Below are 41761 nucleotides of genomic sequence, written 5' to 3' on the forward strand. Positions count from 1 at the left end.
AAGCCCCCGCAGTTCGTGGTGTTCTCCTGGGACGGCGCGGGCGAGGACAGCCAGAAGCTGTTCTCGCACTTCCGTAAGGTCTCCAAGGAGAACCACGCGACCATGACGTACTTCCTCAGCGGCGTCTACATGCTGCCCGAGGAGAAGAAGGACCTCTACCGCCCGCCGCAGCACTCGCCCGGCAGCTCCGAGATCGGCTTCAACGACGAACAGGGCATCACCGACACCGTCAGGCAGCTACGGCTGGCCTGGCTGGAGGGCAACGAGATCGGCACCCACTTCAACGGCCACTTCTGTGGCCCCGACGGCGGTGTCGGCGAGTGGTCGGTGGCCGAGTGGAAGAGCGAGATCGCCCAGGCCAAGCAGTTCGTGAAGACCTGGAAGACCAACACCGGGATGAAGAACGCCGCGCCGCTGCCCTTCGACTACGAGAAGGAGCTCATCGGCGCCCGCACCCCCTGCCTGGAGGGACAGAAGAACTTCGTGAAGGCGGCGAGCCAGTTGGGCTTCCGCTACGACACCAGTGGCGTCAACGACCAGGTGTGGCCCAAGAAGAGGGAGGGGCTGTGGGACCTGTCCATGCAGCTCGTCCCCTTCCCCGGCCACACCTACGAGCAGCTGACCATGGACTACAACTTCATGGTCAACCAGTCCGGCACCCGGACCCAGGGCGACCCCGACAAGTTCGACTACTGGGGCGACCAGATGCGTGACGGGCTGCTCCAGGGCTTCAACCGGGCCTACGACGGCAACCGCGCGCCGCTCGTCATCGGCAACCACTTCGAGTCCTGGAACGGCGGCACGTACATGCGCGCCATCGACGACGTCGTCCAGAAGGTCTGCAACAAGCCCGACGTGCGCTGTGTCTCCTTCCATCAGCTGGCCGACTGGCTGGACGCCCAGGACCCGCGGGTCCTGGCCCGGCTGCGGAGCCTGAACGTGGGCGAGGCCCCGCGGCAGGGCTGGGCGTCCTTCATGTCCGGTGGTCCCGCCCCGGCGCCGAAGGGGGTGCCCGGGGCGCCGGCGGTCAGGCAGTAGCCGCCACTTCCTCGCCGAGCACGAAGCCGGGGTCGATCTGCGCGGCCAGGTCGGCCCCGGTGCGGTCGTTGCCCCAGGACAGGGCGTTCTTCAGGTGGAAATGGGCCATCTGCCGGGTGTAACGCTCCCAGTCCCGCAGCTGGTGCGTCGCGTCGGCGGCGACCTTGAGGCTGCGCAGGGCGCGGGAGTTGGCGTCCTCCAGGAGCTCGAACCGGGGCGGCCGGCCCTTCTCCATGGCCCGCACCCAGTCCGAGTGCCCGACCGTGACCAGCAGGTCGTCCCCCACCTCCGCGCGGAGGAAGTCGATGTCGTCCTGCCCCTGGACCTTGTTGCCGACGACCTTCAGCACGACGCCGAAGTCCCGGGCGTACTCCTTGTACTGGCGGTAGACGGAGACTCCCTTCCGGGTCGGTTCGGCGACGAGGAACGTGATGTCGAAGCGGGTGAACATGCCGGAGGCGAAGGAGTCCGAACCCGCCGTCATGTCGACCACGACGTACTCGTCGGGGCCGTCGACGAGGTGGTTCAGGAACAGCTCCACCGCGCCCGTCTTGGAGTGGTAGCAGGAGACTCCGAGGTCAGCGTCCGTGAAAGGCCCGGTGACCATCAAACGGACGGCGCCGCCGTCGAGTTCCACCGGTCGCGCGCAGGCGTCGTACACCGGGTTGGGCTCCCGCACCCGGACCAGCCGCGAGCCCTCGCCGGGCGGGGTGGTCTTGATCATCGTCGCGGCGGAGGCGATACGCGGGTTGTTGCCCCGCAGGTAGTCCTTGATCAGGGACAGCCGCTCGCCCATCGCGGGCAGTGCCGCCGACTCCGACTCGTCGAGGCCGAGCGCGGGACCGAGGTGCTGGTTGATGTCGGCGTCGATGGCGACGACCGGCGCGCCGGCCGCCGCGAGATGCCGGATGAAAAGGGAGGAGAGCGTGGTCTTGCCGCTGCCGCCCTTCCCGACGAAAGCAATTTTCATGTTCACGAAGCGTAGTCGTCCGATAGCTGTATGTGTCAGATGGAGTGAAGAAGACCACTCCTTCGTGGAGCCCGCGGTGCTGGTGCGTAGGGTCGTACTCATGAGTACGACAGGTGCGACCGCCGATCCGCTCGCGGCCCTGGGCGCGCTGCCCGGGGTGGCCGAGTCCGTGGAGTCCGTGCGCAAGGCCGTGGACCGGGTCTACGGGCACCGGGTCATGCGGCGCCGCAGCAACGCCGTCACCTCCGAGGCCGCGTTGCGCGGCGCCCGGGGCAGTGCCGCGCTCTCCGGCGCCGACTGGGCGCTGGAGGAGGTGCGGCGGCGGTCCGACTTCGGCGCCGACGACGAGGCCCGCGTGGTCGGCGCGGCCCTGCGGCTGACCGCGGAGGCCGGCCAGCTGCTCTCCATCTGGCGGCAGTCGCCGCTGCGGGTGCTGGCCCGGCTGCATCTGGTGGCGGCGGCGACCGACGACGCCGAGGTGGGCAGGCCGCGGCAGGCCGGCGAGCGGGTCGACGAGCCGCTGGTCGAGCTGCCGTTGCCGGACGCCGGTGAGGTGGCGGGGCGCCTGGAGGGTCTCTCCCGACTGATCATCGCGGGGACGGAGGCCCCCGCGCTGGTGACGTCCGCGGTGGTGCACGGCGAACTGCTCGCGCTGCGCCCCTTCACGACGGGCAACGGACTGGTCGCGCGTGCGGCCGAACGGATCGTGCTGGTCGGCAGCGGTCTCGATCCCAAGGCGATCTGTCCCGCCGAGGTCGGCCACGCCGAGCTGGGCAGGGCCTCCTATCTGGCGGCCCTGGACGGCTACGTCTCCGGCACCCCGGAGGGCGTGGCGGCCTGGATCGCCCACTGTGGGCGCGCGGTCGAACTGGGGGTGCGGGAGTCGACGGCGGTCTGCGAGGCGCTGCAACGCGGCGCGGCGTAGGGCCCGCGGAGGCCCCGGAAAAGGGTTGCGGCGGTACGAGAACTCGTACCGCCGCTGGCATGTTCACCGGGTTACCAAGCGTCCTCGATGTGTCGCCCATCAGGTCGGGTGCTTTGCCCGTCACCTGGTGCGGCTGGCCCGTAATCGACGGGTCGACGTCGCGTGGGTGCTCGGTGTCCATGCTGGGTCCGTGGGGCCAAATGCGTATTAAAGGTGATCCTCTCGGATGTCCTTTGGTCTCGCGGGCCGCTAACCCCTTTGTACTGCAAGCCCGGAGCAAGCGGAAGTCCTGCCTACAGTTCTTTACTTTTACGTTCAAAGGCACCTGAAAAGGGCGCCGATCGGCCGAACGGGTGAATGTGGAGGCGGGGTCGGCGTCAGACGACCGTGCTCCGGCGCCGGCTCGCGTACCAGACCAGTCCCGCGGTGGCGGCCGCCGCGCCTATGGCGGCCGCGGCGACCAGGGCCGGACGCGGAGGCGCGGAGATCCGCTGCTTGAGCCGTACCGGGCGGTGGAAGTCCAGGATCGGCCAGCCCTGTGCCAGGGCCTCGCGGCGCAGCGCGCGGTCCGGGTTCACGGCGTGCGGGTGTCCGACGGTCCGGAGCATCGGCACGTCGGTCGCCGAGTCGCTGTACGCGTAGCAGCGCGCCAGGTCGTACCCCTCGGAGGCGGCCAGCTCGCGCACGGCCTCCGCCTTCGTCGGGCCGTACGCGTAGTACTCCACCTCGCCCGTGAAGCAGCCGTCGTCGCCGACGACCATGCGGGTGGCCACCACCCGGTCCGCGCCGAGGAGCTCGCCGATCGGCTCGACGACCTCGGCGCCCGACGTGGACACGATGACGACGTCCCGGCCGGCCCGGTGGTGCTCCTCGATGAGGGAGGCGGCCTCGTCGTAGATGATCGGGTCGATGAGGTCGTGCAGGGTCTCGGCGACGATCTCCTTGACCTGTTGGACATTCCAGCCGCGGACGAGACCGGACAGGTACGCGCGGGTTCGCTCCATCTGGTCGTGGTCCATACCGCCGACGAGGAACACGAACTGGGAGTACGCGTTGCGCAGCGCGGCCCTGCGGTTGATCAGACCGCCTTGGTAGAAGGACTTGCTGAAGGTGAGCGTGCTCGACTTCGCAATGACCGTCTTGTCCAGGTCAAAGAAGGCCGCTGTGCGGGGCAAGGAGTGGTTTTCCACGCCCCTGAGCATAGGCGCCCACCATTCGGCGTAAGGTGGGGCGCGTGGGTTTGCCTGAGAGGGCTCTCGGGTACACCATGGAAGTCACGGATCGTTCGCGACCGTGCTAACCCGGTCCGGCTCCTCCCCCCCCCGAGTCGGCCGTGGAGACGACCCCCACTCTCCCCCCCGGTGGGGGTCGTCGCATGTCCGGGTGGGTTTCTCCTCTCTCTCATGGGCCGCGAGGCCTTGGTCGGGCGGCTTCGGCCGCTCTTTTCGTGTGCCCATGATCCGTCACGCTGGGTAGTCGTGGCGCTGCGCTGTGGATGTCGTACACAGCCCAGAACGGGGCTCACCGGTATGGGTGATGCCGATATTCACAAGCCCCTGGTTGTCCACAGTTTTGGACCAAGATCCACACGATTTCCGGGTTCGCTGCACCGTGATTCCAGTGCGCTCCGGCGGCGGCGAGTTCATGGCCGGTTCCGATTGCCGGGCGCCAATGGCCGGTTTCTACCGGCCGTGCATATGGAGGCCGCTTGCCGGTTCTTCACACGTTTGGGAATCGCGGGGCCGCAGGGGCCACGCGCCAGAACTCAGCCAAGGGGGAAGCTCACGTGGCCGGAACTGTCACCCAGGAACCGCCGTCCGCCGACTCGGGACGCCCCGGACGTCCCATGATCGTCACGGAGGACGCCGAACTCCTCGACGACCTGTTGCGCCTGTGCGCCGCGGCCGGTGCCAAACCAGAGGTCCACCACGGCCCACCGGAACGCGGCGGCGGCTGGGAGTCCGCCCCGCTCGTCCTGGTCGGCGACGACGCCGCGGGGCGGGTGCGCGGGGCCGTGCGCAGGCGTGGAGTGGTGCTGGTCGGACACGATCAGGACGACCCCGACGTGTGGAAACGGGCCGTCCAGATCGGTGCCGACCATGTCCTGATGCTCCCCGACGGCGAGCAGTGGCTCGTGGACCGGATCGCCGACGTCGTCGAAGGGGTGGGCCGCCCGGCCCTCACCGTCGGGGTGATCGGCGGCCGGGGCGGCTCCGGTGCCTCCACGCTCGCCTGCGCGCTCGCCGTCACCTCCGCGCGGGAGGGGCTGCGCACCCTCCTGGTGGACGCGGATCCGCTGGGTGGCGGAATCGACGTACTCCTCGGCGGGGAGACGGCCGAGGGGCTGCGCTGGCCCGCCTTCGCCGCCTCGCGCGGCCGGCTCGGCAGCGGCGCCCTGGAGGAGTCGCTGCCCGAACTGCACTCGCTGCGGATCCTCAGCTGGGACCGCGGCGACTGCGTGGCGATCCCGCCGCCCGCCGTCCGCGCGGTGCTCGCGGCCGCACGGCGGCGCGGCGGCACGGTCGTCGTCGACCTGCCCCGCCGTCTGGACGACGAGATCGCCGAAGTCCTCACCCAGCTCGACCTGGCTCTCCTGGTGGTCCCCGCCGAACTCCGGGCGATCGCGGCCGCCGGACGGGTGGCGGCCACCGTCGGCATGGTCGTCCGCGACCTCAGGGTGGCCGTACGGGGGCCGTACGCGCCGGGACTGGACGACCGGGAGGTGGCCCGGCTGCTCGGCCTGCCGCTGGCCGGCGAGGTCCCCGTCGAACCGGGCCTGTCCCGCCCGCACCGGAAACCGCCGGGCTCGGCCGCACGCGGACCGCTGGCCCGCTTCTGCAAGGACTTCTGGGAGCGGACCCTGGTCGAGGCGGGCGGCGCATGAGGGCCGGCCCCGTGGTCGGGAACGTCCCGGCACCGCCGGACGGCGACGGCTCGGCCCTGCTGGACGGGGTACGGCGCTGGCTGGCCGAGAGCGGCGCCGAACCGACCCCCGCGCGCGTGGCGCAGGCGCTGCGCGCGCAGGGCCGGGTGCTCGGTGACGCGGAGGTCCTCGGAGCGGCCGAACGGCTCCGCTCCGAACTGGTCGGCAGCGGCCCCCTGGAGCCCCTGCTCGCCGACCCCGCGGTCACCGACGTCCTGGTCACCGCCCCCGACCGGGTGTGGGTGGACCGTGGCGGCGGCCTCGAACTCACCCGGGTCGCCTTCCCGGACGCGTCGGCGGTACGGCGCCTCGCGCAGCGGCTGGCCGCGGTGGCCGGGCGACGCCTGGACGACGCCCGGCCGTGGGCGGACGCCCGGCTGCCCGACGGCACCCGTCTGCACGCGGTCCTGCCTCCGGTGGCGATCGGCTGCACCTGCCTGTCCCTTCGGGTGGTACGGCCCCGGGCGTTCACGCTCGGCGAACTGGTCGCGGCGGGCACCGTTCCGCCCGGCGGCGACCGGATCCTGCGAGCCCTCCTGGCGGCCCGGCTGTCCTTCCTGGTCAGCGGCGGCACCGGCACCGGGAAGACGACCCTGCTCAGTGCCCTGCTCGGGCTGGTCGGCCCGGGGGAGCGGATCGTGCTCGCCGAGGACTCCGCGGAGCTGAGGCCCGAACACCCCCATGTCGTACGGCTGGAGACCAGACCCGCCAACCAGGAGGGCGCGGGCCTGGTCACCCTGGAGGACCTGGTCCGGCAGGCCCTGCGGATGCGGCCCGACCGGCTCGTGGTCGGCGAGGTGCGCGGCCCCGAGGTGGTGCACCTGCTCGCCGCGCTCAACACCGGCCACGAGGGCGGCTGCGGCACCGTGCACGCCAACGCGGCGGCCGACGTACCGGCCCGCCTGGAGGCGCTCGGTACGGCCGCGGGCCTCGACCGGGCCGCCCTGCACAGCCAGTTGGCGGCCGCCCTGTCGGTGGTGCTGCACCTCGTGCGGGACCGCGCGGGCCGACGGCGGATCAACGAGGTGCACGTGCTGGAGCGGGACTCGGCGGGCCTGGTGCGCACGGTACCGGCACTGCGCTGGGGCGCGGAGGCCTTCGCGCGCGAACGGGGGTGGGAGCGGCTGCGGGATCTGCTTCGAAGTGACGCGGGTGACGTGTGAGCCGGCGGGGGGCTGAGCTGGCCGCCCTGTCCGATGTGACGTGAGTGATCCGGGATTTGAAAGGGGAGTTCGTGATGGGTGAGACGACGGTGGGTGCGGCCGTGGTGTGCGGCGGAGTCATGGCCTGGCTGCTGGCCGAGCGGCAGCGCGGGGTACGGCGGGCGCGGCTGCTGTTCGCCGGCGGCGGGGTGGTGGCCACCGGACCCCCCTCCTGGGAGCGCGCGGTCGGGGAACTGCGGCGGCTGCACGGCCGTTGGCGGAGTGAGTGGTGGGCTCTCGCCGCCGGGCTGGCGCTCGCCTTCCTGGCCGGCTCGCCCGTTCCGGTCCTCATGGGGGCCGCCGGGATCCCGGCGCTGCGCCGGCTGCGGCTGGCCCGCCAGACGCGACGCGCCCGGGAGGCACGCGCCGACGCGGTGATCGCGCTGTGCGGGGCGCTCGCCGGAGAGGTGCGCGCGGGACGGCAGCCCGGGGAGGCGCTGCCACGGGCCGCGCGGGACTCCGGGGGACTCGGCGATGCCCAGGGGGCCGTGGTCGCGGCCGCCCGCTTCGGTGGGGACGTGCCCGGGACGCTCGCGGTGGCGGCCCGGCAGCCCGGCGCCGAGGGGCTGTTGGGGCTCGCGGCCTGCTGGCGGGTGGCGGTCGACCAGGGAGCGGGACTGGCCGCCGGACTCGACCGGCTGGACGCGGCCCTGCGCGCCGAACGGGACCAGCGGGCCGACCTGCGCGCCCAGTTGTCGGGCGCCCGGGCCACCGCCCTGATGCTGGCGGCCCTGCCCCTCCTCGGCCTGCTGCTGGGCTCGGCGATGGGTGCCGACCCGCTGCGTGTGCTGCTGCACACCGGGGCCGGGCTGGGCTGCCTGGTGGCCGGTACGGCGTTCGAGGGCGCCGGGATGTGGTGGGCGGCCCGGATCGTACGGGGAGCTGAGGCGCCATGAGCGCGGAAGTTGTCCACAGGCTGGGGGTGACGGTCGCGGTGCTGCTGGCCCTGGGCTGGTCGGCGTGGCGGACGGCGCGGGCGAGGCGCGGGCGTCGGACCCGGCGCCGGATGGCCGCACTGCTGGCCCTCGGGGCGCCGGTGAAGCACTTCGACGCCGGCGGCGCGGTCCGCGGGTGGCTGCCGGTCGTCGGTGTGGTGTGCGGCGGCTGGGTGCTGATCGGCGGGATCACCGGGGCGTTGCTGGGGCTGGGTGCCGCCGTGGGGCTGTGGCGGTGGCGGCGCCGGGAGGGCGACGGTGACCGGGCGGCGCGGGCGGAGGCGGCCGAGGCCGCTCGCCAACTCCCGCTCGCCTCCGATCTCCTGGCCGCCTGCATCGCGGCCGGCGCCGGTCCGGTGGCCGCCGCCCAGGCCGTCGGTGAGGCTCTCGGCGGACCTGTGGGCGAAGGGCTCGCGCGAGGGGCGGCTGAGGTGCGGCTCGGTGGCGAACCGGCCGACGCCTGGCGGAGGTTGGCGGCGTTGCCGGGGGCCGCCGGTCTGGCCCGGCTGTTGGAGCGCGCGGACGAGTCCGGGCTGCCGGCGGCCGTCCCCGTGGCCCGGCTCGCCTCGGACGCCCGCGCGGAGTGGGCGCGGGGCGCTACCACGCGGGCGCGACGGGCGGCGGTGCTGATCTCCGCTCCGGTGGGGCTGTGCTTCCTGCCCGCGTTCATCGCCATCGGGGTCCTGCCCGTGGTGATCGGGCTGGCGGGCGGGGTGCTGCGAGGGGGTGGTGGCTGAGAGGGACGACAGCAGGCCGTCAACAGCAATGGATCTCAGAGAAGTCGAGGGAGTCGAGTATGTACAGGAAAATGTGGAATCTGTTGCGCCGGGACGAGGGCATGGTCACGTCCGAGTACGCGATGGGGATCATCGCCGCCGTCGGGTTCGCGGCGGTTCTCTACGCGGTCGTGACGAGCGGGGAGGTCAGTGCGGAGCTCCAGGACATCGTGAAACGGGCCCTCAGTGCGCGGGTGTGAGCGGCGGCGAGACGCGGACCGGGGGTTCGTGACGGCGGAGGCGGCCGTGGTGCTGCCGGTGCTGGTGGCGTTCACGATGGCGCTGGTGTGGGGGCTGCTCGTGGTGGCCGCCCAGATCCAGTGCGTGGACGCCGCCCGCACCGGGGCGCGGGCCGCCGCGCGGCAGGACGCCGAGGACGCGGTGGTCGCGGTGACGAAGGAGGCGGCGCCGGACGGGGCGGCGGTGACGATCGGCCGGGAGGGCGACGAGGTCCGGGTGACGGTGGTGGCGAGGCCGCCGCTGCTGGGGGCGCTGTCGCTCGAGGTGCGGGAGTCGGCGGTGGCGTTGGCGGAGGGGCCGTGAGGGGGCGTGCGGTGTTCGTTCGGCTGCGGGCCGGTGGGGGCTGGTCGCGCCGTTCCTCGCGTCCCTTCGGGGCACGGTGCAACGGGGCGCGCGATCAGGGCTCGGCCACTGTCTGGAGCGTCGGCGCTGTCGCCGTGTTGTGCGTGGTGTTCGGGGCGGTGCTGGGGCTGGGGCACGCCGTGGTTGTCCGGCACCGCGCGGCCGGTGGTGCCGACATGGCCGCGCTCGCGGCGGCGGACCACTGGGCCCGGGGGACTGCGGCGGCCTGCGCCCGGGCCGACCGGGTGGCGCGGGCACAGGGTGCGCGGCTGACGCGGTGCGTGATCGTCGGGGACGTCTCGGATGTCTCGGCGGTCTCGGGCGGAGGGCCGTTCGCGGCAGAGGTTCGAGCCAGAGCCGGCCCCGCTGCGACTCGCCCCTGAAGGCTGGGGGGGGAGGAAACGCGCGACCTGCCCCCGTCGGCCCGCACCGCCCCAACGGCCTAATCCGGCGCCCCCTTCAGCAGCACCGTGAGGAGTCGCACCGCCCCCCGCTTGTGCAGCGGCTCGTTCCCGTTGCCGCACTTGGGGGACTGGATGCAGGAGGGGCACCCGGCGTCGCACTCGCAGGCGGCGATCGCCTCACGGGTGGCCGTGAGCCACGTGCGGGCCGTGTGGAAGGCGCGCTCCGCGAAGCCCGCGCCGCCCGGATGGCCGTCGTAGACGAAGACCGTCGGCAGGAGTGTGTCGGGGTGCAGCGGGATCGACACGCCGCCGATGTCCCAGCGGTCGCAGGTCGCGAAGAGCGGGAGCAGGCCGATGGAGGCGTGTTCGGCGGCGTGCAGGGCGCCGCCGAGGATCTCCGGGCTGATCCGGGCCTCGTCGAGCTGGTCCTCGGTGACGGTCCACCACACCGCGCGGGTGCGCAGCGTACGAGGAGGGAGGTCGAGTTTCGTCTCGCCCAGGACCTCGCCGGTGATGAGCCGGCGGCGCAGGAAGGAGACCACCTGGTTGGTGACCTCGACGGAGCCGTAGCAGAGGCGGCCGTCGCCCCAGGGGATTTCGACGTCGGTCTCCAGGACCGAGATGGCCGTGGTGTCGCGGGCGACCGTGGAGTACGGCGGCTCGGCCTGTTCGACCAGGGCCACCGAGTCCTCCAGGTCCAGGGACCGCACGAGATAGGTGCGGCCCTGGTGGAGGTGGACCGCGCCCTCGTGGACGGTGGAGTGCGCGGCGCCCGCGTCGACCGTGCCGAGCAGGCGTCCGGTGCCCTCCTCGACGATCTGCACCGGACGGCCGCCCTCGCCGCGGATGTCGGTCAGGTCGGCGGCCCGCTCCCGCCGGGTCCAGTGCCAGGCCCTGGTGCGGCGGCGCAGCAGCTTCGCGGCCTCCAGCTGCGGCAGCAGTTCCTCGCAGGCGGGGCCGAAGAGCTCCAGGTCGTCGTCGGTGAGCGGGATCTCGGCCGCGGCGGCGCACAGGTGCGGGGCGAGGACGTACGGGTTGTCGGGGTCGAGGACCGTCGATTCGACCGGTTGGTCGAACAGGGCCTCGGGATGATGGACGAGGAACGTGTCCAGCGGGTCGTCGCGTGCGACCAGCACCGCGAGGGCGCCCTGACCGGCGCGGCCGGCGCGGCCCGCCTGCTGCCACACAGAGGCCCTGGTACCCGGGTACCCGGCGATCAGTACGGCGTCGAGTCCGGAGACGTCCACGCCCAGCTCCAGGGCCGTCGTGGCGGCAAGCCCGAGCAGCTCCCCGGAGTGCAGCGCGCGTTCCAGGGCGCGCCGCTCCTCGGGGAGGTAGCCGCCGCGGTAGGCCGCGACACGCCGGGCGAGGGAACGGTCCACCTCGGCCAGCCGTTCCTGGGTGATGACGGCGATCAGCTCCGCGCCGCGTCTGGAGCGCACGAAGGCGACCGAGCGCACGCCCTGCACGGCGAGGTCGGTCAGCAGGTCGGCGGTCTCCGCGGTGGCGGTACGGCGGACCGGGGCGCCCTTCTCGCCGTGCAGCTCGGTCAGCGGCGGCTCCCACAGGGCGAAGACCAGTTCGCCGCGCGGGGAGGCGTCGTCGGCGATCTCCACGACCGGCAGGCCGGTCAGGCGGCGGGCGGCGACGGCCGGCTCGGCGGCGGTGGCGGAGGCCAGCAGGAAGACGGGGGAGGCGCCGTAGCGGGCGCACAGGCGGCGCAGCCTGCGCAGCACCTGGGCGACGTGCGAGCCGAAGACGCCCCGGTAGGTGTGGCACTCGTCGATGACGACGTACTTCAGCGACTTCAGGAAGGAGGCCCAGCGCGGGTGCCCCGGGAGTATCCCGCGGTGCAGCATGTCCGGGTTGGTGAGCACGTAGTTGGCGTACTGGCGCACCCATTCGCGTTCCTCGTACGGCGTGTCGCCGTCGTACACGGCTGGGCGCACGGCGTTGCCCAGCGGTTGTGAAAGTTCCTTCACGGATCGGCACTGATCCGCCGCGAGTGCTTTGGTGGGCGCCAGGTAGAGGGCGGTGGCACCCCGGCCGTTCGGGGCCTCGGAGCCCTCCAGGAGCGTGGACAGGACGGGCACGAGGTACGCCAGGGACTTGCCGGAGGCGGTGCCGGTGGCGACCACCACCGAGTCGCCGTCCAGGGCGTGCTCGGCGGCCAGTGCCTGGTGCTCCCAGGGATGCTCGATGCCGCACGCCCGTACGGCCGCGATCACTTCCGAGCGAATCCGGTCAGGCCAGACGGCATGCCGACCCGCGCGCGGGGGCAAGTGCTCCGTATGAGTGATGCGCGAAGCCCGGCTCGGCCCGGAGGCGAGCCGGTCCAGGACCGTGCCCGGAGCGAACCCGGACACGGCCGGAACCGGCGGTCGATCGGATCGGTGATTTATGGCCATCGGGACCGAGTGTGTCACCGGCGTGACGGACAATGGGGCCAAGGCGTCGTGCACGCCTGCCGGTAAGTGATTGAATGCCATCGCGGCTGGCGAACGTCCCAGGGGCCGCAAGCCGAGGTGTCCCAAGGGGCGACCGCTCGATAGCAAGGTGCTGGAGGATCCGTGGACCTGTCCCTGTCGACCCGTACCGTCGGCGATCGTACGGTCGTCGAGGTCGGTGGCGAAATCGACGTATATACCGCGCCCAAGTTGCGCGAGCAGCTGGTCGAGCTGGTGAACGACGGGAATTTCCACCTCGTCGTCGACATGGAGGGCGTGGACTTCCTCGACTCCACCGGGCTCGGCGTGCTGGTCGGCGGCCTGAAGCGGGTGCGTGCCCATGAGGGTTCGCTGCGCCTGGTGTGCAACCAGGAGCGCATTTTGAAGATCTTCCGCATCACCGGTCTCACCAAGGTGTTCCCGATCCACACCTCGGTCGAGGAAGCGGTGGCGGCCACCGACTGACCCGGACCGGCCGACGCGTCCCGGACCGCCCATCGGTCCGTGGCGTCCGGCCGGTCTCCGGCACGGGCCTGTGCGCTTCGCGCGTGTGTGATCCGTGCCACCCCAGCCCGCTCGGGCCCGTGTGCCTGTGCCGGCAGCCGTTCACGGGTCGTGGTGCCCGTGGCGGTCGCAATTCATCGGGGGGTCCGGGCACTCGGCGGCCCGGCCTCCCATCGCACGCCCGTAGTTCCGAGGGGGACGTATGGCCACCGTTGAACTCCGCTTCAGCGCGCTGCCCGAGCACGTCCGCACCGCCCGACTGGTGGCGGCGGCGGTGGCGCGCAGGGCCGGAGTGGACGAGGCCGTCCTGGACGAGGTCCGGCTGGCCGTGGGTGAGGCCTGCTCCCGGGCCGTAGGTCTGCACCAGGGCGCCGGCATCACCGAGCCGGTGCGGGTCGCGCTGATCGAGGACGAGAAGCAGTTCTCCATCGAGGTCGGCGACGACGCCCCCCGTTCCACTCCCGGTGACGGGGCATCCGGTGCCTCGGCGGAGGCGGACGTGGAAGCCGAGGAGGACGAGATGGGCCTCGCGGTCATCAGCGGCCTCGTCGACGACGTGGAGGTCACCGCCGGGGAGTACGGCGGCCTGATCCGTATGACCTGGCCGACCGTCCCACCCGGGGTCGGGCTCACCTGAGAGTCACCCGACCGAAGACAGAAGGGCCCTGCGAGCAGGGCCCTTCTTCTTATTTTCCGTCGGATGTCATCCGGTCGCCGAATTCGTGAAATCATTCACGATCAATGCCCGGAAGATCGCCCGATAATTCGATCAAGCGTCGATTGCTCCACTGGTGATCGTCAATGCTTTTAGGGCGTTACCACTTTCGGGTTCGGTGGCATGACCTCGATCATTTGCTGAAGAGCACGAGAAGGCCAATTCCGTTTACCGTCCCCTGTTTAGATCACTCCGGGGTACCTAGAATCCGTCCACATCTTGAGCTCAGCCCAAGCGTCAAGGAGGACGAATGGCGGGGCTTTCTACCCCTCATCAGTTGGGTCACCCCACAACCATCGCGGCCGCGGTCCTGACCGACGACAACCGGGTCCTGGTGGCGGTCATCGCCGCCGTGGCGCTGGCCGCGCTCGTGGTCGCCTGGATCCTGGTCCGTCAGGTACTCGCGGCCGGCGAGGGCACCGAGAGCATGAAGAAGATCGCGGCGGCGGTCCAGGAAGGCGCGAACGCCTATCTGGGCCGACAGTTGCGCACCCTCGGCGTATTCGCCGTCGTGGTGTTCTTCCTGCTCCTGCTGCTGCCCGCGGACGACTGGAATCAGCGCGCCGGCCGGTCGATCTTCTTCCTGATCGGCGCGGTCTTCTCGGCGACCACCGGTTATATCGGCATGTGGCTCGCCGTACGCAGCAATGTGCGGGTCGCCGCGGCGGCCCGCGAAGCCACTCCGGCGGCAGGCGAGCCGGAAAAGGATCTCACCGCCGTCTCGCACAAAGCCATGAAGATCGCTTTCCGCACGGGCGGCGTCGTCGGCATGTTCACGGTGGGGCTCGGCCTGCTCGGCGCCTCCTGTGTGGTGCTGGTGTACGCGGCCGACGCGCCGAAGGTGCTTGAGGGCTTCGGCCTCGGAGCAGCCCTCATCGCGATGTTCATGCGGGTCGGCGGCGGCATCTTCACCAAGGCCGCCGACGTCGGCGCCGACCTGGTCGGCAAGGTCGAACAGGGCATTCCGGAGGACGACCCGCGCAATGCCGCGACCATCGCCGACAACGTGGGCGACAACGTCGGCGACTGCGCGGGCATGGCGGCCGACCTCTTCGAGTCGTACGCCGTGACCCTGGTCGCCGCGCTGATCCTCGGCAAGGCGGCCTTCGGCGACTCCGGACTGGCCTTCCCGCTCCTGGTGCCGGCGATCGGTGTGCTCACCGCCATGGTCGGCATCTTCGCGGTCGCCCCGCGCCGCAGCGACCGCAGCGGCATGAGCGCGATCAACCGCGGCTTCTTCATCTCCGCGGTGATCTCGCTGGTGCTCGTCGCGGTCGCGGTCTTCGTCTACCTGCCGGGGAAGTACTCCGACCTGGACGGCATCAGTGACGCGGCCATCCGGGCCAAGGACGGCGACCCGCGGATCCTCGCGCTCGTCGCGGTCGCCATCGGCATCCTGCTGGCGGCCGTCATCCAGCAGCTGACCGGCTACTTCACCGAGACCAACCGGCGTCCCGTCATGGACATCGGCAAGACCTCGCTGACCGGCCCGGCCACCGTGGTCCTCGCCGGTATCTCGGTCGGCCTCGAATCGGCCGTCTACACCGCCCTGCTGATCGGCCTGAGCGTCTACGGCGCGTTCCTGCTGGGCGGTACGTCCATCATGCTCGCGCTGTTCGCGGTCGCGCTGGCCGGCACCGGCCTGCTCACCACGGTCGGCGTGATCGTCGCCATGGACACCTTCGGGCCGGTCTCCGACAACGCCCAGGGCATCGCCGAGATGTCGGGGGACGTCGAGGGCGCGGGCGCGCAGGTGCTCACCAACCTGGACGCCGTCGGCAACACCACGAAGGCCATCACCAAGGGCATCGCGATCGCCACCGCCGTCCTCGCGGCGTCGGCGCTCTTCGGGTCGTACCGGGACGCGATCACCACGAACGTGCAGGACGTGGGTGCGAAACTGACCGGTTCGGGCTCCCCGTTGACCCTGTCGATGGACATCTCGCAGCCCAACAACCTCGTCGGTCTCATCGCCGGCGCGGCGGTCGTCTTCCTCTTCTCCGGGCTCGCCATCAACGCCGTGTCGCGGTCGGCGGGTTCGGTGGTCTTCGAGGTGCGGCGGCAGTTCCGCGAGCACCCCGGGATCATGGACTACTCGGAGACGCCCGAGTACGGCAAGGTCGTCGACATCTGCACCAAGGACGCGTTGCGGGAGCTGGCCACGCCGGGACTGCTCGCCGTGATGGCGCCCATCTTCATCGGGTTCACGCTCGGCGTCGGGGCCCTCGGTTCGTACCTCGCGGGCGCGATCGGCGCGGGCACCCTGATGGCCGTCTTCCTGGCCAACTCCGGTGGTGCCTGGGACAACGCCAAGAAGCTCGTCGAGGACGGCCATCACGGCGGCAAGGGCAGTGAGGCCCACGCCGCCACGGTGATCGGCGACACGGTCGGCGACCCCTTCAAGGACACCGCGGGACCCGCGATCAACCCGCTGCTCAAGGTCATGAACCTGGTGTCGCTGCTCATCGCGCCCGCGGTGATCAAGTTCTCCTACGGCCACGACAAGAGCATCGGTGTCCGGATCCTGATCGCGGTCCTCTCGCTGCTCGTGATCGTCGGAGCGGTCTACGTCTCCAAGCGCCGCGGCATCGCCGTGGGTGACGAGGAGAACGCCGAACGGGTGGCCAAACCGGCCGATCCCGCGGTGGTCTCGTAGGCGGTCTTACGACGCCCACCGGGACCCTCCCGAGGAGTCCCGGCCAACGAGCGGGCGGACGGCGCGTGTTGACGCGCCGTCCGCCCGTTCCGTGTTCCCGCGCCCGCGCACGACTCCCGGCCTGAGCGCCCTGTGCCCGAATTGCGGGACAAGAGTGCTGTGTGCGTGGTTTCGTCGTGAGCCTTCTCTCCCCCGAGCAAAACATCGTAAAAGCGGACTAAAAGGTGCCGATCGTGAGGGTGGCGGCCGTCCGCCGTGTAGATTCCGGGGGCCGAGAGCCATGGAAGGGACCGATCCGGTGAACAAGAAGCTCGCGGCCGCACTGTCCGGCGGTGCGGTACTGGCAGGGGCGCTGTCCGGGTGCAGCAGCGGCGACAAGGGCCCCGACCCGAAGCTGATCGCCTGGGCCAAGACCGTGTGCGACGCGGTCCCGGCGCAGGACGCGAAGATCAAGGCGGCCAACGAGGCGATCGCGCAGACGGCCTCGAACACCACGAGTTCGCCCGCCACCATCCAGAAGACCGACTCCCAGGCCTTCCAGGACATGTCCGACGGCTACAAGGCGCTCGCCGCGGCCATCAGCGGCGCCGGGGCGCCGCCCGGGATCGACGACGGCGCCAAGCGCCAGCAGGACGTCGTCAAGAACCTCGACAGCCTCTCCGCGTCCTACGCCGGCCTGAAGAAGAAGGTCGACGCGCTGAACACCAAGGACCAGGCGAAGTTCGCCTCCGGGCTGCACGACGTCGCCGCACAGATGGCCGACCTGGAGACGCAGAACAAGAGCGGCACCCAGGCCCTGGAGGCGCTGGAGCAGGGCGAGGTCAAGGACGCGATCGCCGAACAGGCCAGCTGCAAGAAGGTCGCCACGACGTCGGGGGCCTCGGCCTCGGCCTCGGCCTCCTCGACCGCGGGCTGACGGCCCAGGAACTCCCGGACCCGCTCCCCTCGGCCCACCAGGGCCGCCCGGACCCGCTCCCGCCCCGGTCCGCCGTGGCCGCCCGGACCCGGTCCGCCACGGCCGCCCGGACCCGGTCCGCCGGGGGACCCTCGGTGCGGTGTCGCGGGCTGGTGGGTGCCGGGTCGGTCGGGGTGTGCTGAGGCCGCGTCCCTGGGCGGGGGCGGGCCACAATGGAGGGCGTGACTGACTCCGGCCTCGCCAACCTGCCCGCCTCCGACCGCCCCGACGTCGCCGCCCGGCTGCGCACCGCCCTGCTGGGCGCTTCCTTCACCGCCGACGGGCTCCTGGAACTGCTCGGCGCGCCCGCCTACGCGGCGCTGGCCCGCAGCGAGACGGTGCCCGCGCTCCGGGCCACCCGTGGGGACACGCCGCTGGAGACGCTGGTACGGCTGTTCCTGCTCCAGCAACCCGTGCCGCACGCGCGCGCCGCGGACTTCCTGCCCGCCGGAGACCTCCTGGAGGCCGGCTGGCTGACCCGTGCGGGCGGTGACGAGGTCGCCGCCACCGTGGACGTCCGGCCGTACGGCGGGCCCGACGGCGAGGACTGGTTCATCGTGTCCGACCTCGGCTGCGCGGTCGGCGGAGCCGGCGGCATCGGACAGCGGAACGAAGAGGTCGTGCTGGGGGTGGGCGGAGCCTCCACGACGCTGGCCGGCATCACCGTCCGGGCGCCCGTCTCCGCCGCCCTCGACCTCGGCACCGGCTCCGGGATCCAGGCGCTGCACGCCGCCCGGCACGCCACGCGCGTGACGGCGACCGACCTCAACCCGCGCGCGCTGCACATCACGGCACTCACGCTGGCGCTGTCCGGCGCCCCCGCGGCCGACCTCCGCGAGGGCTCGCTGTTCGAACCCGTCCGGGACGGGGAGACGTACGACCTCATCGTGTCCAACCCGCCGTTCGTGATCTCGCCCGGAGCCCGCCTGACGTACCGGGACGGCGGGATGAGCGGGGACGATCTGTGCCGCTCGCTCGTTCAACAGGCCGGGGAGCGGCTGACCGAGGGCGGGTTCGCGCAGTTCCTCGCCAACTGGCAGCACGTCGCGGGGGAGGACTGGCAGGACAGGGTCAGGTCGTGGGTGCCGCGCGGCTGCGACGCGTGGATCGTGCAGCGCGAGGTGCAGGACGTCAACCAGTACGCCGAGCTGTGGCTCAGGGACTCCGGCGACCACCGCGGGGACCCGGCGGAGTACCAGGCGCGGTACGACGCGTGGCTCGACGAGTTCGAGGCGCGCAAGGTGAAGGGGGTGGGCTTCGGCTGGATCACGCTGCGGAAGACGGGCGCCGCTGTGCCTTCCGTCACCGTGGAGGAGTGGCCGCATTCGATCGAACAGCCGCTCGGCGACACGATCCGGGCCCACTTCGACCGGCTCGACTACCTCCGTGACCACGACGACGCAGATCTCCTCGAAGGGCACTTCAGGCTCGCCGTCGAGGTGGTCCAGGAGCAGGTCGGGCTGCCCGGCGCCGAGGACCCCGAGCACGTGGTGCTGCGCCAGCACCGCGGGATGCGCCGTGCGACCAAGGTGGACACGGTGGGCGCCGGGTTCGCAGGGGTGTGCGACGGCACCCTGAGCGCGGGGCGGATTCTCGACGCCATCGCGCAACTGATGGGTGAGGACCCGGTGTTGCTGCGAGACCGTACCCCCGCGCAGATCCGGCTTCTGGTAGAGCAGGGGTTCCTGGAGCCGGCCGGCTGACGGCGGGCTCCGCGTACGGTCCGGCGTGCTCCGTGGCCGGCAGGACACGCCGGAAAATGAAAAAGGCCGGAAAAATGTGGCCGAACGATCACCGAATCGCCGCTCGATCGAATGTTCGAATAAGGTGCGGATCCTCGTTCACCTGGATTTCTCCCGCCGGCCGCCCGCTCGCCGTCCCCGCGTGCAAGTCTCCGCAAGCTGGGCAGTCGCGGACGGCAGGGAAGGGGCGCACGGGCCATGGAGAGCGGACCGGCGATCTTCGCAGGGGCGGTGTTCGCCCTGTTCGGAGGCGCGTTGCTGGTGTGGACCGGCGCCCGGGTCCGACGCGGTGAACCCGTCGCCCAGGGGGTGGGCCAGGTCACCTCGGCGGCCCTCGCGGGCCTCGCCGCGGTGGCGTCGCTGGCTCTCGGGGCGTACTGCCTGACCCGTCTGTGAGGGCCGCGCGCGGGTAAGGGGAGCGGGCCGCTCCGGGCTGGGGCGGGAGCGCGGCCGGGGACTCCGGGCGGCAGGAATGGCGGTAGTCGGGTTACCGTTCGAGTGGCCGTTGTGGGCTTTTCCCGTTTGACACGGGGGCGGGATGTACCGTCACACTCCGCAGCGTCACCAAGTGAGCGGACATCCGTGTCCGTGCCACGACCCCGGGACCAAGGCCTGGGGAGGCCCCAGCGTCGACCGGAGAGAAGAGCGAAGTTGTCCCCGACCAGCGAGACCGCACAGGGCGGCCGCCGACTCGTCATCGTCGAGTCGCCTGCCAAGGCGAAGACGATCAAGGGCTATCTGGGCCCCGGATACGTCGTCGAAGCGAGCGTCGGGCACATCCGTGACCTTCCCAACGGCGCCGCCGAGGTGCCCGAGCAGTACACCGGCGAGGTACGGCGCCTCGGCGTGGACGTCGAGCACGACTTCCAGCCCATCTATGTGATCAACGCCGACAAGAGGGCGCAGGTCAAGAAGCTCAAGGACCTGCTCAAGGAGTCCGACGAGCTCTTCCTCGCCACCGATGAGGACCGCGAGGGCGAGGCGATCGCCTGGCACCTCCAGGAGGTCCTCAAGCCGAAGATCCCCGTCAAGCGGATGGTCTTCCACGAGATCACCAAGGACGCGATCCGGGCCGCCGTCGCCAACCCGCGCCAGCTCAACCAGAAGCTCGTCGACGCCCAGGAGACCCGACGCATCCTCGACCGCCTCTACGGCTACGAGGTCTCGCCGGTCCTGTGGAAGAAGGTCATGCCGCGCCTGTCGGCCGGCCGTGTCCAGTCCGTCGCCACCCGGCTCGTGGTCGAGCGGGAACGCGAGCGGATCGCGTTCCGTTCCGCCGAGTACTGGGACCTGACGGGCACCTTCGCGACCGGCCGGGCGGGCGACCCCTCGGACCCGTCCTCGCTGGTCGCCCGCCTTCAGGCGGTCGACGGCCGGCGCGTCGCCCAGGGCCGTGACTTCGACTCGCTCGGACAGCTGAAGACCGCGAACACCCTCCACCTCGACGAGGCGAACGCCCGTGCGCTCGCCGCCGCCCTGGAGAACACCCGGTTCGCGGTCCGCTCGGTCGAGTCCAAGCCGTACCGCCGCTCGCCGTACGCCCCGTTCCGTACGACGACCCTCCAGCAGGAGGCCTCGCGCAAGCTCGGCTTCGGCGCGAAGGCCACCATGCAGGTGGCCCAGAAGCTGTACGAGAACGGCTACATCACGTACATGCGTACGGACTCCACGACGCTGAGCGACACGGCGATCGCTGCCGCCCGTGCCCAGGTCACGCAGCTGTACGGGGCCGACTACCTGCCCCCCGCCCCGCGGACGTACGCGGCGAAGGTCAAGAACGCGCAGGAGGCGCACGAGGCGATCCGCCCCTCGGGTGATCGTTTCCGCACGCCCGCCGAGACCGGTCTGACCGGCGACCAGTTCAAGCTCTACGAGCTGATCTGGAAGCGGACCGTCGCCTCCCAGATGAAGGACGCGACCGGGAACTCCGTCACCGTGAAGATCGCCGGCACCGCCGCCGACGGCCGGGACGTCGAGTTCAGCGCCTCCGGCAAGACGATCACCTTCCACGGCTTCCTCAAGGCCTACGTGGAGGGTGCCGACGACCCGAACGCCGAGCTGGACGACCGCGAGCGCCGGCTGCCCCAGGTCGCCGAGGGTGACGCGCTGTCCGCCGAGGAGATCACGGTCGACGGGCACGCCACCAAGCCCCCGGCCCGCTACACCGAGGCCTCGCTGGTCAAGGAGCTGGAAGAGCGCGAGATCGGCCGCCCGTCGACGTACGCGTCGATCATCGGCACCATCCTCGACCGGGGTTACGTGTTCAAGAAGGGGACGGCCCTGGTGCCCTCCTTCCTGAGCTTCGCCGTGGTCAACCTGCTGGAGAAGCACTTCGGCCGGCTCGTCGACTACGACTTCACCGCCCGCATGGAGGACGACCTCGACCGCATCGCCGCCGGTCAGGCGCAGGCCGTGCCGTGGCTCAAGCGCTTCTACTTCGGCGAGGGCACCGCCGTCGGTGGCGCGGCCGACGCCGGCAACGGCGACGGGGACCACCTCGGCGGCCTCAAGGAGCTGGTGACCGACCTGGGCGCGATCGACGCGCGCGAGGTGTCGTCGTTCCCGGTGGGCAACGGCATCGTGCTGCGGGTCGGCCGCTACGGGCCGTACATCGAGCGCGGCGAGAAGGACTCCGAGGGCCACCAGCGCGCGGACGTGCCGGAGGACCTGGCCCCCGACGAGCTCTCCGTCGAGCTCGCGGAGGAACTGCTCGCCAAGCCGAGCGGCGACTTCGAGCTGGGCGCCGACCCGGAGACGGGCCACCAGATCATCGCCCGGGACGGCCGCTACGGCCCGTACGTCACCGAGGTGCTCCCCGAGGGCACCCCGAAGACCGGCAAGAACGCGGTCAAGCCGCGTACCGCGTCGCTCTTCAAGACCATGTCCCTGGACACGGTCACCCTGGCGGACGCGCTGAAGCTGATGTCGCTGCCGCGGGTCGTCGGCGCCGACGCCGAGGGCCAGGAGATCACCGCGCAGAACGGGCGCTACGGGCCGTACCTGAAGAAGGGCACGGACTCGCGTTCGCTCACCTCCGAGGACCAGCTCTTCACGATCACCCTCGAAGAGGCGCTGGAGATCTACTCCCAGCCCAAGCAGCGCGGCCGGGCCGCCGCCAAGCCGCCGCTGAAGGAGCTGGGCACCGACCCGGTCAGCGAGAAGCCGGTCGTGGTGAAGGACGGCCGCTTCGGGCCGTACGTCACCGACGGGGAGACCAACGCGACCCTGCGCTCCGGCGACAGCGTCGAGACGATCACCCCGGAGCGCGGCTACGAGCTGCTCGCCGAGAAGCGGGCGAAGGCGCCCGCGAAGAAGACGGCGAAGAAGGCACCCGCGAAGAAGACGGCCGCCAAGAAGGCCGCACCCGCGAAGAAGACGGCCGCCAAGAAGGCCGCGCCGGCGAAGAAGACGGCGGCCAAGAAGACCGCGGCGAAGAAGACGACGACGGCCACGGCCGCGAAGAAGACGACCGCCGCGGCGAAGAAGGCGACGGCGTCCTCCCGGACGACGACCACGGAGGACTGACCCCGCCGACCCGAACCGCCCCACCGACCCGAACCACCTCACCGACCCGAACCGCCCCACCGACCCGAACCACCTCACCGAGCCCCGCCCACCGAGCCCCGCCCACCGGGGCTGAGCTCTCCGGATTTGGGCTGAGCCCCGAGGATCGGGCCGGCCGGGTCGAGTCCGGTGGAGCGGCTTGGTGGGTTGGGGCCGGCGAATCGGCTGGTGGCTGAGCCCCGTGAGCCTGGGCTGAGCCTCGCGGGCCTGGGCTGAGCCCTCCGGATTTGGGCTGAGCCCCGAGGATCGGGCCGGCCGGGCTGAGTCCGGTGGAGCGGCTTGGTGGGTTGAGGTCGGCGAATCGGCTGGTGGCTGAGCCCCGTGAGCCTGGGCTGAGCTCCCCGGATTTGGGCTGAGCCCCGAGACCGGGTCGGCCGGGCTGAGTCTGGTGGGTCGGCTCGGTGGTCGAGTTCTGCGGGCCGGGGGCCGGGGAGGCAACCGGTCTTCACAGGGGTTCACGATCGTCACATCGGTCACATCGGCTTCGCAATGCGAACGCCCCGGCATCAACTTGGTGTCGGGGCGCGCGTACCTGTGGACGGTCGCGGCGGGCTGTCGGCGGCTGCCGATAGGCTGAAAGCATGACGCGAGCCGAGCAGCCAACGGCCCCCACGACAGACCCCGACGACGCGCTGGTAGCGGATTCCCGCGAGCGCGCCGTCCGCTCGCTGTTGCGCCGACCCGAGTTGAGGCGGTTGTGGAGCGCCCAGCTGGTGAGCGGTGTGGGCGACAGCCTGGCACTGCTCGTGCTGGTGGTGCTCACGCTCCAGGCGGCCATCGCCGAGGGTTCGTTCGGCGGCGGCTACCGGGGCGTGGCGTTCGCGGTGGCGATCGTCTTCGGGGTGCGCGTTCTCGCCACCCTCCTCTTCGGCGCGGTCCTGCTGGGCCCGCTCACCACCCTGACCGCCACCGACGGCCCTCTCGACCGCCGCTGGACCATGGTCGGCGCCGACGGACTCCGTGCCGTCCTGCTGATCATCGCGCCCCTGTGGATCGACTGGACACCGCGGAACGCCCCGGCGCTGCTCCTGGTGACCGCCTTCGTCACCGGAATCGCCGAGCGCTTCTGGACCGTCTGCCGGGAGAGCGCGGCCCCCGCGCTGCTGCCCGCCCCGCCCCTGGAGGGCGCGACGGTACGGCCGCTGCCCGACCACCTGGACGCCCTGCGCCGGCTGTCGCTGCGCACCACCTTCCTGGCGGTCCCGATCGCGGCCGCCACGCTCGTCGCCGCCTCCCTGGTCAACAACCTGCTGGGCACCGGCGTCGCCTGGTTCGCCCAGCACCAGGCGGCCCTCGGCTCGTACGTGGCGGCGGGCCTGTTCGCCGGGTCCCTGTCGGTGCTGGTGTACCTGGAGGTCCCCGGCACCCGCACCCCGCGCGCGCGGTCGCCGCTTGAGGGGCTGCGCCGCCCCAAGACCGGCACCGGGACCGACACGGGCCGTACCGGCGTCATCCCGCTGCTGGTGCTGGCCTGCGCGGCCGTCGCCGGCGCGATCTCCGCGGCTGTCGCCGTCTCCGTGCTGCACGCCAAGGACCTCGGCGGCGGCCCGGTCCTGTACGGCCTGCTGGTGCTCGCCCTGACCGGCGGCGTCGCCGTCGGCATCCGCACGGCGCCCCAGCTGCTGCCGACGCTCTCGCGCCGCCGGCTGCTGTCCCTGGCCATCGCCTTCACCGGTATCGCACTGCTGGCCGCCGGCCTGATCCCGGACGTCACCACCGTGCTGCTGGTCGTCGCGCTGGCCGGGATCGGCGCGGGCGTCGCCGCCAACACCGGGCACACCCTGCTCGACCAGGAGACCGAGGACTTCCGCCGGGCGCGCACGACCGAGCACCTGCACGCGGTGGTCCGGGTCGCCATAGCGCTCGGCGCGCTGATCGCGCCCCTGGTGGCCGCGCTGATCGGGCCGCACCGGCTGGAGAACGGCAAGTTCGTGTTCGCGCACGGCGGTGCCGCGTTCACCCTGATGCTGGTCGGCGCGCTGCTGCTGCCGGTGGCCGCGCTGGTCCTGGCCAAGGTCGACGACCGCGCGGGTGTTCCGCTCCGCCTCGACCTGCGGGACGCGCTGCTGGGCGGCGACGACCCGGCCGAGGCGCCCACCGCGAACGGTTTCTTCATCGCCCTGGAGGGCGGTGACGGCGCCGGCAAGTCCACCCAGGCCGAAGCCCTCGCCGAGTGGATCCGCGCCAAGGGCCACGAGGTCGTCCTCACTCGCGAGCCGGGTGCCACCCCGGTCGGCAAGCGACTGCGCTCGATCCTCCTCGACGTGTCGTCGGCCGGTCTGTCGCACCGCGCGGAGGCGCTGCTGTACGCCGCCGACCGCGCGGAGCACGTCGACACCGTGGTGCGGCCCGCCCTGGAGCGCGGCGCGATCGTCATCTCCGACCGGTACATCGACTCGTCCGTCGCCTACCAGGGCGCGGGCCGCGATCTGTCCCCGACCGAGGTGGCCCGCATCAACCGCTGGGCGACCGACGGGCTCGTACCGCACCTCACCGTCCTGCTGGACGTGCCGCCGGAGACCGCCCGCGAGCGGTTCACCGAGGCGCCCGACCGGCTGGAGTCGGAGCCCGCCGAGTTCCACGCGCGCGTGCGGGCCGGTTTCCTCACGCTGGCCGCCTCCGACCCCGGCCGCTACCTGGTGGTGGACGCCGGCCAGGAGGCCGAGGCCGTCACCACCGTCGTCCGGGCCCGCCTGGACACCGTGCTGCCGATGTCGGAGGCCGAGATCAAGGCCGCCGAGGAGGCTCGCAAGAAGGCCGAGGAGGAGGCCCGGCGCAAGGCCGAGGAGGAGGCCGCCCGCAAGGCCGAGGAGGAGCGCCTGGAGCGCGAGCGCCAGGAGCAGCTCGCCAAGCTGCGTGCCGAGGAGGAGGAGCGCAAGCGCCGCGAGCTGGAGGAGGCGCAGCGCCGGGAGGCCGAACGGCAGGCGGAGGAGGCCCGGCTGCGGGCCGAGGAGGCGCGTAAGCGGGCCGAGGAGGAACAGGCCCGGCTGCTCGCCGAGGAGAAGGCCCGCGCGGAGGCCGAGGCCCGCCGCAAGGCCGAGGAGGAGCGGCGCCGCAAGCAGGCCGAGGAGGAGACCCGGCTGCGCGCCGAGGCCGAGGAGCGGCGCCTGGAGAAGCAGCGGAAGGCCGAGCAGGCCCTGGTCGCGGCCGAGCGGGCGCGGCGCGCCGCGGCGGAGGCGGCGGCAGCGGCGGACGTGGCCGCCCACCAGTCGGCGGCCCCGCAGCCCAAGGCCCCCGGTGTCACGCCGGAGGCGATGACCGTGCCGACGCCCGTGGTGCGGCCGGAAGGCCGGGACGACGAGACGAAGGTGCTGCGTCCGGTAAGGGACGAGCCGGCGCCCGCGGCCCGGGAGTCCGAGTCCGAGGTGACGGCGAAGCTGCCGCAGCCGCAGGTGCCCGACGAGGAGCCCCGGGGAGCCGCGGACGAGACCGCGGTGCTGCCTCCGGTGACCCCGGGCGCCGCGGACGAGACCGCGGTGCTGCCTCCGGTGACCCCGGGCGCCGCGGACGAGACGGCCGTGCTGCCGCCCGTGGGCGCGGCCGACGAGACGGCCGTGCTGCCTCCGGTGCGCGACGGCGCCCCGCGGCGCGGGGACGACCCGGCGGACCGGATGCCGCGCGGCTTCTTCCGGGACGAGCGGACGGGCGCCGACCCCGACGGTTCCGAGGACCGCACGCGTGAGATGCCGCAGCTCGACGCCGACCACGGTGCCGGTGCCGAGGCTCCGGCGCGGCGGCAGCGTCCCCGGCCCGACTGGGCGGAGGAGACCCCGCTGGACGACCTGCCGTCGCTGGCGGACGAACTGCTGGGGTCCTACGAGGAGCAGGGCACCGACTCCGACGACGACCGGGGCCGCAGAGGCCGCGGGCGGCGCGGCTGAGGAACCGCCGCGCCGGGCGGTACGCGTGCGCGGGGGCGGTGCCTACGGGTGCCGCCCCCGTTGTCAGTGGGCGCCCGCACAATGGAAGCGGGACCGGGACAGGGAAGCCGGACCGGGACGCGTGCATCGACGGCGTGTGCACCGGTCGTGCGTGTACCGGTGACGTGCGTCCCGGTCCTGCGTGTACCGGTGACGTGTGTCCCGGTCCTGCGTGTACCGGTGACGTGTGTCCCGGTGTCATTTGTATTGGTTGTGTTCGTTGTATCGGCTGCATCGGGTTGTATCGGTGACGTTTGTGAGGAAAGGGCGGCGTGACCCATGACCGTATGGGACGACCTCGTCGGGCAGGAGCGGGTGAGCGAGGTGCTCACCGCCGCCGCCCGGGACGCCGACGCCCTCGTCACCGCAGTGGCGGCCGACCGGCCGCCGCCCGAGTCGTCGAAGATGACCCACGCCTGGCTGTTCACGGGCCCGCCCGGCGCCGGCCGTGACCAGACGGCGCGGGCCTTCGCGGCCGCCCTCCAGTGCGTCAGTTCGGACCGCGCCCTCGGCGGCACCCCCGGCTGCGGGTTCTGCGACGGCTGCCACACCGCGCTGGTCGGCACCCACGCGGACGTCACGACCGTCGCCGCCGTCGGCGCCGAGATCCTGGTCAAGGACATGCGGGACACGGTCCGCAAGTCGTACACGTCCCCGGCGAACGGCCGCTGGCAGATCATCCTGGTCGAGGACGCCGAGCGACTGAACGAGAAGTCGGCGAACGCCGTCCTCAAGGCCGTGGAGGAGCCCGCCCCCCGGACGGTCTGGCTGCTGTGCGCCCCCTCGCTGGAGGACGTGCTGCCCACGATCCGCTCCCGCTGCCGTCACCTGAACCTGCGCACGCCCTCCGTGGAGGCGGTCGCCGACATGCTCGTCCGGCGCGAGGGAATCGAACCCGAGGCCGCCGCGAACGCCGCCCGCGCCACCCAGGGCCACGTCGACCGGGCCCGCCGGCTGGCCACCGACCCGGCGGCCCGCGAGCGCCGCGCGGCCGTACTGCGGCTGCCGCTGCGGCTGGACGAGGTCGGCGCCTGCCTGAAGGCCGCCCAGGAGCTGGTGGACGCGGCGGGGGAGGACGCCAAGCAGCTCGCCGAGGAGATGGACGGCAAGGAGACCGAGGAGCTGAAAGCGGCGCTCGGCGCGGCCCAGGGAGGCAGGCTGCCGCGCGGTACGGCGGGCGTGATGAAGGACCTGGAGGACATGCAGAAACGCCGCCGCACCAGGACCCAGCGCGACAGCCTCGACGTCGCCCTCACCGACCTCACCGGCTTCTACCGCGACGTCCTCGCCCTCCAGCTGGGCTCCAGGGTCGCGATCGCCAACGCGGACGCCGAGGACGCCCTGGAGAGGCTGGCCCGGGCCGGCTCGCCCGAGTCGACGCTGCGCCGGATCGACGCGATCGCCGCCTGCCGGGACGCCCTGGACCGCAACGTGGCGCCGCTGCTGGCGGTGGAGGCGATGACGATGGCGCTGAGATCGGGCTGACCGCCCCGGGGACCCGGTGCGTTCGTATGCGGTTGACCGGGGTCACCCGTACGAGCCACGCTCGCGACGCACGGCACGGAGATCATTCCTCGGCGTTACGCTCGATTGATGCACATCAGGCGAATCCCCCGCCAGACCCCGAATCGCCCACGGCCCCACCGCACCCGGACCACGGCGGCCGCCCTGCTCTCGGCCGCCGCCCTGCTCGCCTCCGGATGCTCCGCCTCGGGGAGCGCGACCACGTCGACCGCGGCGACCGCGGCGACGGCGGCCGGTACCGCCCAGTTGGCCGCGCTGCCCCAGGCGACGCCGTCCGCGCTGGCGTCGTACTACGACCAGAAGCTCAGCTGGCGCGACTGCGGTGTCCCCGGCTTCCAGTGCGCCACGATGAGGGCCCCGCTGGACTACGCCAGGCCCGGCGCGGGTGACGTCCGGCTGGCGGTGGCCCGGAAGAAGGCCACCGGCAAGGCGAAGCCGCTCGGTTCGCTGCTGGTCAACCCCGGCGGGCCGGGCGGTTCGGCGGTGGACTACCTCCAGCAGTACGCCGGCATCGGCTACCCCGCCGAGGTGCGGGCGCGCTACGACATGGTCGCGGTGGACCCGCGCGGAGTCGCCCGCAGCGAGCCCGTCGAATGCCTGAACGGCCGGCAGATGGACGCGTTCACCGAGACCGACATGACCCCCGACGACCAGCGGGAGACCAACCAGCTGGTCGACGCGTACAAGAAGTTCGCGGAGGCCTGCGGAACGCATTCAGCGCAGCTGCTGCGGCACGTCTCCACCGTCGACTCGGCGCGGGACATGGACATCCTGCGGGGGGTGCTGGGCGACCCGAAGCTGAACTACGTGGGGGCGTCGTACGGCACGTTCCTCGGCGCGACCTACGCGGGGCTGTTCCCGGAGCGGGTGGGGCGGATGGTGCTGGACGGCGCGATGGACCCGTCGCTGTCCGCACGCCGGCTGAACCTGGAGCAGACGGCCGGGTTCGAGACGGCGTTCCAGTCCTTCGCGAAGGACTGCGCCAAGCGCACCGACTGTCCGCTCGGCGCCAAGGGCAGCACGCCGGACCAGATCGCCGACAACATGAGGACGTTCTTCCAGAAGCTCGACGCGCATCCCGTCCCGACCGGCGACCCGGACGGCCGCAAGCTCACCGAGTCCCTGGCCACGACCGGTGTCATCGCGGCGATGTACGACCAGGCGGAGTGGGAGCAGCTGCGTGACGCGCTGCACGCGGCGATGAAGGAGAACGACGGCGCGGGCCTGCTCGCCCTCTCCGACAGCTACTACGAGCGGGACTCCGACGGCCGCTACTCGAACCTGATGTCCGCCAACGCGGCGGTGAACTGCCTGGACCTGCCCGCCGCCTTCACCGACCCCGCGCAGGTCGAGAAGGCCCTGCCCGAGTTCGAGAAGGCGTCCCCGGTGTTCGGCCCGAACCTGGCGTGGGCCTCGCTGAACTGCGCGTACTGGCCGGTGCGGGCGACGGGGCAGCCGCACCGCATCGAGGCGAAGGGCGCCGCCCCGATCGTCGTGGTCGGCACCACCCGTGACCCGGCGACCCCCTACCGCTGGGCGCAGTCCCTGGCCGGCCAGCTCAGCTCGGCCCGCCTCCTCACCTACGTCGGCGACGGGCACACCGCCTACGGCCGGGGCAGCTCCTGCATCGACTCGGCGATCGACACCTATCTCCTCAAAGGCACTCCGCCGGCGGAGGGAAAACGCTGCTCATAGCCCCTGCGGCAGGCCCCGGAGCCCCCGCTCCGGGGTGTGTTCGGAGCACCCCCGGAAACTGTGTAGACTTACCGACGTCGCTGATCGCACCATAGTGCGGGCGACGCGCCGCTTTAGCTCAGATGGCCAGAGCAACGCACTCGTAATGCGTAGGTCTCGGGTTCGAATCCCGAAAGCGGCTCTGATCGAAACCCCGGGTCACTTTTCTGACCTGGGGTTTCTGCTGTTTGTGGGGTTGGAGGTGTGAGGCGGGGGTTCTGGGGTAATCGGGGCGGGCTGGTGGGGGAGCGGTGCTTCACCTGGGGAGGTCGGGTGCCGCCCCCCTGCCGGAAAACCGGAAAAGGGCCGGGCGCCGCCCCCCTGCCGGACGGGCCAGGGCGCGCGGGTCACGGGCGCGGGGCGTTCACGACACGCGCCGGGCCTGCGGGAGTAGAGGTTCAGCGCGCCGAGGTCCTCCTCGTCGGTGGACGGCCGCGTCGCAGCCGTCCACCAGTTCGGTCGCCGACGCGGTGATCCGCTCCAGCGTGGCCTCCATGGTCTCCTGCGCCAGCAGGTCACGTGCCATGGTCGCCATCTGGTGCGCGAAACGGCTCCAGTCCACCCCGTTCACCTCGTCCTTCGCCCCGGCCGAGGCAACCTCGTCTCCGCGTCCCTGCCCACGTGCAAACCGGGAAGTCGCCGCTCAGCGGGGCTGTGCGTCGGTGGCGACGCGGCTCGTACCGGGCTCCGGGGGCCGGGCTTCCGGCTCCTCGGACGTGTGCCGCCAGGGCGTGAGGGCGGGCCTCGACGAGGTCGGGCCCGCGGCGGCCACCGCCTCCCGCAGGGCCGGCCCCGTCCGGTCCGGCAGCCGCCCGGAGTCGGCCCACCGCAGGACGTCCGCCGCCACCTCCCGCAGCTTGACGTTGAGGTTCTGCGAGACGTGCTGGAGCACGTCCCAGCTCTCCTGGCCGCCCAGGCCGTGCACCGCCCGGAGCACCCCGATGGCCTGGTCGACGACGGCGTGCGAGACCAGCGCATGGCGGAGCTGGTCGACTTCCCGCTGGAGTGCCGCGATCTTGTCGAGCAGGTTCTGCTGGTCCGTCATGTACGGCCGCTCCGCCTCTCCCATGCCCACGAGCGGTGGTCCGCGCGATCCGGAACCCAGATGTTCCGATCCACCCTCCGTCGTCGCGAGCGGCGCCCACCAGCCGCACAGCGAACGGCTTGACGAGCGGTTGTCCGAAAAACGAAAGGCCGCAGGACTGGCCGGAACACGGGTGCCCGGTGGGGCACGCGTCGTACTCTGCGAGGGTTGGACGAACCGTGGCCAGAGGTGGGGACCGCGTGCAGACGCTCACTTTCGACAGCGACGACCTGGGGCGTACCGAGGAGTTCCTCAGCCGCGCCTACGCCAGGATGCGCATCGGCAACGGCAGCAGCGGGACCAGCCGGGCCCGGATCGAACGCAGTGCCATCGATTCGGTCAGCGTCGACGAACTCGACCTGGACTTCGACATGAGCTACTCGGTCACGCCGCTGGGCCGGATCTGTCTGTGCGTCGTTCACGAGGGCACCATCGAGGACCACGCGTTCCAGGGGGTGCGGGACTCCTTCGGCCCCGGTGACGTGGTGTCCTTCGCGCCTCCCGAGCTGCCGTACGCGGGACGGATCTGTAGTGCCCGCTACAACATCACCATGCTGGACCCCGCGCTGCTGACGCAGGTCGCCGCGGACGCGTCCGGGGCCGGGACGGTCCGGCTGACCGGGCACCGGCCGCATTCGCCGGCGGCGGCGGACCAGCTGCGGCAGACGATCATCTACCTGCGCGACCATGTGCTGGCTGTGCCCGCCGTCGCCGACCAGCCGCTGGTCGCCGCCACGGCCGCCCAGCACCTCGCCGCGAGCGTCCTGGCCGCCTTCCCGAACACCGCGCTGACCGAGCCGACCGCCGCCGACCGCAGGGACGCCCACCCGGCCGCGCTGCGCCGGGCCCTCGCCCACATCGACGACCACGCCGACCAGCCCGTCACCGTCGCCGAGATCGCCGCCGCGGCCCATGTGACCGTCCGGGCGCTTCAGTACGCCTTCCGCCGGCACCTCGACACCACGCCGCTCGCCCACCTGCGCAGGGTGCGGCTCTCCCACGTCCACCAGGCGCTGCTCGACGCCGACCCCGGCCAGGGCGCCACGGTCACGGAGATCGCGGCCCGCTGGGGCTTCCACCATCCCGGTCGCTTCGCCGCCCTCTACCGCGGCTGCTACGGCCACTCACCGCACCGCACCCTCCACGGCTCCTGACCCACCGCGCGCGCCGACGGGCGCCCACGGCGTCCGGTGCCGTCCGCTCCCCGGCCCGCGGGGCGTGGTTTCCCGGGCTCGCGGGGCGTGGTTTCCCGGGAAGGGTGGGTCGTTCTGTCCGGGGAACCCGATATGCGGTACGGAACGGAACTGACGCGTGGACGGGTGCCCCGCCCGAGCGGGCGGGTGATTCCTGGGAGGCGGCGTGAGCCGACGCGCGGCGCAGCACAGCGGCGCCACCGACTCGCTGGACGCGGCCCTCCTGCAAGTGGTCCAGGAGAGCGCGGCCTCCAGAGGGCTGCTCTACGTCCTGCCGCCCGGCGCGGACGCGCTCTGGCTGACCACGCTCACGGGTGCGCCGCGTGAGATGGCGGTGCCGTGGACCAGGGTCGGCCTGACCGACCGGGTGGCGGTGGCGGACGCGGTGCGCGACCGGCGGCTGGTGTGGGTCGGGGACATGGAGGAGATGGCGCGCCGCTACCCGCGTACGGCCCTCGTCCTGCCGTACGACTTCGCGCTGGCCGCCGCGCCCCTGCTCGCGCGGGACGCACCCGTCGGCGGCCTGGTGCTGCTGTGGCCGGGGGCCCACCCGCCGCGGCTCGGCGCCGGCGAACGCACCGCCGTCGAGGCGGGCTGCCGTCGCCTCGGCGAACTGCTCGCGCGGGCGCCCGAGCAGCGCGTCCGGCCCGTCTCCCAGCCGCGCATCCTGCCGCACCCCTCGCGGACCCGGACGCCGCCCGCCGACGCCGGCGAACTGGCCGCGTTCATCGACCGGCTGCCCGGTGGGGCCTGCGCCCTGGACGGTACCGGCCGGTTCACGTTCGTCACACCCGAGGCGGCCCGGATCCTCGGGGCGGACCCGGCCGACCTGCTCGGGGCCCCGCCCTGGGAGGCGCTGCCGTGGATGGACGTACCCGAGGTGGAGGACCGCTACCGCCGCGCCGTGATGAGCGAACGGCCCACCTCCTTCACGGCGGTCCGGCCACCGGGCACCCTGCTCGTCTTCGAGCTCTACCCCGACCCGTGCGGGATCAGCGTCCGGATCATCCGGGCCGGTCTCGGCGCCGACCCGCTGCCCGAGCCGCCCCACCCGGCGGCCGACCCGGCCGACGCCACCGCCGGGCCCGGCCGGGCGAGCCTCCTGTACCACCTGATGCACCTGGCCGGGACCCTCACCGAGGCCGTCGGCGCGCAGGACGTCGTGAACCAGGCCGCCGACCAGCTGATGCCCGCGCTCGGCGCCACGGCGATGGCCCTCATGGCGCAGCGCGACGGCCGCCTGCTGATCCTGGGCCACCGCGGCTACGAGGCGGACCTGATGGACTACTTCGACGACCTGCCGCTCACCGAGGACACGCCCGCCGTGCGGGTGCTGGAGACGGGCGCCGCGCAGTTCTTCACCAGCTTCGAGGAGCTCCGGGAGACCTACCCGCACGCCGTCCACCTGGACGGCAAGTCGTCCTGGGCGTTCCTGCCCCTCGTCGCCTCCGGCCGCGCCATCGGTTCCCTGGTCCTCGCCTACGACCGGCCCCAGCACTTCCCGCCCGCCGAACGGGCCGCGCTCACCGCGCTCGTGGGGCTGGTGGGGCAGGCCCTCGAACGCGGTCGTCTCTACGACACCCAGTACGCCGTGGCCCACCGGCTCCAGGGCGCCCTGCTGCCCCAGCGCCTGCCGTCCGTCCCGGGGCTGAGCGCGGCGGCCCGCTACCGACCGGCCGGCCACGGACTCGAGGTGGGCGGCGACTTCTACGACCTGATCCGGCTGGACGACGACCGGGCCGCCGCCGTGATCGGCGACGTCCAGGGGCACGACATCGACGCGGCGGCACTGATGGGTCAGGTCAGGACCGCCGTGCACGGTCACGCGGCCACCGGCGCCGCTCCCGGCGAGGTACTGGGCACCACCAACCGGCTGCTCGGCGGCCTCGACCCCGACCGGTTCGCCAGCTGCCTGTACGCCCACCTGGACCTCGCCCGCCGGCAGATCTGCCTGGCCAGCGCCGGCCACCCGCCCGCCGTGCTCCGGCACCCGGACGGCCGTACCGACGTCCTCCGTGTCCCCGCGGGCCTCCTGCTGGGCATCGAGCGGCAGGCCGACTACCCGGCCGTCCAGCACCGGCTGCCGGCCGGGTCGGTCCTCGTCCTCTACACGGACGGGCTCGTCGAGCGCCCCGGCCTCGATCCGGACGACGCGGTCGCCGCCCTCGCCCGGCTCGTCGCCCGTACGGACCCCACGGACCTCGACCGGATGGCCGACCGGCTCCTCGACCACGCGGGCGAACCGGCCGACGACGTGGCACTGCTCCTCATCCGCCTGGAACCGCCGGATGCCCCGGACGCCGGCGGCGCCGACTGAGCGGCGGCGCGCGCCCGGACCGCCGGACCGCCGCGCGCGGTTCGCGGGAGCCGGTGGACGCCGGCCGGGCGGGGTGGGAGGAGACGCCGGCCGGCCGGGGTGGGAGGAGACGCCGGTCGGTCGGGGTGGGCGGAGACGCCGGTCAGTCGGGGTGGGCGGAGGGTTCGGCGGCGTCCGGGCGGGCCCGTTCCAATGCCGTGAGGACGTGTCCTGAGGCGGCTCGGAGTGCTGCCTGTTCGGTGTCGAGAGCACCGGGGGAGGCGAGGTTCCCGAGGAGTTCCCGGTGGGCCCGGCGGGCGCGGTCGAGGCCGTCCGACGGGTCGGGCCCGGCACGGGACGTTCGGGGGTCGTCTGGGCCGCTCACCGCGAGGGCGGCGCCCCGCAGGAAGGCCAGCAGCGGGTCCAGGGCGTCCGGCGGCAGGGCGTCGGGGCGGGTCTCGATGTCCATGAGGGCGCGCATCAGGGCGAGCAGCCGGTCGGTGAGGTCGTACCAGGCGGTGTCCGGGACGGCGGGCCGCGGCGGCGCCGTCCGCTCCGGATCCGTGTGGTGCCGCAGCCGCCGGAGGGGGTTGAGCCGGAGGCTCTCGTCGGACCAGCGGCGGGCCGTCCGGAGGTCGGTGAGGACGTCGCCGAGCCAGCGGGCCCGGTCGTCCCAGTCGTCCGGTGCGTCCGCCGCCTCGCGCGTCCCCAGGCGGTCCGCGGCGTCGGTGAGGAGCCGGGCGCTCTCGGCGGACAGCTGGCGGCGCAGCCGCCGGACCCGGCGGTCGTGGACCGGGGGCAGCACCAGAGCGTTGACGCACAGGCCGACGGCCGCCCCGAGGGCGGTCTCCAGCAGCCGGTGCGCGATGTCCATGGGCCCGTAGGAGCCGTAGGCGATGACGAACAGGGCGGCGGTGGGGGCGTAGAGACCCTGGGCGCCGAAGCGCGCGTACGTGCCCAGGAGGACGGTGGCGGGGAGGGCGAGCGCGAGCGCGGCCAGGGTGTCGCCGGTCACGACACCCGCGAGGGCGGCCAGCAGCGTGCCCAGCACCACCACCGTGAACTGCTGAAGGGCGGCGACCAGGGAGCGGTACACGGTGTCCTGGACGAGGAATAGAGCGGTCCACGGCGCGAGGAGGGCGAACGGGGCGTGCCACCACCAGCCGGCCAGCGCCCAGGCGAGGACCGCGGCGGCCGCCGCCTTCAGCGACTGCACGGCGGTCTCCCGCTCCGGTCCCCGCTCGGTGACCGACCTGCGGACCGAGCGGCCGACCGTGCGCAGCTCGCCGAGGGCGAAGCCGACGAAACTCATGAACCCCTTCCTCACCGGTTGGCCGGGACGGTGCCGTGGACGAGCCGACCTGGCCCGTCGGAGGGCCGGGCGGATTCCTCGCGGGCGGGTGGACCCCGCCGGGGGCGGACGGACCGTCGTGGGTGGGTGGACTCACCGCACCCCGCCGACGGCGGCGACGGGCGGCCGCGTCACTCCGCCAGCACCCGGACGGTCTTCAGCCGGGGGTCGGCCGCGTCGGGGAGGTTCATGCCTGCCGCGACTCCGGTGGTCAGGTAGCGCAGGACCGGCTCGGTGAGACGCTCGCCGGGGAGCACGGCGGGAATGCCGGGCGGGTACGGCGTGATCATCTCGCCGGCCACCCGCCCCGCCGCGTGGTGCGCGGGCACGTCCTCGTGCGGCTCGAAGTAGGCGTCGCGGGGCAGGCGGGCCTGGGTCATCCGCAGCTCGGCCGGGGCGGGCACGTCGACGCGCGGCGCGCTCCGCAACGCGTCGGCGTGGTCGGCGAGGTCGCGCAGGGCGGTGAGCAGCCGGTCGGCGGTCTGCTCGTCGTCGGCGTGGGTGAGCTGGGCGCTGATCCGCCGGTGGTCGAAGAGGTGCATGTCGAGCCGGTGGTGCTCGCGCAGCCAGTCGGCGGCCCGGTAGCCCGTGGTACCCAGGGACTCGATGTCCATGACGACCGGCAGGGGATCGAAGGCGGCGGCGCGGCCGGGTCCGCAGAAGTCGTCGGCGTCGTTCACGTGGAAGCCGTCGATCTTCTCGATGTCGGCGCGGGTGCGGTCCGCGAGCCGTAGCGCGTCGTCGATGAGGCGGTGGCCGTGCTGGACCATCTGCCGGCGCCAGCCGTCGATCCCCGCGTACAGCAGGACATTGGGGCTGGTGGTGCCCAACAGGTCGGCGCGGGAGGCGAGTTCGGCGGGGTCGAGCAGATCGCCCTGGAGGTGGAACACCGAGCCCTGTTCCAGGCCGCTGCCCATCTTGTGGATGCTGGTCACGCAGACGTCGGCGCCCGCGTCCATCGCCCAGGAGGGCAGTGCGTCGTGGAAGGGCAGATGGGCGCCCCACGCCTCGTCGACGATCAGGGGTTTGCCCCGGCGGTGGCAGACCTCCGCGATGCCGCGCAGGTCGGCGGCGGTGCCGTACGGGGTGGGGCTGGTGACGAGGGCGCCGTCCGCCTCGGGGTGCTCGGTGAACGCCTTCTCGTAGGCGGCGGCCGACGGGGGGTGCGCGAGACGGCGTTCCGGGTCCCACTCGGGTTCGACCCAGACCGGTTCGACACCGGACAGGATGAGTCCGGCGATCACGGACTTGTGGGCGTCCCGGCCGACGATCAGGCCCCGGCCGTGACAGGTCACCGTGAGCATGGCCGCCTTGACGGACAGCGAACTGCCGCAGGTGGAGAAGAACGTGTGGTCCGCCCGCACGGCGTCGGCCATCAGCTCCTCGGCCCGCTCCAGCACCTCGCCCCGGGACAGCCGGTCGTCGAGCCCTCCGCTGGCCAGTACGTCACCCAGGTACACGGCGTCGCCGAGAACCGCCCGCGCACGTGGGTCCGCGCCACGGGCCTGTTTGTGCCCCGGCGGGGAGAATCCCAGCTCGTCGGCGTCGTGGTAGCGGGCGAGGGCGTCCAGGACCGGTGCTTCGTCGTGGTTGTGACCCATGGTTGCGGAGTTCCCAGGACGCCGGTCGCCATGCCGGTCGCCGTCCTGGGACGGCGCGGGATACTGGGGGTATGAGGCACTCGGCCGGGAGTGACGACGACGGCTCCGTCCGGGGCGGCCCGGCAGGTTCGGGGCCGCCCGAGGTGGTGCAGTACGAGTTCCGCGGCGTCCCGGTCTTCGTGGCGCACGGCGACTACGACCCGGCCTCGATCACACCGCTCGCGGACGCCCTGCTGTCGGCTGCCGAGAAGTTCCCCAGGGTGGTGGTGGACGCCGCCGGCGTCGGCTTCGCGGATTCGACGTTCCTGAACCTGCTGATCAGCGTCCACCTGGCGACCGACCTGCGGGTGGTCGCGCCGCCCGCGCAGCTGCGGCGCCTGCTGGAACTCACCGGCTCCGACAAGGTCCTCAAGGTGCGGGCGGATCTGACGGACGCCACGTCGTGACCGGGCGCGACCGGGGGAGCGGTCGCCCGGGAATGCGGACCGGCCCCGACGGCGAGAAGCTGAGTCCATGGTGCAGCGTTCCGCGTCCGTGGCCGCGCCCGGTGGGTCAGGGGGCCGCCGGGTCTGTCTCGACGGCCGGTTCCTGGGCACGGCGTACTCGCTGCGCGAGTTGACGCTGCTCCTGCGGGACGCCGGGCTCGTGCGCGGCGACGAACTGGACGTGGCGGAGTCGGGCCTCATCGAGTGGTACGGCGGCGGTCCCGAGGTCTGGCCGCGCCAGGGCGGCGGGCCGGACTGCTGGGCGGTCCCCGGTGACACTCTGGTGAGGGGCTCGTTCCCACGGACGTCACGGACGTCACGGACGTCACGGACGGCTCTCGGCGGGAAGTGACGCGGGGCTCCGGTCAGGTGATGGGACCGTGGTGGGCGCGCCAGTGGTTCACCTCGAAGGTGACCTGGCGGGTGCGGGGGCGGCCGTCGCCGGTGTCGAGACCCGTGGTGAGGGAGATGGTGAAGGCCTCGGGGTCGGTGGCCGAGCCACGGGCGTGCAGGAGGGCGGCCAGCCGGGCGCGCAGTTCGGCGCGGACCCGGGTGGCCATGGCGGTGGTGTTCCCCAGGTCCGGACGGGGCCCGGGGGCGTTGTCGTAGGCGGTCAGCTGCACGGTGGGCAGGGGGAGACCGTGGGCCTGGTTCCAGAGGCCGGTGCGGGCCAGGTGTTCGGCCAGGAAGTCCAGTTTGGAGCCCGCGGAGTCCGCCATGCCGCCCGACTCGTCGAACGGGATGAAGCGGTGCTCGGGCGCGGACTGGGCGTGCCCGTGCAGGACGACCAGGGTCAGGGGGTTCGCCTCGGCCGAGACGTGGTCGGACAGCAGCTCCGCGTGGGACTCGTGCATGGTCTCGCCGGGCCGCTTGCCGTACGAACGGAAGTACCACTGGGCCTTGCCGTCGATCATCGGGGCGGTGCCCTGCATCGCCGCGGCGGCCTGCCGCAGGGCGCGCTCCTGTTCCGCCTCGGGTGCCCGCCGGTCGCGGGCCTCCCTGGCCGTGACCAGCAGGTCGGCCACCCGGGCCCAGGACCTGAGGGTCTTCTGGCGCTCGGCGGGCGCGCCCACCCGTTCCGCGTACCTCGTACGCTCGTGCAGCGACGCGGCCAGTTCGCGCAGGTCGGCGGCGGAGCCGCGGAGGTTCGCGGCGACCCCCCGGTTCATCTCCGCGCGGGTCCTGCCGACCCGGGCGTGGTTCTCCAGGGTGAGCTGGGACCGGCCGTCCTCGCTGGCCAGCACGACCGACGCGAAGTGGTAGCCGAAGTGCGAGCCGTTGCTCGCGCCCGGCTTGGCGTAGTTGAACTCCAGGGTCGGCCTGCCGGACGCGTCCGCCGCGTTGATCGACTGGACCAGGTAGCCCTCGCCCACCTCGGCCCAGGCCCCCTCGTTGAACCCGGTCTCCCGGGCGGCCCGGGACAGCGCGTGCCGGCGCGGATCGTCCGCCCGCTCGTAGCTCAGCGCGCTGCCGTACTCCCGGCCGGGCGTCGGCGAACCGCCCTGGCCGCCGACGGCCCGGGTGTCCCGGGCGAGCTGGGCGGCGGCCCACGCCGGACCGGTGGCCGCCGGGTCGGTCCCGCCGTCGGCGACCCGGGCGAGGGACTCGGCGAGCTGGTGGGTGCCGGTGACCTCCGCCGTGTCCAGGGCGCTGATCCGGCCGGTCGCCACCCGCCGCTGCGCCCGGAACACCACGTCCGAGGCCCTGACCTCGCCGGACACCATCTGCGCGAAGTCCCGGCAGGCCTCCTCCTCGGAGCGGCCCGAACGGGTCAGGAACCGCGGGGTGACCCGCAGGAGCGGTGGCCCGGCCTGCCCGTCGGGCCGGGGCAGGGTGAGGGAGACGGCGGGATCGGCGTCCAGCCGTACCTTGCTGCCGGCGGCCGCCAGTTTCGCGTTGGCCTCGGCCACGGCCCGCTCGGTGGCGTACGCGTGCTGGCTCAGGCCCTCGGCGTCGATGGCCAGGGTGCGGTCCCGTGACATGCGGACCGGCGGGTGGTCCCCCGCCCGCACCACGCCCAGCTCCTGGGTGGGCAGGAGCAGCGCGGGCGCGTCCGGGCCGGACCGGGCGGAGTGCACGGCCGTGATCCGGGTCGCGGGCAGCCGGTGGAAGAGCACCGCGTCGGCGTCGGCGGCCCGGACCGTGTACGCGTCGGTGACCAGGGGCTCTGGCCGCAGGTGGGCGAACTCGTCGCGGCCCGCCGCCGTGGTCGCGGCCCAGTGCGGGTCGGGACCGGACAGCTGGATCCGCTCGACCGTCGTTCCGTGCGTCCGGACGGACGACAGCTCCAGGGCGCCGTCCGACGGCGTCCACACCCGGTTCCCGGTGGCCCGGAACACCGCCTCCGGGAGCCCGGCGGGGGCGTCCGCGAAACCGCGCACGGCCAGGACGATGTCGGCGTCCCGCGGCCTGACCGGGTCGTCCGCCAGCAGCGCGGCGAAGTCCTCGGGGTCGGTCAGCCGGACCTTGCGGTTCGGGGTCTCCAGGGTGATGTGGCCCCGCGCGGCCCGCGCCAGGACGACATAGGCGTCGTCGGCCCAGGGCATCTCGTGCTGCTCCCGGCCCCCGTCCGCACGGTGCACGTGGTACCGGCCGTGGTCGAAACGGGGCCGGCCGGGGCCGCGCCAGTTGCGTCCGCCGCCGTCCATCGCGGTGTCCTCGTGCCGTACGTCGCGGACCAGCTCCGCGACCTGGGCGGCGGAACGGCCGGCGAACGGCGCGGCGGCGGGCGGCCTGGCCGGGGGCGCCGGGTGCGAGTGCGAGGCCGCGGACGGGGACTGGTCCGGTGCCGGGTGCGAGGCCGCGGACGGGGCCTGGTCCGCTGTCGGGTGCGAGGCCGCGGACGGGACCTGGTCCGCTGTCGGGCGCGGGTCCGTCGCGAGGAGGGACTCGTGGGCGGCGGCCCGGGTCAGCCCCGGCGCGGGCACGGCCGGCTCCCCGTCCCCGGTGTACGGGAGGTCGCGCAGGACCGGGCCCGAGTCGGTGACCTCGGCGATGGCCCGCAGATACGTGTCGGGTACGTCGATGGTGTCGATGTCCGCCATGAGACCGGCCCGGTCGGTCTGCCGTGCCAGGCGGCGGAAGAGCGTCGTGGGGTCCTGGTAGCGGTCCGGCAGCCCCGCGTAGTGCAGCAGTTCGTGCAGGGCCCGCGCGTCGTCCCGGACGTCCTCGTGGCCGTCCGCGTGGCCGTCCAGCGGGAAGGAGAACTGGTCCCAGGCGCGGCCGGGTCGCTCGCCGCGGCTGATCTCGACGGCCTCCGGGTGGTCCGGGCGGTGCGTCAGCTCCACGTCGACGTGCAGCTGGTCGCCCGAACCGGGCAGCCGACGGCCGTTGTTGACGTGCGTGTCGAGCAGCGACTGGAGCCGGTCGCGGTACGGGCCGAGGTCGGCGTGGCCGAAGCCGTCGCCGAAGCGGACGGGCAGGTGCAGGGAGAGGTTGCGTACCCAGCGTCCGTCGTCCGCCTGGATCCGGGTGACCGCCGCGCGGACCACGACGTCCCGGCCGGCGAGCAGTCCGGGTGCGGGACGGCCGGACGCCGGGTCGCGGGCGGGGTCGTACCGCTCGGTGCGGAGCACGGCCCAGGCCGCCCGGTCGCGCCGGGGGCGCCACTGGTCGGGACGCACGGGCGGCGGGGGGCCGGGGCGGGTGACGGTGACGACCGCCCGGCCGGGGGATTCCGGGCCGTTCGGTGCGGGGTCCGGGCCGTGGGACTCGGTCGTGATCGTGAACGCGTCGGAGGTGAGGGGGGAGCCGAGGTCGCGCAGCTGGGCGTCCAGCCGCCGGACGAGGAACTCGCGGACCTGTTCGGCGTGTTCGGCGCCGAGCTGGAGGGAGCGGCCGAAGTGGGGCCGGCCGGACACGGACACGGTGGCGTGGCCGCTGATCCGGACGGTGGGCAGGACGGGGTCGTGTGCGGTGCGCCGCGCGAGGCCGGCGGCGAGGGTGTCCAGGCGCGCGGTCCGGGCGGGGGCGTCCTCGGCGCCGAACGTGACCTCGTGGGTGACCGTGGCCTCGTGGGTGACCGTGGCCTCGGCTCCGCCTTCGGGCATGGTGTGCCCACCCGCGCCGTCCGTGACGCTTTCGTGGTCCGGTACGAGTGGCCCCAGCGGGGCGGACTCACCGTCGGCGGCCGCGGCCGCGGTCGTGGCCGTGGCCGTGGCCGTGGCCGTGGTCGCGGTCGTGGTCGTGGTCGTGGGTGTGGGACGGGGGGCCCGGGGGGCCAGTTCGGTGGGGGA

At 73.0% G+C, this 41761-nt stretch carries 31 protein-coding genes and 1 tRNA gene; 24 read left to right on the forward strand and 8 right to left on the reverse strand.

Features of this window, described 5'->3' with window-relative positions:
• Positions 1–1038 (forward strand): polysaccharide deacetylase family protein (locus AAW13_RS24310; RefSeq protein WP_071659673.1); only part of this gene is annotated, 1038 nt, incomplete at its 5' end.
• On the opposite strand, the gene AAW13_RS24315 is transcribed toward AAW13_RS24310, so the two are convergent.
• Positions 1028–2008 carry an ATP-binding protein gene (locus AAW13_RS24315; RefSeq protein WP_107483397.1) on the reverse strand — a complete coding sequence of 327 codons (981 nt, stop codon included), beginning with the start codon at positions 2006–2008 and terminating at the stop codon, positions 1028–1030. The two genes, AAW13_RS24310 and AAW13_RS24315, sit on opposite strands and share 11 nt — an antisense overlap.
• A gap of 100 nt (positions 2009–2108) precedes the next feature.
• On the opposite strand from AAW13_RS24315, the gene AAW13_RS24320 reads away from it, so the two are divergent.
• Positions 2109–2933 carry a Fic family protein gene (locus tag AAW13_RS24320; RefSeq protein WP_046733318.1) on the forward strand — a complete coding sequence of 275 codons (825 nt, stop codon included), beginning with the start codon at positions 2109–2111 and terminating at the stop codon, positions 2931–2933.
• Positions 2934–3310: 377 nt separating this feature from the next.
• Here AAW13_RS24320 and AAW13_RS24325 read toward each other — a convergent pair whose 3' ends face one another.
• Positions 3311–4135, reverse strand: coding sequence for an HAD family hydrolase (locus AAW13_RS24325; RefSeq protein WP_071659674.1), 825 nt, complete (start codon positions 4133–4135; stop codon positions 3311–3313).
• Positions 4136–4719: 584 nt separating this feature from the next.
• On the opposite strand from AAW13_RS24325, the gene ssd reads away from it, so the two are divergent.
• The 7 genes from ssd to AAW13_RS24360 all read left to right on the forward strand — a co-directional run bounded on the left by ssd (position 4720) and on the right by AAW13_RS24360 (position 9734).
• Positions 4720–5817, forward strand: a complete 1098-nt coding sequence (gene ssd / locus AAW13_RS24330; RefSeq protein ID WP_046733320.1) for a septum site-determining protein Ssd — start codon at positions 4720–4722, stop codon at positions 5815–5817.
• Positions 5814–7019: a TadA family conjugal transfer-associated ATPase gene (locus AAW13_RS24335; RefSeq protein WP_046733321.1), complete on the forward strand. Its 1206-nt coding sequence runs from the start codon at positions 5814–5816 to the stop codon at positions 7017–7019. The genes ssd and AAW13_RS24335 overlap by 4 nt, the downstream gene beginning before the upstream one ends.
• A gap of 74 nt (positions 7020–7093) precedes the next feature.
• Complete coding sequence (locus tag AAW13_RS24340) at positions 7094–7954, forward strand: type II secretion system F family protein (protein ID WP_206306271.1); 861 nt, start codon at positions 7094–7096, stop codon at positions 7952–7954.
• Positions 7951–8730, forward strand: coding sequence for a type II secretion system F family protein (locus AAW13_RS24345; protein WP_046733323.1), 780 nt, complete (start codon positions 7951–7953; stop codon positions 8728–8730). The genes AAW13_RS24340 and AAW13_RS24345 overlap by 4 nt, the downstream gene beginning before the upstream one ends.
• 59 nt (positions 8731–8789) lie before the next feature.
• Positions 8790–8969 (forward strand): DUF4244 domain-containing protein, encoded by a 180-nt coding sequence (locus tag AAW13_RS24350; protein ID WP_046733324.1) that lies wholly within the window; start codon positions 8790–8792, stop codon positions 8967–8969.
• A gap of 28 nt (positions 8970–8997) precedes the next feature.
• Positions 8998–9312, forward strand: a complete 315-nt coding sequence (locus AAW13_RS24355; RefSeq protein WP_046733325.1) for a TadE family type IV pilus minor pilin — start codon at positions 8998–9000, stop codon at positions 9310–9312.
• 146 nt (positions 9313–9458) lie between these two features.
• Positions 9459–9734 carry an Rv3654c family TadE-like protein gene (locus AAW13_RS24360; protein WP_420855490.1) on the forward strand — a complete coding sequence of 92 codons (276 nt, stop codon included), beginning with the start codon at positions 9459–9461 and terminating at the stop codon, positions 9732–9734.
• 59 nt (positions 9735–9793) lie between these two features.
• Here the strand turns inward: AAW13_RS24360 and AAW13_RS24365 are convergent, their stop codons facing one another.
• On the reverse strand, positions 9794–12244 hold the full coding sequence (locus tag AAW13_RS24365; protein ID WP_079178942.1) for a DEAD/DEAH box helicase: 2451 nt from the start codon (positions 12242–12244) through the stop codon (positions 9794–9796).
• Between the two features lie 81 nt (positions 12245–12325).
• Between AAW13_RS24365 and bldG the strand changes: the two genes are divergently transcribed.
• From bldG to AAW13_RS24420, 11 genes are all read left to right on the forward strand, one after another.
• Positions 12326–12667, forward strand: a complete 342-nt coding sequence (bldG, locus tag AAW13_RS24370) for an anti-sigma factor antagonist BldG (protein WP_010986038.1) — start codon at positions 12326–12328, stop codon at positions 12665–12667.
• A 241-nt stretch (positions 12668–12908) separates the two neighbouring features.
• Entirely contained in the window at positions 12909–13343 is a 435-nt protein-coding gene (locus AAW13_RS24375; protein WP_046733327.1) for an ATP-binding protein, read from the forward strand.
• A gap of 328 nt (positions 13344–13671) precedes the next feature.
• Positions 13672–16077, forward strand: a complete 2406-nt coding sequence (locus AAW13_RS24380) for a sodium-translocating pyrophosphatase (protein ID WP_046733328.1) — start codon at positions 13672–13674, stop codon at positions 16075–16077.
• A 280-nt stretch (positions 16078–16357) separates the two neighbouring features.
• Entirely contained in the window at positions 16358–16993 is a 636-nt protein-coding gene (locus AAW13_RS24385) for a small secreted protein (protein WP_071659676.1), read from the forward strand.
• A gap of 212 nt (positions 16994–17205) precedes the next feature.
• Positions 17206–18735: a DUF7059 domain-containing protein gene (locus tag AAW13_RS24390; RefSeq protein ID WP_240528716.1), complete on the forward strand. Its 1530-nt coding sequence runs from the start codon at positions 17206–17208 to the stop codon at positions 18733–18735.
• Positions 18736–18972: 237 nt separating this feature from the next.
• Positions 18973–19170 carry a hypothetical protein gene (locus AAW13_RS24395; RefSeq protein ID WP_046733331.1) on the forward strand — a complete coding sequence of 66 codons (198 nt, stop codon included), beginning with the start codon at positions 18973–18975 and terminating at the stop codon, positions 19168–19170.
• Positions 19171–19425: 255 nt separating this feature from the next.
• Positions 19426–22299: a type I DNA topoisomerase gene (gene topA, locus AAW13_RS24400; RefSeq protein WP_046733332.1), complete on the forward strand. Its 2874-nt coding sequence runs from the start codon at positions 19426–19428 to the stop codon at positions 22297–22299.
• Positions 22300–22919: 620 nt separating this feature from the next.
• Entirely contained in the window at positions 22920–26219 is a 3300-nt protein-coding gene (gene tmk, locus AAW13_RS24405) for a dTMP kinase (protein ID WP_046733333.1), read from the forward strand.
• A gap of 318 nt (positions 26220–26537) precedes the next feature.
• On the forward strand, positions 26538–27743 hold the full coding sequence (locus tag AAW13_RS24410) for a DNA polymerase III subunit delta' (protein ID WP_046733334.1): 1206 nt from the start codon (positions 26538–26540) through the stop codon (positions 27741–27743).
• Positions 27744–27851: 108 nt separating this feature from the next.
• Positions 27852–29477, forward strand: coding sequence for an alpha/beta hydrolase (locus AAW13_RS24415; protein ID WP_046733335.1), 1626 nt, complete (start codon positions 27852–27854; stop codon positions 29475–29477).
• A gap of 107 nt (positions 29478–29584) precedes the next feature.
• Positions 29585–29658 (forward strand) — tRNA-Thr (locus AAW13_RS24420).
• A gap of 222 nt (positions 29659–29880) precedes the next feature.
• Here AAW13_RS24420 and AAW13_RS47820 read toward each other — a convergent pair.
• Both AAW13_RS47820 and AAW13_RS24430 read right to left on the reverse strand, forming a co-directional pair.
• On the reverse strand, positions 29881–30078 hold the full coding sequence (locus AAW13_RS47820; protein WP_420855489.1) for a hypothetical protein: 198 nt from the start codon (positions 30076–30078) through the stop codon (positions 29881–29883).
• 81 nt (positions 30079–30159) lie between these two features.
• Positions 30160–30561 (reverse strand): ANTAR domain-containing protein, encoded by a 402-nt coding sequence (locus tag AAW13_RS24430; protein WP_063777106.1) that lies wholly within the window; start codon positions 30559–30561, stop codon positions 30160–30162.
• 239 nt (positions 30562–30800) lie between these two features.
• Here AAW13_RS24430 and AAW13_RS24435 point away from each other — a divergent pair, with 239 nt between their 5' ends.
• Complete coding sequence (locus tag AAW13_RS24435; protein WP_046733337.1) at positions 30801–31754, forward strand: helix-turn-helix transcriptional regulator; 954 nt, start codon at positions 30801–30803, stop codon at positions 31752–31754.
• 205 nt (positions 31755–31959) lie between these two features.
• Positions 31960–34110, forward strand: coding sequence for a SpoIIE family protein phosphatase (locus AAW13_RS24440; RefSeq protein ID WP_240528717.1), 2151 nt, complete (start codon positions 31960–31962; stop codon positions 34108–34110).
• A 142-nt stretch (positions 34111–34252) separates the two neighbouring features.
• Here AAW13_RS24440 and AAW13_RS24445 read toward each other — a convergent pair whose 3' ends face one another.
• Complete coding sequence (locus tag AAW13_RS24445; RefSeq protein WP_046733338.1) at positions 34253–35401, reverse strand: FUSC family protein; 1149 nt, start codon at positions 35399–35401, stop codon at positions 34253–34255.
• A gap of 170 nt (positions 35402–35571) precedes the next feature.
• Positions 35572–37041: an aminotransferase class I/II-fold pyridoxal phosphate-dependent enzyme gene (locus tag AAW13_RS24450; RefSeq protein ID WP_046733339.1), complete on the reverse strand. Its 1470-nt coding sequence runs from the start codon at positions 37039–37041 to the stop codon at positions 35572–35574.
• Between the two features lie 71 nt (positions 37042–37112).
• On the opposite strand from AAW13_RS24450, the gene AAW13_RS24455 reads away from it, so the two are divergent.
• Together AAW13_RS24455 and AAW13_RS47655 are read left to right on the forward strand one after the other, a co-directional pair.
• Positions 37113–37487: an STAS domain-containing protein gene (locus AAW13_RS24455; RefSeq protein WP_046733340.1), complete on the forward strand. Its 375-nt coding sequence runs from the start codon at positions 37113–37115 to the stop codon at positions 37485–37487.
• Between the two features lie 67 nt (positions 37488–37554).
• On the forward strand, positions 37555–37878 hold the full coding sequence (locus AAW13_RS47655) for a hypothetical protein (protein ID WP_063777107.1): 324 nt from the start codon (positions 37555–37557) through the stop codon (positions 37876–37878).
• A gap of 13 nt (positions 37879–37891) precedes the next feature.
• Here AAW13_RS47655 and AAW13_RS24465 read toward each other — a convergent pair whose 3' ends face one another.
• Positions 37892–41575 (reverse strand): hypothetical protein, encoded by a 3684-nt coding sequence (locus AAW13_RS24465; protein ID WP_143145039.1) that lies wholly within the window; start codon positions 41573–41575, stop codon positions 37892–37894.
• Between the last annotated feature and the right edge of the window lie 186 nt (positions 41576–41761).

The sequence above is a fragment of the Streptomyces humi genome (assembly GCF_001005085.2).
GTDB classification, from domain to species: Bacteria; Actinomycetota; Actinomycetes; order Streptomycetales; family Streptomycetaceae; genus Streptomyces; species Streptomyces humi.

Bases quoted from the DNA above. Each gene is read 5' to 3' on its own strand.
- AAW13_RS24315 (WP_107483397.1), bottom strand. From the start codon at position 2,008: ATGAAAATTGCTTTCGTCGGGAAGGGCGGCAGCGGCAAGACCACGCTC.
- AAW13_RS24320 (WP_046733318.1), top strand. From the start codon at position 2,109: ATGAGTACGACAGGTGCGACCGCCGATCCGCTCGCGGCCCTGGGCGCG.
- AAW13_RS24325 (WP_071659674.1), bottom strand. From the start codon at position 4,135: ATGCTCAGGGGCGTGGAAAACCACTCCTTGCCCCGCACAGCGGCCTTC.
- AAW13_RS24335 (WP_046733321.1), top strand. From the start codon at position 5,814: ATGAGGGCCGGCCCCGTGGTCGGGAACGTCCCGGCACCGCCGGACGGC.
- AAW13_RS24340 (WP_206306271.1), top strand. From the start codon at position 7,094: ATGGGTGAGACGACGGTGGGTGCGGCCGTGGTGTGCGGCGGAGTCATG.
- AAW13_RS24345 (WP_046733323.1), top strand. From the start codon at position 7,951: ATGAGCGCGGAAGTTGTCCACAGGCTGGGGGTGACGGTCGCGGTGCTG.
- AAW13_RS24350 (WP_046733324.1), top strand. From the start codon at position 8,790: ATGTACAGGAAAATGTGGAATCTGTTGCGCCGGGACGAGGGCATGGTC.
- AAW13_RS24365 (WP_079178942.1), bottom strand. From the start codon at position 12,244: ATGGCATTCAATCACTTACCGGCAGGCGTGCACGACGCCTTGGCCCCA.
- AAW13_RS24375 (WP_046733327.1), top strand. From the start codon at position 12,909: ATGGCCACCGTTGAACTCCGCTTCAGCGCGCTGCCCGAGCACGTCCGC.
- AAW13_RS24380 (WP_046733328.1), top strand. From the start codon at position 13,672: ATGGCGGGGCTTTCTACCCCTCATCAGTTGGGTCACCCCACAACCATC.
- AAW13_RS24385 (WP_071659676.1), top strand. From the start codon at position 16,358: ATGGAAGGGACCGATCCGGTGAACAAGAAGCTCGCGGCCGCACTGTCC.
- AAW13_RS24390 (WP_240528716.1), top strand. From the start codon at position 17,206: ATGGAGGGCGTGACTGACTCCGGCCTCGCCAACCTGCCCGCCTCCGAC.
- AAW13_RS24395 (WP_046733331.1), top strand. From the start codon at position 18,973: ATGGAGAGCGGACCGGCGATCTTCGCAGGGGCGGTGTTCGCCCTGTTC.
- tmk (WP_046733333.1), top strand. From the start codon at position 22,920: ATGACGCGAGCCGAGCAGCCAACGGCCCCCACGACAGACCCCGACGAC.
- AAW13_RS24410 (WP_046733334.1), top strand. From the start codon at position 26,538: ATGACCGTATGGGACGACCTCGTCGGGCAGGAGCGGGTGAGCGAGGTG.
- AAW13_RS24415 (WP_046733335.1), top strand. From the start codon at position 27,852: ATGCACATCAGGCGAATCCCCCGCCAGACCCCGAATCGCCCACGGCCC.
- AAW13_RS24430 (WP_063777106.1), bottom strand. From the start codon at position 30,561: ATGACGGACCAGCAGAACCTGCTCGACAAGATCGCGGCACTCCAGCGG.
- AAW13_RS24445 (WP_046733338.1), bottom strand. From the start codon at position 35,401: ATGAGTTTCGTCGGCTTCGCCCTCGGCGAGCTGCGCACGGTCGGCCGC.
- AAW13_RS24450 (WP_046733339.1), bottom strand. From the start codon at position 37,041: ATGGGTCACAACCACGACGAAGCACCGGTCCTGGACGCCCTCGCCCGC.
- AAW13_RS24455 (WP_046733340.1), top strand. From the start codon at position 37,113: ATGAGGCACTCGGCCGGGAGTGACGACGACGGCTCCGTCCGGGGCGGC.
- AAW13_RS47655 (WP_063777107.1), top strand. From the start codon at position 37,555: ATGGTGCAGCGTTCCGCGTCCGTGGCCGCGCCCGGTGGGTCAGGGGGC.
- AAW13_RS24465 (WP_143145039.1), bottom strand. From the start codon at position 41,575: ATGCCCGAAGGCGGAGCCGAGGCCACGGTCACCCACGAGGCCACGGTC.